Genomic DNA, 56,409 nt, shown 5'->3' on the forward strand with positions numbered 1-56,409 from the left:
GGGGCATTATCACCATGACCGCTCGGCTACCTCGTCACGTCGCGCCGCTCGCCGTTGGCGAGCCCACCTCACTCGGGCCCTACCAGCTGCTCGGTCGGCTGGACGCCGGCATCACCGGCATCGTCTATCTGAGCCGTGCGGTCGGAGGCGCGCAGGTCGCGGTCCGCGCGCTGCACCCGGGCGACGCCCTGCGCGCGGACATGCGGGCCCGGTTCGCGGCGGCGATCGACCGCGCTCGCGTGCTGGCCGGGGCACACACCTGCGGCGTGCTCGACGCCGCGCCCGCCGCCGAGCGGCCCTACATGGTCACGGAGTTCGTCGGGGGCCCGACCCTGGCCCGCGAGCTCACCGAACGCGGACCGCTGTCCTCGGACGAGATCGACCGCCTTGCCCGGACCCTGTTGGAGACCATCGATGCGGCGCACCGCACGGTCGGCGCACTCGGCGACCTGACGGCAACGGATGTCGTGCTCTCCGTTACCGGGCCGCGGCTGGTAGACCTGGGTGTCGCGGCGGCCCTGCGGCCACTGCTGCTGTCCCCCGCGGCCGGCTCGGCCGGCGGGACGGCGCCCGGGACGCCGCACATCGTCGCCGGGCGCTCCGGCCACCTGTGGCCTCCCCCCAGCAGCCCCGGCTATGTGCCCGGCTATGGCTACGGTCCCGCGGCGGGTGGCTGGGAGGGCCCCGCCGCTGACATCGTCGCGTGGGCCGGGATCGTCGATCTGGCCGCGACGGGAAAGCCCAGCGGGTCTGTCGAACCCGCGGCCCGGGCCGGACGACGCCGCGCCGACCGGTCGGAGCACACGGCTCCCATCGGCGAGGGGGTGCGGCGAGCGCTCGCCCGTGTGCGACAGGCCGATGGGGCCTCTCTGCCCGATACCACCGAACTGCTGGCGCTGCTCGCCGGATCGAAGCCGCGGTCGACCCGAGCGGCGTGGGGCCGTGGCCGACAGGCCGCCACGGCTCACGGCGGGCGGGCGGGCGCCGCGACGACAGGCGCGGATCCGCGGCCTGAGCCTACCGATCCTCGACCACCGACCCGGACGGCTCCCCCCGGAAAGGCTCCCCTCAGGACGGCCACGGGCGGGCGGCACAGCACCGGTCGGCGGGCACCGAGCCCCACCGGGAGTGTCCCGGACCCGATGGCCGCCCGGGCGCTGCCGCCGCTCCCGACACTGCCGCCGCCCCCGACACTGCCGCCGCCCCCGACACTGCCGCCGACCCCGACCCCGACACTGCCACCGCCCCCGACACTGCCCCCGACCCCGACACTGCCACCGCCGGAGCGCCGGGAGGCCTCCCCGCGTCCGGATTCCGGGCGAGCGGACTCCGGGCGAGCGGCATCGGTGAGATCCACATCAGCGAGGCGGGCGGCCGAGCCACGGGTGGAACGCCTGCCGGCGGACCCGCTCGTTCGTGCTCGCCGGTCCCGGATGCGCCCGGTCGCCGCATTCGCGGTGGCCGCGGTGGCCGCTGTGGCCGCCGCAGCCACCGCTGCGGGGCTCAACTCCTCGCCCGACGACGTGACCACGGGTGCGCGTGCTCCGTTGCACGAGTCACAGCCGGACGACGGCGGCACCGTGGACACTCCGAGCAGCGGCCGGTCCGGATCCCGCGAGGGCCGCCCGCCCGTGCGGACACCAGCCGCCCCCCGGCCCGCCGCGTCAGGCAGCCCCGCCACGGAGGAGCTCGCCGTGGACGAACCCGGCTCAGGTGGGCCCAGCGCCCCCGGCGGCGGATCCGTCCTCGGCCCGACCGAAGAGGAACAGCAGAACGACCTGGCGGCGGAGGACTTCGCTCTGAACACCCTGCGCCTCGCGGCGGGTGGCAGGTCCGCGCCGCCCGGGCGCTCCTCCGGCGGCCCGGCGTCGGCGGCCTCCCCGCCTGCGCACCAGGCACCGCCCGTTCTCGCCGCCGCCCCGCCGGTGCCGACCAGGCCGTCCGCAGCGGCGGCAGGAGTGGCCGCCGGGCCGATCGAGGCCAGGACCCCGACCACCCGCACCCCGACCACCGGCACCCCGGCCACCGGTGGCCGGACCACCCGCGCGGCAACGACCGCCAGCGCAGCTTCCGTGACGTCCACGGCGACCAAGCCCCCGACCCGGCCGGCAACGACCCGGCCGGCAACGACCCGGCCACCGGCCACGACGGCTCCGGCCAGGAGGAGTCTCGCCCCGGTGCAGGTGGACGTCGTGACGTTGGCCCCGCGGTAGCCCAGGCCCCGCGGCGACCTCCGCCGGTTACCGCTGTCGTTCGCCCGAGCCGGCGACGGAGGTCGCCCCCGCCCGTACGGCACCGTCGGGCCAGATGATCTGGAGGGGTTTGCGTCGCCAGCGCGCGTAGGAGACGACGTCCGCCGTCCCCCCGAAGCCACGCGCCGGCAGACCGTCCCACACCGCGAGAACCCGGTCGGATGCGTCGACCAGAAGGCGGCTCGCCGACATCAGGCTGGGCAGATCGGGCTTCGCCCGGTCCTGGCTGCGTATCTCGGTGGCGCGGCCGAGCAGCCGGTCGTAGTTGCGCCGATGCGTAGCGGGTTGAAAGTCCCGGTAACCGGCCGCGGGTATCATGACGATGAGCCGGCCCCCAAGTTCGAGGACCACGTCGGCGAAGATGGTGTCTGCTCCCTCGGCCAGGCAGCTGATCCCGGTCAACCCGGCCGCGGCGAGAGGCGCCAGCACCCGGCGCATCTCGCCGGCCGTGTATTCGGCTTGCCCGCCGGAGAGCCCGCGGTGACCCGTCACCCCGATGACGACCATGCCGTTGTCACCCCGTCCGGCGGTGACGACGGAAACAGCGGTGACCATCGCGCGATGCAGCGCCCGATGCGGACCGCGACGGCCAGGGTCGGCGTCGAGAGAACACCGGGCGAATGTACCCAAGGGGATCCGGGGCCAGGGCGGTTCGTCACCGGATCGGGCCTGTCACGGGGCTGTGGCGGGGGTCGCCTGGCTCCTGCATCCGACCGCATTCCGACCCGCGGGCGTGCGGGCGTGGAACGCTAGAACCTGAAGTCGAGATGAGGTCAACCGTGCGAAGGTGAGGATGCGCGCCTACGGTCAGCGGCTGGCCGACCCGTACCAGGCCGGACGGGTGTTAGTGAGCCAGGCGGGGACCAGTCGGCGCAGGTCGGCGGGCCTTAGTTCCAGGTCGAGCAGGCTCCCAAGGGACACCGAGACGATGTCGAGATCATTCAGCCTGCTCCCGAAGTCGGCGCCCCACGACCGGTCAGCGGCGAAGACGACGTCGAGCACCCCCGTCCGCCCACCGCGTTCGATCGAGATGCTCTCGATGCCGCCCACGAACGTCAGGTAGTCCAGTTCGATACCGGCCTGCTCGTTCAGCAGCCGGCGCAGCGCCGCCTGCACGGTCTCCCCCGGCTCAACCCGGCCTCCCGGCAAGTGGAACGACTTCTGGCCACGCTCGTTGGCGAGCAGCACCCGATCACCCGCCACGAGCAGCGCGCGCGCGTTGATCCGCACGGGGCCGGCGACCGGGTCACCGTAGGACGTGGTGGCGGTCGGTTTGGAAGCGAGCGGTGTCACGGGTGCTCCAGGAGTGGCGAGTCGGGCAGGGGGCGAGTCGGGCCGAGAAGGGCAACCTCCGCATCGTGCCCCGCCGGACCGGATCGTGATGCGCCAACCGGTCATCCGGCCGACATCGGGTCGGTCGAGGACACGGTCCCGTCAATCCGACCACCTCGCCGCCCGACCCGCAGGAGCGGATATTTCTCTGTGATTTCTCCGTAATTTCGGATCATGCGTCGCAGCTCCCCCGAAGATGCGGGTACGATCACCCCATGCCGAGATTCCGGATCAGCGAGGCCGCCGCGCTGCTCGGTGTCAGCGACGACACCATCCGCCGGTGGGCGGACAGCGGCCGACTGCCAACCGTCCTGGACGACGCCGGCCGCCGGGCGATCGAAGGCGGCACCCTGGCCGGATTCGCCAAGGATCTGGCGACCGAGCAGACCGCCGCCCAGACGCCGGTCGTCGCCGAATCCGCGCGTAACCGCTTCCCCGGGATTATCACCCGCGTGGTGCGCGACACGGTGATGGCCCAGGTCGAGATCCAGGCCGGCCCGCATCGCCTGGTCTCGCTCATGAGCCGGGAGGCCGCCGACGAACTCGGGCTGGAAGCCGGCGTCCTCGCGGTCGGCGCGGTGAAGTCGACCAACGTCGTCATCGAGCTTCCCGAGCGTCGTTGACCCCGATCAGCGAGAAGGGCCTGCCCGCCGTGTCGACCCGCGGCGGTTCGCTCCTTCGAGGGGGTCAGCCGGAGCAACGGGCCGTCGGCCCGCACGGCCGGTTCGGCCCGCGCGGCCGGTTCGGCCCGCGCGATCGGGCACCCCGGCCGGGTGACCCGCGGACCGGCGGACATCCACGCCGCACGGTTCGCCGGGAAACGCGCCGCCGGATGTCCTGGGCGCTGCTGGTGCCGGCCGGGATCGCTGGCCTGTTCCTGCTCCTGCCGCTCGTCGGCCTGCTCGTCCGCGCTCCCTGGTCCGCCCTGCCCGATCTGCTCACCGAGATCGCGGTCCGGCAGGCCCTCCTCCTGTCGGTGGAGACGGCCACCGCCACGACCGTGCTGTCGCTGCTGTTCGGTGTCCCCCTGGCCTGGCTGCTGGCCCGCACGCGTTTTCCCGGCCGGTCTCTGCTGCGCGCCCTGGTCACCCTCCCGCTCGTGCTGCCGCCAGTGGTCGGCGGCGTGGCCCTACTTCTGGTACTGGGTCGGCGCGGCATCGTCGGCCAGTACCTCGATGGCTGGTTCGGCATCACCATCCCGTTCACCAGCGTCGGCGTGGTGATCGCGCAGACCTTCGTGGCCATGCCGTTCCTCGTCGTGTCCGTCGAGGGCGCGCTGAACAGCGCCGATCGGCGGTTCGAGGACGCCGCCGCCACCCTCGGCGCCGGGCCGTGGATGACGTTTCGCCGAGTCACCATGCCGATGACGGCGCCGGCGGTGGCCGCCGGCGCGGCGCTGTGCTGGGCCCGCGCCCTCGGCGAGTTCGGGGCCACGATCACGTTCGCCGGCAACTTCCCCGGGACCACCCGGACCACGCCGCTCGCGGTCTACCTGGCGCTGGAGACGGACTCGGACACCGCCATCGCGCTGTCACTCGTACTGCTCGCGGTCTGCGTCGGGGTTCTGGTGGCGCTGCGGGGCCGGTGGTTCCCCGGCACCCGGCGAATTTTACGCAACCGGGGAACGCGTGACGGCGCCCCCGATGCGCTCGAGCGGAGCATCCCGTGAACACAGGGCGTCCCGTGAACACCGTCACCGGAGATTCGGCGCGGGCGGCGCCCTCCGCCCCCGGCCTGGATCCGGCGTCAGACGGGCTCAGCGCGCTGATGACGGTGCGACGGGGCCAGTTCGTGCTCGACGTCGAGGTCAGCGTGGCACGGGGGGAGACGGTCGCCGTCCTCGGCCGCAGCGGGGCGGGCAAGAGCACGCTGCTGCGGGCCCTGGCCGGTCTCCTCCCGCTCGACGAGGGCCGGATCACCCTCGCCGGCGAGGTTCTCGACGACCCGGCCGAGCACCGCTTCGTCCCGTCCGAACAGCGGCCGGTCGGCATGGTCTTCCAGGACTACCTGCTGTTCCCACACCTGCGGGCCCGCGACAACATCGCCTTCGGCCTGCGGGCCCGCCTCGGTCAGGGGCGGCGGCACGCCCGGGCGTCCGCGGACACCTGGCTGGAACGGTTCGGGATCGGCCATCTCGGCGACCGGCGACCGGATGCCCTGTCCGGCGGCCAGGGGCAACGGGTGGCGCTCGCGCGGGCGCTGGCATCAGGGCCCGGACTGCTGCTGCTCGACGAACCGCTCGCCGCGCTCGACACCGCGACCCGCCGCGAGGTCAGGTCCTTCCTGCATAATGTGCTACCGACGCTGGCGGCTCCGGTGCTCATCGTCACGCACGATCCCACGGACGCCGAGGTTCTCGCCGACCGCATCCTCGCCCTCGATGCGGGGCGGGTCGTCGACCAGGCCTGATCCGGTCCGCTCCGCCGGCCCCGCCGCATGCCTCCCCGTCGCGGTGACGGATCTCGGCATCCGGACCCGGGTAGACGAAGCTGACGTGCCCCGTGCCGGACCAGCGGACCGCAAACGGCGGATCCCCCGCCACCGAGCGCACCTCGAAGATCTCGCCGAGTCGATCCGGCTGCCGGGTGGTGTGACGGTGGACCACCAGAGTGTCGCCCGGGTGGGCACGCATCGCCCGGCGTCGCGCGGAGGGCAGGTCAGTACCCGGTCAGGCGCGACCGGGATGGCCGGCCAACGCCAGGTGATCGACGAACCAGTCACGCGCGAGCGCGGCCGCCTGCTCCAGGGCACCCGGCTCGGCGAACAGGTGCGTGGCGCCCGGGACGATCGCCAGCCGGTTCTCGCAGCCCAGCAGTCGGGCCTGGGCCTGCCGGTTCAGCTCGAGGACCAGATCGTCCCGCGCACCGACGATGAGCAACGTCGGGGCGCGTACCGCGGTCAGCTGCGCCGCGGCCAGGTCCGGTCGGCCGCCCCGCGACACGACGGCCGCGACGGGGAACCCCCCTTCCGCGGCGGCCCGCAGCGCCGCGGCGGCGCCGGTGCTGGCGCCGAAGTAACCAATGGGGAGGGTAGCCGTGACCGGTTGGCCGCGCAGCCAACCGGTCACATCGATCAGCCGCCGGGCAAGCAGCCTGATGTCGAACACGTTCGCCCGGTCACGCTCCTCGTCCGGGGTGAGCAGGTCGAACAGCAGGGTCGCGAGCCCCGCGGCACTGAGGTCGCGGGCCACGAACTGGTTACGTGGGCTGTGCCGACTGCTGCCGCTGCCGTGGGCGAAGACGACCACTCCCCGGGACGGGTCGGGCACGGTGATCCGACCAGCGAGCCGCACTCGACCGACGGGGATGTCGACCTCGACGTCGCCGCCGGACGGGTCGGCTACCGCGCCGCCGACCGGCATCGTCAGCGCGGCCCGGCGCAGCAGGTCGACGACCTCCTCGTCCGGTGTCTGGGAGAAGTCCGCGTAGAACTCGCCGATACCGAAGAAGGCGTCGGGCGTCTGGACGCAGACCACCTCGTCTGCCTGCCGGCGCAGCCAGCCGATCCGGTCACGGGGGGCAACGGGGGTCGCCAGCACCACGTGGGTGGCTCCCTGGGCCCGCACGACCTGGCACGCGGCAGAGGCCGTCGAGCCGGTCGCGATCCCGTCGTCCACCACGACCACCGTCCGCCCGGCGAGCGGGATCCTTGGCCGGCCGTTCCGGAACCGCCGGGTCCGACGATCAAGCTCCACCAACTCGCGCGCCTGAACCGCGGCGAACTCCTCCGGCCCCACGTTGGCCAGCCGCCGGGCCTCCTCGTTGACGACCCGCACCCCACCCTCGGCGATCGCCCCCATCGCGAGCTCAGGCTGGAAGGGGACACCGAGCTTGCGGACGAGGATGACGTCCAGCGGGGCCTCCAGCGCCCGCGCCACCTCGAACGCGACGGGAATGCCCCCGCGGGGCAGCCCGGCGACAACGACATCACGACCGCGTAGATGCGCCAGCCGCTGCCCGAGCTGCCGGCCGGCCTCCTCCCGATTATCGAAGATCACGACAACCTCCTCGTGCCGGCCGGGCGGACTCCTCGTGCTCGCCGTCCGGACCGGACATCGTCCTGTGGTTGTCGTTCCCCGGTAGTCGCCGGGATACCGACCCACACCGTCTCGGGGCACCTGCCCCGAGACGAGCGATACACGGCGTGCGGCGCGCGGCGCGCGGCGCGTGGCGCGTGGTTCGCGGCGCGTGGTTCGCGGCGTGCGGCGTGCGGCGTGCGGCGTGAAGATCGTCAAGGCACTCCGGACAGCCGGAATCACCGTGTCCGCATGGGCCTGAACCGATCTCCGGCGGCCACTTGCGCTCCGACGCCCGGCCGGGCTGCCGTGCATAATAAAGATGTGACGCTCCGTTGGCAGCCCGGCTCCACCCCTCACTGGGCGTGGCGAGAGGTCTGTTGTCCAGGGCGCTGTCGGTGTTGTCCCAGCCCTCGCGTCCACTGAGCCTCGCCGCACGCGCGACGAGCACATCGGTCCTGTAATTCTGGGACCGTTCTGGGCGCGAGGGGCCTCGGAGCTCGGCGCCAGACCTGAACGGATGATCTTTTTGCTCCCGGTGGGAGCAGCTATCGATCATCCGTATTCCCGGACTCCCGTCCTGCCCCGGCCGGTTCGTTCACCGGAGTGCTCCGTGTGCGCTCCCCGGATAACCGGCTGAGCTGTGCGCTCCGCCGGATGAGCCAGGTCGCGCCGTCTCCGTCTTCTCCCGTCACACGCCAGCCCGCTGCCCGCCCCGGTCACCTGTGGCCGCGCCGCCAGGGCCAGCCGGGCTGATCCGGCCCTGGCGGCTGGTCCGGTCCTGGCGGCTGGTCCGGTCCCGACCGGCCGATCCCCCGATGGGGCTTCCCAGACCAGCGCAACTACTGCGTAATCATCACGTAATCACTGTGTAGCTATCGAGAACTATCAGGAAGGCAGCGTTCGCTGTGACCTTCGAGTCGTGGATGGCCCGGTTGCGGAGCGAGGGATACCTCGTCTGCTCGGGGAGCTCCCCGGTGCCCGTCGAGGTACGAGGTGTTCGTCCCGACGGGGTCGGTCTGCTGTTCCGTTGCCGGGGAACGGCGATCCGGCTCGCCCTGTACCGGCCCGGACGGGCGGTATGGCAGATAGCCGTCCGCGACAAGGCGTGGTGCCCGGAGGAGTCCCTGCAGCTGTGGACGCACCACCCGCTCGGCACGCCGGATGTTCCGACCGACGCCCGGCTGGCCTTCCCCCGAGGCACCGAGCCGGACCAGGAGCTCGTCATCGACGGCGCTCGGGTGTGGGGATGGTGCGGCCATGAGGCGGGGCTGCTCCGGCCAGCCGCCGCGGCCCCCCTGTTCGACCGGTTGATGGCCACCGTCGCGAGGTCCGGCGGGGCGCGGTCCGGCCTCGCCCTGTCGGACCGCATCCAGCCAGATCTCACCCGGGAGGTCGCCGTGCCGGCCGCCCGATCGAGGGCTCGGGGCAAGGAGGGCATCAGCATCAGCATCAGCTGACGGCCGGCCGGAGGTGGCGATCCATCCGAACCGGGTGGTCGTCACATGGGCTACGCGGTCCTGTAAGCTTCAGATGCTTCCAGGGGGTGTAGCTCAGCCTGGTAGAGCGCCTCCCTCGCACGGAGGAGGCCAGGGGTTCGAGTCCCCTCACCTCCACCAATGTAGGCATTGCGCGAACCGCTCCCTTCGGGGGCGTTGTGGCTGGTAGGACAGCTGCGGCGCCCCTGTGGGGGGCGGGGGACGTGGCTGGTTGGGTCAGCTTCGGCTGGCTGATGTCTCCAGTGTCTACGTTGGTGACGTCCCTTGGAGCGTCGGGTCCGAGGACCTTGAAGATCGGTGTGAGCCGGTCGGGTCCGGTGATCTTTACTTCGGCGACCAAGGCTTCGATGAGAGCCTTGCGTCCGAGGTCGTCGCCTGTCTCGATAATCGTTTCGATGTGCCGGGTGACTGCGCGAAGGCTGGAACGGGCCGGCATAACGGGTTCGTGGTCGATCTCTTCGGTGAGTTCGGCCTGCCGTTGGCGGAGCTGCTTCTGCTTGGTGCGTAGTGCTTCGAGGCGTGTGGCGAGGGTCTCGTCGTCGAGGGTACCGCGCTCGAACGCCCCAAGATAACGGTCGATGGCCTGGTCTGTCAGGGTGAGTTCCGTCTCAATGGTGCTGAGTTCGGCCGTGTGTTCGGATCGGGCGTCGCGGTGGCTGCGCTGGGCTTTGAGGACGGCGTCGGCGATGAGCTGCTGGTGGTCGCGGTAGAAGCCGGCAAGAGCGGTGAGTACGGCGTAGTCGACGGCGTCGGCGTCGAGGCGGGGGGCGTCGCATTCGTGGCGGTTGTAGCGGTTGCGGGTGTGGCAGGTGTAGTAGCGGTAGGTGTGGTTGCGGCCGGTCGCGCGGGTGCCGATGAGGGCTGTGCCGCACTGGGGGCAGCGCATCCGGCCGGTGAGGTAGTAGTCGGAGGGGTTGGAGGCCCGGCGTGAGGTCTCCTCGCTGCGTTCGGTGAGGATCTTCTGAGCGGCGTCGAACGTCTCCTCGTCGATGATCGGTTCGTGGGTGCCTTCGACGGTGATCTCGCGGAAGGTCAGTTCACCCAGATAGGCTCTGTTGTCGAGCATGCGCAGGATCTTGTGGCCGGACCAGGGGCCGCCGACGGTGGTACGCAGGCCGCGGTTGTTCAGGACGCTCGCGATGGCTCTGGTTCCGAGGCGGTCGCGGACGTACAGGTCGAAGATCAGCCGGACGATCGTGGCTTCGGCGACATCGATGATGAGCTTTTTGGCGATCTTGTCGACCTGGTAGCCGAACGGGCGCCGTCCGCCTTTCCACAGACCCTTGGCGGCCTTGCGTTCCATCCCGGCGATGACCCGGTCGATGATCATATCGCGCTCGAACTGCGCGAACATCGCCAGTATCTGGAGAAGCATGCGGCCGATGGGAGTGGCGGTGTCGAACGGCTCCGTGGCCGAGCGGAACACGACCCCGGCCTGTTCGAGTTCTTCGAGGAGATCGACAGTGTCGCGCAGGCTGCGGGAGAGCCGATCGACGCGGTAGACGAGCAGGACGTCGATGAGCCCGTTGCGGGCGGCGGCCAGGGCCCGCTGGAGGTCCTTGCGTTCGGTGGTGGCGCCGGAGGCGTCGTCGGCGAACCGCAGGGCGACGATCCAGTTGGGTTGGGAGTCGACGTAGGAGCGCAGCCGTTCTTCCTGGGCCTCGATCGTGTAGGGCTGGTTCTCGTCGTCAGTGGAGCGACGCAGGTAGATCCCGACCCGGACGATCTCGGGTTGCGCGGCGACGGCCTGCTTGGTGCGTTTCGCGGTAGTACGGCGCGCAGTCGAGCGCGGCATGGTGAGGTACCCTTCCTTCCCGAATGGGGTGTGCTGAGACGCCAGGGCTCCGGCACGTTCGCGTTATGACCGGCTCGTCCGCGCGCCGACGGGACGGCCTGGATGTCCGTATCGTCAGGGAAAGCCGTGCAGGTCGAGCGCGGCGGTGGCGGTCTTGCAGGCCCGGCGCCCGGCCGGAACGTAGCGGTGGCCCGCGGCGCGGACCGCGTGCGCGACAGTGGCGCGGAAGATCGCGAGGTTGACCGGGCCGCGGCGGGTCCGGCTCCGGCTCGCGTCCTCACCGAAAGTGACGTCACGGACGTGGTGCTGACGGTTCTCGATGATCCACTGGCCGCGGGCGGCGTCGGCGAGGAACCCGGCCGAGGCCTGCTCGAAGGCCAGATCCGTGATGCCGTAGACCGTCTCCCGGCTGGGTTTCCTGCCCTTCTCCCGGCGCCAGCGCTGGATCCGGACGGCCTGGCGGGCGTGCGGGAACTCGGCGTGCTCGACGGTCGCGGCCTTCAGCGTGCGGGTCTCGTCACGGCCGTGGCCATGGTCGTGGGTGGTGTCGGCGACCGGGACGTCCGCCCACGGCAACGCGGCCAGGAACGCGCGCAGCGTTGGCTGGTTGCCCTTCACGACCGCAAGGTAATGGGCCTTCTTGTCGGTGACCAGCCAGTCGAGATGGTCGCGCACGGTATGCAGAGCGTCGAAGGTCAACAGGTCGCAGGCAAGGTCGAGGGGCTCGAGGACAGGGCGGAACGCCTTCGTCTCATTGCTCTTCGAGTCCACCTCGTGCTGGTTGACCAGCCGGCCGGTCGCCTGGTCGGCGACCCCGACCAGTTGGACCTGCCGCCCGTCGGCGCGCTTCGCGCCGCGGCTGGTCTTCCCATCCAGTGCGTAGACCGCCCGCACCGCTTCTCCCGCCGCCTCGGGTGACGCCGGCTTCGGCGGGGCCGGGTCGGCCAGCGGCGGATCGAGCAGTGCGCGGGCGAGCCGCGCGTCGTCGGTGTCGTTGAGGAACCGGCGGATCGTCGACTCGCTCGGCAGCCGGTAGCCGTCAAACGGGTCGTACGGCAGCCGCAGCCGGCGCCGTTCCTCCTCCGTGGTGCCGGCGAGCCATTCGATCACGGCGGTGACCCGGTCATGGCCCGCCGCGGTCAGCGCGCACAGCCACACCGCCGCCAGCACCGCCAGCGGGTAGACCCGCCCACGTCGGCCCCGGTGCTCGCCCATCGCGTGCAGCCGCTGCCAGATTCCCTCACGCGACACCGCGCCGGCTCCCACCACACCGGCCGCGTCACGCGACAATGCCCCCACAGGCACGTGCGCTCCCGGACCACGAAGACGTTAGACACCTCCGTGATCTACAGGCGCCGTGCCTGTCTTCTTCTCAGCGACGCGTGACCTGGCCGTGTCCGCCCGCCGACCCCCGCGCCCGCCCGATCAGGGCATACCGGGACCCCACCAGCCAACTCCGGGCGGACCGGGACCTCAGCTGACAGAACCGGCCAGGGCACCGCCCAGCAGGCCAGAACAACGAACACCTGGATCGATCACGCGATCAGCGCCACCCAGGACGCACGGCCACGATCACACCAAAGCGCGAACGTGCCGGAGCCCTGCTGGCTCTGGTCCGCCTGTCCGAGCAAAGCCAGGATTACAGGTGTCGCTGTCGCGCTGCCCCGGTTGGCCAGATGACCTGGACGGCGCGGTCGTTTGCTTGGGCACGAGCGACGACGGCGGCTGTGCCACCCTGGTCGGCGGCGGCCTGGCCGTCCCAGACCGCGATGAGTAGATCGACGGTGTCGAGGAGCGCCTCGTTCGCCGCCTCGTACGCGGCCCGATCGGAGACCTCGTGCGGCAGGACCCGCACGGTGGCAGCCCGGCGGACGAGGTCGTCGAACAGAGGGGCGTGGTCGGGTTTGACCTTCCTTGCGCGGTAGTCGGCGGCAGGGATGATCACTTCGAGTGTGCCGCCGATGTCCAGGACGACGTCGGCGAAGATGCTGTCGGAGCCGGCCGCGATGCAGCTGACGCCGGTCAGGTCTGGCGCGTACGGCATGAGAGCCGCGGTGAGAGCGGCCCGGACGAGGGGGACGGTCGCGGGGGTGAGGTCCATGTGGCCGGTGACGCCGATGCGGGTCAAGTCCTGACCTTCCTCACGTTTCATATCCGGGCCGCCGTGTCTTCGGCGCGAAGCATGGGTTTGATCCTCCCGCACAGCTCGGCGATGGGGCGGGCGGATGTCCTGGTCTCGGCGTGCCGGTAGAACTGGCCGAGTTTGACCCGGACGCGGCTGGACCGGGTCTGCTCGACCGTCGTCACGGCGGCGTGACCCAGCCGTGCTGCTTCGTCGAACTCGCCCTGCACCAGTCTGATCTCGGCGTGCCCGAGCTGATCAAGAGCGGTACTGCGGACGCTGCCGACGCCCCGAGCCCGGACGGCCTGGCTCAACCAGGTGGCTGCCTCGTCGGCATACTCGGGCGCCTGGTGCGCGACGTCGAGGAGACGACCTCCGGTGACGCCGGCCAGTTCCGCCTGGTCGAAGTAGGAGATCCAGTGCGGTTCAACGCCCGGGTCGACGTCGCGGAGAGCGTCCTGCGCCCGGCCTGTCACGCGCCGGAAGGCGGAGAGTCGACCTTGCTGGGCGTAGGCCCATGCCTCGCGCGTGAACAGCATCGCACGCACCGCCGGAGTCGCCCGAGCACCAGCGACGTCCTGCGCGAGGCGGACGAGCTCAAGTCCTTCGGTCGTCCGGCCGAGATAGAACTGCTGCCGCGCCATGCCAGCGAGGATGTTCGCGCAGAACACAGGATCGTCAGCCGCCTTGGCCGATCGAAGAGCGAGCAGGTAATAACGCTGAGCGATCCCCCCCTGGCCCCGAGTCCCAGGACATCGTCGCGGCGGTCTCAGCAAGATCGGCCATCACGCCGTGCAGCCGCCGGGTCAGATTCTGCGGATGCGAGAAGTCGCGAAGCTCATCCGCGATCTCAGCGAGCTGACCCACGACCGCTTTCCGTCGAAGGCCACCGCCGAACTGGTTGTCCCAGGCCCGAAAGGTTCGCGCGGCCAGCTCGATCTGCTCGATCTCCTCATCGCCGACGCCTGCGGTGCGACGCTGCCCGGCGGGCGGCTCGATGGCATGTAGCCAGCGCTCCGCCCCCTCAAGCAGAGCAGCGCCGACGATCACGTCCGCCATCGCGCGAGCCGCCTCGCGGCGATCAAGGGAGAGATCATCTCTGGCGATCTTATTCACCGCCTCTGTCGTCGATACCGTTTCCCATCCCATGAAATCTGTCGTTGCCTCGGGAAGGCGGCCGATGGGACTCGTGCACAGTTCCACCAGCGATCGAGTTTCCCGGGCGGTGGGCTCCGCCATGGCGCCGGCATCGGTTCTGTCGCTCTGGCGCCTCGTCTGTCCCGACAGTTCCACCGGCTGCGGCCGTGCGGTTTTCGACGTCTTGTCGATGAGGAGCAGGTCGGCGGGGTCGAAATGTTCGCGGTCGTCAAGGTCGATCAGGTTGTGGATGCTGGTGTCGTAGACCTCGGCGAGCAGGGCGAGGATCTGGGGGGTGGGCCGGCGGCGGTTGTTCGGCAACGGCCAGTTCTCCAGTTCCGACAGCTTCGGTGCGGTCATGGGCGCGGCGCCGTGGGGGTCGAGGCCGACGTGGACGGCGTGGGTGTTGATGTGGTTGGCGGCCTGCTGCTGGGTCCAGCCGTGCGCGACGCGGTGGGCAGCGCGTGGGCGCAGCCGGTAGCGCCGGCCGAACTCGATCGCGATCTCGTCGTGGCTCATCCCGACCGCGCGCATCCGCGCCCGCAACTCGTCCTGTTCAACACGCTGACTGGGTCTGGGCATGAGACAGCCTCCTTCCATCGGGACTTGGGCGCCGCCGTCCAGAATGATGCGCGGGTCGAGGCGCAGCAGCGTCGTGGGATAGGCGCATGGTCACGATGGGTCCTCTGGCGCGGAGATCTCACCGGCGGGCCGACGCGCTGGCAGGGAATTGAGAACGGGACGCCAGGCGAAGGAGGTGGTGCCGTCGGGGGGCCCGATCGCGTTGGTCGGCAGGACGGTGAAGCCGTAGGTGGTCAGGTCGCGTAGGGCTCGGGCGAAGGCCGGGTGGGCGGCGAGGGTGGGTTTGACATAGGGGGCGATGACGACGGGCAGCCCGAGCCCGATTGTTTCGTTCATGACGCCGAGCGCCGCGTTGTCGTTGATCCCGGCGGCGCACTTGTTGATCGTGTTGAAGGTCGCAGGGACAACCACCACGGCGTCCGCGGGCGGCAGGCGAGGCTCGTCCGGCCGCCGGGGCCGTGAGCGGACCGGGTGACCGGTCAACTCTTCCAGAGCGTGCACGTCCAGCCAGGTCGTGGCGACCGGCGTCGGCACAAGGCAGACTGCCCAACCATCCGTGTGGACGTGGCGGATCAGCTCGTCGACCTGCGCGGCGGGTGGGGCCGCGCAGACCACCAGATGCAGCATTGGTCGTCCACTGATCACGTTGCGACTCCGGCCTGCTCCGCGACACTCCGTAGGACCGAGACGGTGGAGCCGCGGGCACGGCCGAGCAGTGTCGCCAGCACAGCCCGAGCTGTCGGATCAACCCTCAGCAGCTGCGGCGCCCGGCGGGCGACGTCAAGGATGTGCACCGCCGCGATGGCATCCTCGCCCAGGCGGGCATGCCCGCCGGAAAGATCTACGTGCAGACGTGCGCGCCTGCCGGCCAGCGGGGGTGGCAGCAGACGTGTGTCGATCTGCTCGCCGACGCCGACCGCCTCTGTCGGATCGTCCAGTACCAGGGTGGCGGTAAGGGTGTGGATCGCGACGTTCGTCGGCCCGAACGCCGACCACAGCCGGTTGTTGTCCCGGCCAAGCGCGTCAGCCTGCTCGGCCGCGGCGGTGAGCCGGCGGCGGCCTTCCGTCCGTTCGCCTCGGCGGATCGAGGTCATTGCCGAGAGCAGAAGAAGAGCGCCCCGCGCGGACGAGAGGTCGCGGTGGTCCTCGTCGCCTGGTCGCTGGTTCAGGGCGTCGAGGGCGCTGACCGCGACCCGTTCGGCGTCGGCCAGCCGTCCCGTGTCGTGGAAGACGCAGGCGATCTGTCTGCGCGCTGTCGCCAGTAGCGCTGGCGCGTCGGCAGCGAGCGCCGCGTGTTGGCCACGGTCTGCGGCCAGCCAGGCGAGATCGTGGTCGCCGGTCTTGGTCGCGAGCTTGGCGGCAGCGATGTACGCGACGGCCTGCGTCCGCCGGACCGCGCGGTGGTTCACGCCAGTCGGCGGATCGACCGTGAGTGTCTCGATGCCCCGCACCACCGCGGGGAGAAGTCTCGCCGTGCCTGCGTAGTCGGCCCGCTGGTAGCGGTCGTGGCACTCCCGCGCGCGAGCGTCAAGGTCGGCAGGGCCCGCGAATGAGGCCGGGTCGGGATCGGTGGACCACTCCGCCGGTGCCGTGATGGCTTCTCGCAGATCAGCGAGAAGATCGCATGCGGCCGGGAACACGGTCGACCGGACGCTCACGGACGGGGACGGCGCGGCCGGCTGTCGGGGCAGCACCACGGCAACGCCCAAGGCTGACGCCGCGAGCAGGAACTGCTGCCGATTCGGCGCATCCACCATCGGCGTGACCTCCGAGCTTGCCGACTGCGCTTGTGGGAGCGAACCGATAGCGCTCGCCGGCACGGCCCTCTCACGGATCGTGGTGATGAGCAGCAGATCAGCAGGAGGCATCTGTTCGCGGTCGTCAAGGTCGATCAGGTTGTGGATGCTGGTGTCGTAGACCTCGGCGAGCAGGGCGAGGATCTGGGGGGTGGGCCGGCGGCGGTTGTTCGGCAACGGCCAGTTCTCCAGCTCCGACAGCTTCGGGCCGGTCATGGGTGCGGCGCCGTCCGGGTCGAGGCCGACGCGGGCGGCGTGGGTGTTGATGTGGTTGGCGGCCTGCGTCTGGGTCCAGCCGCGGGCGTGGCGGTGGGCGGCACGGGGCCGCAACTTGTAGCGGCGGGCGAACTCGACAGCGATCTCGTCGTGGGACATACCCACCGCGCGCATCCGGGCCCGCAACTCCTCCTGCTCCACCCGCCGGCTGAGCTTGCTCATGACGCCACCGCACATCCCCTCCGGACCCGAATATTGATCTCTGTGCCCTCTGCGTTGTAACGGGAACTGTTACACCGTAGTCAAACGGTCGCGGGTAGAACAATGATTTGGCTCATCGGGTATCCGTTGATGTTGCGGATGTTATCCGGGTGCATTGTCGAAGACGGCTTCCTTCGCGGCACGCGCGAGCGTGGCCTGGGTGGTTGCTGCGAGTCCGATTCGGTTCCAGTGGAAGATTACATGTAGTGCGATTGTCGAGCGTATTCCCCGGGTGAGTTGGCCGTTTTCTCGCAGGGTTCGGAGCGCTCGTCCTGTCTCGTGGAACGCTGTGAGCCAGTCGCCGTCGGTGAGGTCTGCGCGGGCGTCGCCGAGGAGGAGACGACGTACGTCCCAGGTGAAGGACGCCCATATCTGCGGGTCGGGTGGTACTCCGGCGAGGGCGGCGCGCTGCTCAGCTACGCGTGCCCATACGTCGCCTTGCTCGTTGATGTCCAGTCCCGCGGCCCGCATGAGCTTGGTACACAGCAGGAGGGAGCGTTCCCGCCGGTCGGTGCAGCCGTCGCCAAGGGCGGAGAGCAGACGGCGGCTGTCCGCGTGGAACAGCGAGTGGGCCAGGTCCATGCTGGCCGGCCCGCCGAAGGCGTGGACCTCAGGTTCGTAGATGTCGTCGGTCCAGATGACGCCTTTCGTGAGCAGGGGATGGAGCGGGTCGGTGGCGTCGCTGTGACGGCCGCCCGCGGTGTCAGTGAGAAGGTAGCGGATACGCCACGGGCCTTTGCGGATGAACCACCAGGAGGTGATCAGGCCGCCTGCCTCGGCCGGCGGGAGGATTTCGGTCAGGTGGGCGATGGCTTGACGCTCCCGCTCAGCGGGGTCCTCGGCGGGGTAGGTGATGTTCACCTGCTTCCAGGGAGTCTCTTCCACGGCGGGCCTTTCCATCAGCGGAGCAGGAGACAGGCGTCCCACGAGGTTGTCGTGGTCGCGGTGGTAGCCAGGTCTGCGCCGGCCGATCCGACCAGGAAACCCGGGGGTTCGTCGTCCTCGGCAGCGGCGGGCTGGTGCAGGAGTTGCGGCTGTGTGAGGGAGATCGGGGTGAGGGCGTCGGCGGCGATGTTGCGGGCGGTTGCGAGGAGCCCGCCGGTCCCGTGGCACAGGCTCCGGTCGGTGAGGCGGCTCAGCTGCGTCGGGTCGTTCAGACAGTCGAGGAAGGCGGTCTCGGCGCGGCGTTGGCGGGCGGGTTCGTGCAGGGCACGGGCGGCGAGTTGCTGGGAGCGGGCAATGCCGGGAGTTCCGTAACACCAGGAAGGTCTGAGCGGGCCCAGTTGGCTGGTGGTGCCGCGGTCAAGGTCGGTCAGTGTGACGATCTGCGGCCACCAGGAGCCGCCGCCAGGCTTCTGCTGCTCCCAGGCGTCCAGCCACCAGCAGATCCGGGTGATCGCCTCCGTTTGCCCGTCAACCTTGATGCCATCGCTGAGTGGGCGTTCTGCACGCTTTCGCCGGGTCTCAGCTTGAGTTGATCTCTGGGGTGCGGAGTTGATCGTCTTGCGTTCGCCGGCTGGCGCGTTCTGCTGGAAGACATGGCAGAACGCAAGCCGTACCCCAGTGACCTGTCCGATGAGGCGTGGGACCTGATCCGCCCGGTCCTCACCGCGTGGAAGGCCCGGCATCCCTCGGCTAGCGGGCACGAGGGTGGCTACGACATGCGGGAGATCGTGAACGCGGTCCTCTACCAGGCCCGGACCGGCTGCCAGTGGCGCTACCTGCCCCACGACCTGCCCCCGACGTCCGCGGTGTACTACTACTTCGGCCAGTGGCGCGACGACGGCACCACCGAGACGATCCACGACCTGCTGCGCTGGCTGGTCCGTGAGCACCACCGCAGGAAAGCCGACCCGAGCGCGGTCGTGCTGGACTCCCAGACCGTCCGGTCCTCCACCAACGCCCCGAAGGGCACGACCGGCCTGGACCCGGGAAAGAAAAGCCCGGGCCGTAAACGCGGGATCGCCGTCGACACGTTGGGACTGCTCATCGCCGTGGTCGTGGTCGCGGCCAGCGTGCACGACAACACCATCGGCACCGCCCTGCTGGACCGGGTCGCCGCCGCCGCCCCGCCGGTGCGCAAGGCGTGGGTGGACGCCGGGTTCAAGACCACCGTCGTCGAGCACGGCGCCGGTCTGGGCATCGATGTCGAGGTCGTCGGACGCGAGCCGGGAGCGCGGGGGTTCACCCCGCTCCCGAAGCGGTGGCGGGTTGAGCAGACCCTGGGCACGTTGATGCTGCACCGGCGGCTGGCCCGGGACTACGAGGCGAAACCGGCCAGCGCGGTAGCGATGATCCACTGGTCGATGGTGGAGGTGATGGCCCGCCGGCTGACCGGGGCGGCCACCCCGACCTGGCGTGACCCGCCGGTCTGACCGGCGGGAGTGTCGGGAATGACGAGCGGAGTGCCGGTGCGGGAGGTGCTGGAACAGATCGAGGCTCGGCGGGCCCGCGCCGGGCGGGCCGTCGAGGAGCTGCGGGAGGAGATCGCCCGGCTCACCGGGCAGCTCGCCGCCGCTGAACGTGCCCTGGAACGGTTGGAGATCACCCGGGAGACGGTGCTGGACCTGGCCGCGGAGAACGACGCCGCACCGGCCGAGCCGCTGCCGCCGGGGTATCGGGAGGTGCTGGCCGTGTTCACCCGGGGCGGGAACGGGCTGCACGCCAAGGACGTGTGCCGGGCGCTGGGTGGCGGCACCGAGCCCCGGCATGTCGAGAGCATGCGGGCCCGGCTGAAACGGCTGGTAGAGCGGGGTGTTCTCACCGAGCCCGATCCCGGCCTGTTCGTCCTGCCCCGGCCCGACCCACCGGCCACCCCAGAGATCAACTCAAGCTGAGGCCCGACGAAAGCGTGCAGAACGCCCACTCAGGGCCGGCTCGTCGGCACGCAGGCGGACTGGCGGGCGGTCGCCGGGCGGCTCTGGCACCGATCTAAGATCGACCACCCCGGGAACGTCGCTGCCTGCGATAGCAAGCACGGCGCGGACCATGCCAGACAGCACAGCCGGGTCCAGCTGCTCCGCCAGTGCTGCGTCTGTGATGACGACAGGGTTGTCCAGTCGACGTAGCAACGCCCGGTGAACGTCCGCCGAGAAATGCGAAGAGATCAGTACTGGGACTGCGCCAACGCGCGCCACGGCCAGCGCTGCCAGCACGTACGTATTCGGAAGTCCCGTTGTTGATCTTTTGGGGTGACGGCCTTCGGGGCTGGGTGTGGCCTGATGGTCGTGGTGGGTGATGTTCTGCCGGTCGGGGTGGTTTGCTGCGGTGCGTGACGGTTGTCGAGTCGGGGGCGGGCGCTGCCGCGAGCGGTGAGGTTGCCGAGGGCGCGGCGCTGCTGGCGGAGAACGCCTGGCTGCGGGCCCGGGTCGCGGAGCTGTTGACGGACATCGCCGGGCTGGTCGCGCGGGAGGCGACGCGTGAGGCCGAGGTGGTGGAGCTGCGTCTCCAGCTCGAGGCGTTGCAGGCGGAGCTGGCGACGTTGCGGCGGATGCTGTTCGGCCGGTCGTCGGAACGGGAGTGCGGCGGGTCGCCGGCCGTGGGTTCGCCGGATGGCGGGGACGGTTGTGGCGACGGGGCGCGGGGCGAGGCCGCCGGGTCGGCAGGCCGGCGGCGGGGGCCGGGCGCGCGCTCGGGCCGGCGGAGCTACGACCATCTGTCCCGCGACGAGGTCGACTGCGACTTCGAGGGCGGGGGCTATGGCTGCCTGTCGTGTGGGCAGCCGTTCACGCCGTGGGGCGAGCATGTCGTCGAGCAGCTCGACTGGCTGGTGACGGTGCGGGTTCGGGTGTCGAGGCGGCGCCGGTATCGGCGGGGCTGCCGCTGTGGCGGGTCGTTGACGGTGACCGCGCCGGGACCGTCGAAGGCGATCGGGAAGGGCCTGTTCACGCACCGGTTCCTCGCGATGCTGATCGTGGAGCGCTATGTCGCGGGCCGTTCGCAGAACTCGCTGGTCACCGGGTTGGCCCGGCACGGCGCCCAGCTCTCGCCGGCGACGCTGACCGGGGCGTGCGCCCAGGTCGCGGGCCTGCTCGCCCCACTCGCCGAGCAGATCGTCGGGCGGTCGCGGGGGTCGTGGCACCTGCACGCCGACGAGACGACCTGGCGGGTGTTCACCCCGACCGGCGGCGGCGGGCCGGCCCGCTGGTGGCTGTGGGTGTTCCTGGGGCCGGACAGCGTCTGTTTCGTGATGGACGCGACCCGCTCGACGGCGGTGCTCGCCGAACACGTCGGCCTCGACCCGGACAGCGGCCAGCTGACCGACGACGCCGACGGCGGACCGCGCCGCCTCGTGCTGTCGTCGGACTTCTACACCGTGTACGTCTCCGCCGGCCGCCGCGCCGATGGCCTGGTCAACCTGTACTGCTGGGCGCACGCGCGGCGGTACTTCGTGCGGGCCGGCGACGCGAACCCCGCCCAGCTCGGGATCTGGGCCCGCCAGTGGGTCGAGCGGATCCGCGCGCTCTACACCGCGCACGGCGAGCTCGCCGCCGCCTGGCACACCGCCGCCGCGGCCCCGTCGCCGGCCACCGAGAAGCGGCTCGCCGCCGCGTACGCCGGCTGGGACACCGCGATCACCGTGATCGACACGGTTCGCCGCGAGCAGACGGCCTCGCCCGGCCTGCAGGAACCCGCGCGCAAGGCGCTCGCGACCCTGGACCGGGAATGGGACGGGCTGGTCGCCCACCGCGACTACCCCATGATCGGCATGGACAACAACCCGGCGGAAAGGGCGATCAGGGGCCCGGTCGTGACCCGGCGCAACGCCGGCGGCTCCCGCACCGAGGACACCGCCCGCCACGCCGCCACGATCTTCACGGTCACCGCGACCGCCGCGATGCACAACCTGAACCTGCTGACCTACCTGGAGAACTACCTCGACGCCTGCGGCCGGGCCGGCGGCAAGCCGCCGACCGGCGCCGACCTCGACCGGTTCCTGCCCTGGGCCGCCAGCCCCGAGGACCTCACCACCTGGCAACAGCCTCCCGGCTGACCCCGACCCCCGAGACCCCAGCGGAGTGCCCCACGGTCACGCCGCCCACGATCATGCCCCAACGGGATTTCCGAATACGTACGCCAGCACCACATCGAACCCGTTCGTCATGATGACGGCCACCTGATCGGCCGGACGGACCCCAGCAGCGTACAACCGGTGTGCCGTTTTATCGACAACTCCCGCCAACTCGGCGACGGTGAATTCCCTCCGATCGCGTCCACCGTCGACCAGGTTCAGTGGATGGTTTGTCGTGACAGTCATTCCTGGATTGTCGTCGGCCGCCTCGGCGAGCAGATCGCCAAGATAGAAGGGTGCTGCGGCTGGTGCTCCTGGGAGGCTTCCCATACCTGTCCAATCTCCCGCAATGTTTTACGTCCGAGGCTCGTTATTAGTCCACATCCCTGAGGCTTCGAAGGTCTTATGCGGGACACAGGGGGGTCCCAAAAAAGCGCTCTTCGGCTGCGGAGTAAAGCTCTGCAAGGATGCCCGTCTGGGTGCGCTCGCCCCTGTAGTGATCTCCAAAGCGGTCGCGATAGACGGCGAACCAGTCGGGTCGGCTATGCAAAAAGAGAATGTCGTGTACTGACATTCTTCGTATTGCGAATAGCGGGACTGGTGAGACGTTGACGTGAAAATCTTGATTGCGTGCCGATGGTTCCGTGCAGGAGCCGTGGAACTGGCCGATCATCAACCCCAGAGACACCGCCTCGCTCTTGACTATGGAATGCACCTGGTCTATGAGAGGCCAGTCCTGTTCGCCCATGTCAGGGAACGCGAGCACAAGAGCCGGCAAGGAAAGTTCAGGCTGCCAGAACAACGCGGGAAACAGGCGTATCGCCTCGCGGACCCGGTCCTCCAGCCAACTGGCGAAGATCGGCTTCGGTAGATCCAGTGTCCATAGTCGGATCTGGTCGCCGTCGAGGGCGGGGCGTACATAGGGGCAGACGGCCCCCAGGCGTCCGAGCATGGGGTGCGGTCGTGCGAGGTAGCTGCGAAACCAACTGTTGACGGTCTTCTCCGCCGTGTGGTCGTCAGACATCGACTCTCCGGATTTGACGCTGCCAGGCAGGCGCGACCAACGGTCGGCACCTCGCCGTAGCGGGACGGCATCCGCTCCCCCGGCGACGCGGTCGGACCAGGCCGCACAGGCGCGCGTGCACTTGTGCGCAGGGACCGATGTATGCCGCGTTCCAGCGACCCCTCACCGCGAGGTGGAGCGGCAGACTCCATGATCAGAAAGCTCTTAGCGGACATCTCAGATAGGAAAAGACTGTAATAGCACCCGCGTGGGATTGCAACCACATGCAGCGATCGGGTCGCATTCGGCTGCATGCCCCACCTTGATGGTCACCATGCGTAAGCATGTCATAAACGGTGAGATCCGGAGCGCCGGCGGGCTCGCGCTACCGCCACCCGATCCGACGGCGCCATGCATCGCGCCCTAGCTGCGACCTGACCCGCGGCGCGTCTACCCAGGTGAAGCAGTATTCCGGTGATATACTATCCGGAATATGAGGCTCAGTCAGGGAATCGAGTGGGCGTTGCACTGTTGCCATGCCCTCGCGGAGGCGCCGGATGGAAGCTCGCTGCCCGTGCAGCAGCTCGCTGCGCTGCACGGTGGTAACCCGGCCTACCTGGCCAAACACCTCCAGGCGCTGTCGAAGGCCGGGGTGGTCGTGTCGGTCCTCGGCCCACGCGGGGGCTATCGACTCGGCCGTCCCGCGGACCAGATCCGGCTCCTCGACGTGGTCGACGCGATCGAGGGCTCCAGCCCGGTGTTCCTGTGCACCGAGATCCGCCAGCGAGGGCCGGCCGCGTTGCCACCGGCGAACTACCGAGCGCCCTGCGCGATCGCGGCGGCGGTGTCGTCCGCGGAGGACGCGTGGCGGCAAGCTTTGGCGTCGACCACCATCGCCGACATCGTCACCGCATCGCGCCGGCAGGCACCCGAGGCCGTTACCGCTACCGCTCGCTGGCTACGCGAGACCGTCGACGCGAGAAGCCGGGGCCAGGCAGACGAGCAGAACAGGAAGGCGGACGGGTGACGGGCCACGGCGCGGCCCGGCGAGACGTACCAGAGCCCAGGGTGACTCGTCCCCCTGTGGAGGCTTCATCCGCGTCGACGCGCGAGGTCCGACTCGACGGGGCCCCGCCGAACTCGACAGACCACGGTGATGCGCCCTGTCCCCGGCCCGAGACGCGCGACCGGCAGCGGTGGGGCGCGCTGATCACCGGCTGGCTGGCACTGTTCGTCATCGGGACCGATCTGTTCGTCGTCTCGCCCCTGCTGCCGATCTGGCGCTCCCGGTTCGACGTGTCACTGCGCACGGCCGGACTGACGGTGACGGTCTTCGCCCTGGCCTACGTCGTCGCGGCACCCGCGTGGGGTCGGCGAGCGGTGAAGGTATCGCCGCCCGCGGTGCTGGTTCTGGCCCTGTCCGGCTTTGCGGTGTGCAATGTGTTGACCGCCCTCGCCCCGAACTTCTGGACGTTGCTGGCCGCTCGGGTCGGCACCGGTCTGTTCATCTCCGGCGCCACGGCCACCGTGTTCACACTGGTCGCAAGCAGCGCCCCCAACGGGCGACGGGCGTCGTGGCTGGGGATCGCCACCTCAGGGCTGCTGTCCGCGCTGTGGGCCGGAGCCCCTCTCGGTGGCCTGGTCGCACGGCACACCAGCTGGCGGGCGGTGTTCGTCATCCTGGCCGCATTCGCCGTCCTCATTCTGGTTGCTGCCCGCAGAATCTGGCCGGACACACAGGCAGCCCGCGCCGCCGCTGCGCCCGCCAGCCGCAGTGCCGCGTGGCGGGCCCGCGCCGTCGCGCCGACCGCCTGCTGGGCGGCAGCCGTCTACGGCCTGTACACCTATCTGTCGGCTGGCCTCGGTGACCGGCCCGGATGGTCCACCGCCTGGCTGAACGCATCGTTGATCGTGTACGGGTTGTGCGCTGTCGCCGCCACGTTCCTCGGCGGTCGGATCGCAGACCGCCACGGCGCCGCCCGCACCACCTGGACGGCACTCCTGCTGCTCGCCGCCGCCGACGTCGCGTTCTCCGCAAGTCTCTCCAGCGCGGCGGTCACCACCTGCCTTGCGATCGCGTTGCTCGCGTTCGCCGCCTACACCGCCTTTCCCGCCAAACAGGCTCAGCTCGTCTCCGACCATCCCGCCGACTCCGCCCAGCTGATGTCCTGGAACCAGAGCGCCATGTACCTGGGGATCACCCTCGGCTCTCTGGCCGGCGGACGCATCGCCGACGGCCACTTCCGCGCGCTGCCACTCGCATGCGCGGCGGTCGCCATCCTCGGCGCCACCACACAGGTATCCACCGTCCGCCGCCGGACTCCGGCCGGTCATGCAGCGGATAGTGACCGGTGGTGACGGTTGATTCTGGAGCGCCGGTCCCGGACCTCCGGACTCCGGAAGCGCCGAATTCCGGACGTCGAAAGTGGGCCCGACTACGGTCAACGCCGCCACTTCGTGGCGAGCTCCCGATCCCAGGCCGACCTGGGGGAGTGGCCAGCGTGAGTGACGTAGACGCGCCAAGCAGTCGTGAGCATGTCAGTGACCCAGTAGCGGCCCAGGGTGTCCTCGTGTAGGTCGCCGATGGCATCGGCGACCGCGGAGCGCAGACTGTCCGCGTCGTAGTCGAAGAACATGATCAGATAGCTGGCGAGTTCGGCGGTTGCGCCACGTTCCCCCTCAGTGGGCGTTCTGCACGCTTTCGTCGGGCCTCAGCTTGAGTTGATCTCTGGGGTGGCCGGTGGGTCGGGCCGGGGCAGGACGAACAGGCCGGGATCGGGCTCGGTGAGAACACCCCGCTCTACCAGCCGTTTCAGCCGGGCCCGCATGCTCTCGACATGCCGGGGCTCGGTGCCGCCACCCAGCGCCCGGCACACGTCCTTGGCGTGCAGCCCGTTCCCGCCCCGGGTGAACACGGCCAGCACCTCCCGATACCCCGGCGGCAGCGGCTCGGCCGGTGCGGCGTCGTTCTCGGCGGCCAGGTCCAGCACCGTCTCCCGGGTGATCTCCAACCGTTCCAGGGCACGTTCAGCGGCGGCGAGCTGCCCGGTGAGCCGGGCGATCTCCTCCCGCAGCTCCTCGACGGCCCGCCCGGCGCGGGCCCGCCGAGCCTCGATCTGTTCCAGCACCTCCCGCACCGGCACTCCGCTCGTCATTCCCGACACTCCCGCCGGTCAGACCGGCGGGTCACGCCAGGTCGGGGTGGCCGCCCCGGTCAGCCGGCGGGCCATCACCTCCACCATCGACCAGTGGATCATCGCTACCGCGCTGGCCGGTTTCGCCTCGTAGTCCCGGGCCAGCCGCCGGTGCAGCATCAACGTGCCCAGGGTCTGCTCAACCCGCCACCGCTTCGGGAGCGGGGTGAACCCCCGCGCTCCCGGCTCGCGTCCGACGACCTCGACATCGATGCCCAGACCGGCGCCGTGCTCGACGACGGTGGTCTTGAACCCGGCGTCCACCCACGCCTTGCGCACCGGCGGGGCGGCGGCGGCGACCCGGTCCAGCAGGGCGGTGCCGATGGTGTTGTCGTGCACGCTGGCCGCGACCACGACCACGGCGATGAGCAGTCCCAACGTGTCGACGGCGATCCCGCGTTTACGGCCCGGGCTTTTCTTTCCCGGGTCCAGGCCGGTCGTGCCCTTCGGGGCGTTGGTGGAGGACCGGACGGTCTGGGAGTCCAGCACGACCGCGCTCGGGTCGGCTTTCCTGCGGTGGTGCTCACGGACCAGCCAGCGCAGCAGGTCGTGGATCGTCTCGGTGGTGCCGTCGTCGCGCCACTGGCCGAAGTAGTAGTACACCGCGGACGTCGGGGGCAGGTCGTGGGGCAGGTAGCGCCACTGGCAGCCGGTCCGGGCCTGGTAGAGGACCGCGTTCACGATCTCCCGCATGTCGTAGCCACCCTCGTGCCCGCTAGCCGAGGGATGCCGGGCCTTCCACGCGGTGAGGACCGGGCGGATCAGGTCCCACGCCTCATCGGACAGGTCACTGGGGTACGGCTTGCGTTCTGCCATGTCTTCCAGCAGAACGCGCCAGCCGGCGAACGCAAGACGATCAACTCCGCACCCCAGAGATCAACTCAAGCTGAGACCCGGCGAAAGCGTGCAGAACGCCCACTGAGGACCCGTGTGATGTCGGTCAGCATGCGGCGGGGATGACGTAGCGGTGCCAGGACACTGAAGCCGATGACCGCGTCGAAGCTGGCGTCGGGCAGCGGCAGTGGCCGTTCCGCGAGATCCCATACCGATCCCCATGTCTGGCTGTTCTCCGGGGTCGGCCGGATCTGGCTCAGTGCCGCCCGGGTCGGGGCCAGGGTCGTGACGCTGCCGCCGGGCACGACGGCCGCGAGCGCCGCGGGCGTCAGTCTGGCGCCCAGGCTGAGGTCCAGCAGGTCCTGTCCGGTACGGGCGGCGGCGCCGTCTAGCACGGTAGCTGCTAGGGCCTGTTCTGAGTCCGGATCACAATCGGGGTGTTCATCCTTCGTTCGGGTGCTTCGGCTGGTAGCACGGCTGTATGACGCGTGGTGATCTGACCGATGGTGAATGGGAGTTGATCGAGCCGCACCTCCCGCTGGGGGCGTCCGGACCGATCCCTGACCTGCGCAGCTATTTCAACGCGGTGATGTGGAGGTTCCGTACCGGCAGCCCCTGGCGGGACGTGCCGAACAGCTACGGCTCCTGGTCGACGATCTACGACCGGTTCCGCATGTGGGCGCGGGACGGGGTCTTCCAGACCCTCATGGACGCAATGATCACCGAGGCGGCGGCGCGCGACGATGTCGATCTCAGCCTGGTCAGCGTGGACTCCACCATCGCCCGCGCGCATCACCACGCGGCGGGCATGGCGGTCGACCCGGACCTCCTGGAGGACATAGAGAAGGCCCTGACGGAGGAAAAGGGGCTTCAGAAACCGGGCAAAACGACTCCGTAACCGAGGCGCCCGAGGGCGGAGAGGAAGCCGAACGGGCACGGCGCCGCGCGGTACGCCGACGCCGCAAGGCCCGGCTGAAAGCCGCCGAACTGGGACGCTCCCGGGGCGGGCTGACCAGCAAGGTGCACCTCGCGACCGACCGGCGCTGCCGCCCACTGTCCATCATCCTCACCCCCGGACAGGCCGCGGACAGCCCGCGTTTCCTCCCGGTCCTTAAGAAGATCAAGGTGCGTGGACCGGTCGGCCGCCCCAGGACCCGGCCGGACGCGGTCGCCGGCGACAAGGCGTACTCCTCCCGCGCCAACCGCGCCCACCTGCGCACACGGAAGATCCAGGCGGTGATCCCGGAGAAGGCCGACCAGACGGCCAACCGTAAGAAGCGCGGCAGCGCCGGAGGCCGCCCGGTCAGCCACGACGCCACGCTCTACAAAGACCGCAACACCGTGGAACGCGGCATCAACAAGATCAAGGAATGGCGGGGTCTGGCCACCCGCTACGACAAGACACCCGTCGGAACAGACCCTAACTGTCGACACCTCACTTGCCCCTGCCAGGGCCGCCACCGTTCCTCGATCCCAGGTGGTCAGTCGCTGTTATCCGAGCCAGAGGGTCGCGCCGAGGGCTGCGAGCCTGTTCTTGCGGGTCTCGTAGTCAGGCAGGGCGCGTTCGACCAGTCGCCAGAAGATTGGTGTGTGGTTTCGTTCGTGAGCGTGGGCGAGTTCGTGGACGAGGACGTAGTCGACGAGACTGACCGGGAGCTGCATGGTCGCCCAATGGATGTTGATTCGCCCGGTGGTGCTGAGCGAGCCCCATCGGTGGCCGAGGTCGCGCACGTCGAGGCCGGTGATGTCGACACCCATGCGGCTGGCCCAGGGACGGATGCGGGGTGGTAGCCAGGTTGCCCCTCGGTGCCTGTACCAGCCGATGAGCGTTGCGGAGCCGTCGGCGTCTGTTGCGGCCAGGCTTCGGGGCAGGTGTATTCGGCCCTGGGTGAGGCGCACCGGGGACGCCAGGGTTCGGCGGCGCCCAGCGGCTGGGCGGCCAGCCCGGGGGAGGACACCGCCGTCGTCCACCGCTGGATCGTCGGTGAGGAGCAGGCGGTAATGCCGGCCGAGGTAGTCGAAGCCCTCTCCGTTGACGAACTGCTTCGCAGGCCGCGGGGAGAGCAGGACATCCTTCTCCGCGAGGCGTTGGTGGACCCACGAGCGGTGGCTGCGCACCCACCGTGCCAGCCGGTCCGGGTCGGCGTCAGTTGGGGTGTGTAGCAGCAGGGTTCCGTCCCGGTCGACGGTGATCCCGACGGTGCGACGGAGCTCGGAGGCGCGGATAACGAAGTCCAATCCTCCGATCGTCATCCGCGCATCCTCGCCGCTTGTCATAGAGCAAGCGTAGGGGGTTGGCCTGTCGGACGGCGTCGACTGGGCCGGCGAGGCGGTGTGGTCTATCGCCTGCCCCTGGACGCAGTTCCGGGCGGCCTGCTGCTGTCAGTGTGGTGGCGCATTCAGCTGACCGTGGGCGGGACTGTCGTGACAACCGCAGCGTGGTTGTGCCGTGCCAGTTCGACGATCTGGTCGGCGATGGCCTCCGCCCGGTCCTGGTCGAACAGGTCGTCGCCGTCGATGGACACGTCGCTGACCGCTACCGTGATCCAGCTGTGCAGGCGTTGCTGGGCGTGGGCGTTCCCCCAGAAGTGCACCCTCCCGATCTCCCGACACAGATGATCGACGATGAAGGTGACGAGCTCGGCGACGGCCTCGATGGCGACTGGTGTCATCTCCTTGCCCTCGGCGACCCGTTCGGCGCGTAGGATGTCGAAGAAGAGGCGTTCGATCGGAGTCAGCTGGACACCGTCGGGCGCGTCGTCGGGATCCTCGGCGGTGGTCCGTCCCGCGCGGGCCTTGTCGATCAGGTCGCCGAGTTCGGCGACGAGCTGGTCCCACTGGTCACGGAGCCGGTCGAGGATCTCCGACAGCTGCTGGGACAGGGTGCGCGCGCGAACCGGGTCGGCGTCGAGCATGCCGCTGATGTGGTGGCGCAGGGCGTGCTCCATCTCCGACGCTTTCGCCCGCTTCGACGTCAGCCCGCCGACCTTCTCGTCGAAGCGGGCGTCGGTGAGCGACACAGGTGGGATCTTCTGGCTGATGCCGAGCGCGACGATGTGGTCGTCGATCAGGCGGCGTACCTTTTCGCCGTAAACGGAGACGTCGAAGTCCGGATCATCGCGGTCGTAGCGTCGCCGTGCGAGCAGGCCGATCACTCCGAACGCCTTGGTGTCGGCCGCATAGGGCAGCGCTTCCGGTCGTGGCAGGACCGTCTCCAGGCTGCGGGTCAGCGCCCGGTAGGCGACCTGGAACGCGGCCCGCAGCGCGTCGTCGGCCAGGATCTGGACGCAGGCTTCCTGATCTGCCGGGGTGTCGAAACGCTCCTGGCCGCGGTCTGTGAACAGCGCGCGGACCCTGGCGTGCCGGTCGGCCAGCAGTGGAAGCTCGTCGGTGATGCTCGCCAGCGCGCCGTCGATGTCCTCGGCCGCATACGCTTCCAGCGCGGCGTGCAGATGCTTGGCGACGCCGAAGTAGTCGACGACGTAGCCGTTGGCCTTCCCCCGAGCGGTGCGGTTCACGCGAGCGATGGCCTGGAGCAGTTCAGCTTCCTTGATCCGTCGGTCGAGGTAGATCACCTGGTCGACGGCGGCGTCGAAGCCGGTCAGCAGCATCGACTTAACCAGCAGGAAGGCAACCGTGCTGGTCGTGGCCGGGTCCGGTGCCGGGTCATCGGGTGCGGGCAGCGGCTTTTTGAACTCCTCGATGACCACCTTCTGCCGGGTCTCGTCGATCCAGTCGCGCCAGTCCTTCTCGTTCTGCTCACCAGAGATGACCGGGACGAAATCGAGCCGAGCGATCAGGTCGCGGTACGGCCAGGCCCGGACGTCGCGCAGCCGGGCGCGCCCGAGGCCGGGGATGCCCTCGGGGGAGGTGGCCCGGTCCGCGGCCTCGGGGGTGCGCAACTCGGCGGGCAGTGCATCGAGCCGGGCGACGAGATCATCACGAGCGGCCAGCAGGGCGTCGCGGTAGCGCACCGCGGCGAGCCGGCTGGTCGCGACGATCTGCGCCTTGAACCCGCCGGGCAAGGCTGTGTCGACATAGTGGCGGAGCATGTCGCGGGCCTTCGCCGTGATCATCTTCTCCGCTTCCAGCACGTTGCCGATGGTTCCCCATCGACGTCGGATCTTCGCCAGCTGCGCATCGGTGAGGTCGGGGAACATGTCCTCGAACAGCTCGTCGAGGTCCGCCGAGTCCTGGACGTCGCTCTTCGTCGTACGGCCCTCGTAGCGGATCGGCACGGTCGCGCCATCCGCCTCAGACTCGCTGATGGTGTACCGGTCCAGATACGGGCCGAAGATCGCATGGGTGCGTTTCCGCTTACCCATGATGATCGGCGTCCCGGTGAACCCGATCCGTGCCGCGTTCGGCAACGCGTCCAGCAGCACGGAGTGCAGAGTGCTGCTGTGCGAGCGGTGCGCCTCGTCCACGAGCACGACGACACCCTCGGACGGGTCCAGCACTCCGAGTGACTTCACCTCCAGCGGGGCGTCCTTCGCCGCGTCCGGGTTCCGGTACTTCTGGATCATCGCGAAAAGCAGCGCCTTGCCCGGAACCGACAGCAGCGAGCGAACCTGCTGGACGTTCCTCGCCGTGCGGGGTGTCTCTCCGGTGAGTTCGGCGGTCTTCGCGAGCTGGTCCTGGAGGTCCCTCCGGTCGGTGACCACGACGACCTTGAAACCGACAAGATCGGGATGCGTCCGCATGACCCGGATCAGGAACACCATGGTCAGCGACTTGCCCGAGCCCTGGGTGTGCCAGATGATCCCGCCGCGCCGGTCGAACTCGCCGTCGGCCACCCGGGTCTTGCCGGTGCTCAGGCGGTGGATGGTGCGCCGGACCGCCCGGTACTGCTGGTAGCGGGCGACGATCTTCATCGTCCGCCCGGCCTGCGCGGGCATGAATAGCGTGAAGTGCCGGACGATGTCCAACAGCCGCTCCGGGGCGAGCATGCCGGCGACGAGCCGCTGCTGGCTGGTCAGCCCGTCGACGCCGAGTGCTTCGGCGACCTCGGTCTCCGGAGTCGGCTCGGTTGTCTTCCACTCGGCGAAGTGATCCGGGTCCGAGGTGAACGTGCCGACCTTCGCCTCGTCCCAGCTCGTGGCGACGACGAACTGGTTGGTGTAGAATAGCCGCTCGTTGCCCTCGCGGGTGACAGCCCCGCGCTGGTCGGCGTACCGGGCCAGCTGACGGATCGCCTTCGCCACCGGCGAGGACGTGGTGGGGCTCTTCGCCTCCACGACCACCAGCGGGATGCCGTTGACGAACAGCACGATGTCCGGCTCGATGTAGCGGCGCCCCTGGCTGCCCGGGATGTCCACCCGAAACTGGTTCACCACCAGAAAGTCGTTGTTCGACGGCGTGTCCCAGTCGATGAACCGAACCCGACGGTTCCGACCACCATCGACCTCCGGAATCCCCTCGACGGGCACACCGAGCAACAGCGCTTCCGTCAACTCCTCGTTGATCTCGACCAGCCTGGTCGCCTTCGGCCGAGTCAGCGCGGCAACGGCCTGCGCGAGCCGGCCATCATCAAGCCACAACTCGCCGTCCGGCCCTGGATTGATCCGCCGCAGCGCCGCGTGCAGCCGACCCTCCAACAGCACCTCAGAGAACGACGCCCGACCGCTCGCGGCCGGGGCGTGCTTCGTCCCGGCAAGATACGCCCAGCCCAACCCGCGCAGCTGATCGACAAGCGGACGCTCAACCAGCTCGAACTCGGCAGCCCCGGTCATACCGCCAGCGTATCCACTGCATCCGACACATCCCGCAACCCCGACACCTGAACCCGCCCCATCAACAGATCATCCATCAGCCCCTGCTTGACGAGTCGCAACTTCGCCAGCTCGGCCTTTGTCGAGGATATCTGTCGTTCGGCAGCGCCCAGTGATCCAATTATCATTTTCTGTGTCGCCAGTGGAGGTAGTGGAACGGGGAGTGCGGATAGCTGACTCTTGTTGATCGATGCCAGGTTGGTAGTTTGCTTCGAGATGCCCATGAAGTAGCTGCGCCCTGCAGTGGATGCGCTGTAGGTAGACAAATACTCGGGGAGCAGGCGAATCTTGTCGCAGCGAACACGGAAGATATGATTTTGGTGTAGGCAGGGGTCAATCGACCCGTCCCAGACGGCACCACGCCCGAGCTTGTCGAAGTCCCCTCCCTCCGTCATGAGAACGTCTCCAGCTTGAAGCAGGTAGCGATCAAACTCCGATGTTCGCACGGTTACCGTCTTGATGTCGGTAGTGTCGATATATCCATCTTGCACGTTTGCGACCCGAAGGTAGGGAAGCTCGACTGAACGGCCAGCGGATGTAACACCGCCGAGCGTTACGCCTCCCGTGATCTCGCTCAGACGGTCTAGCCGGTCCATCCGCCAGCAGTCGGGAAGTCGACCCGACCGAATTACATGCTCCTGAAGTAGATCGCCCCGCAATGAGTCGAACACCTGTTCGAGCTTGCCGACGAGTCGCTCCGTTGAACGGATCGCCTCGTCTGCCGCGTCCAGGATCTCGGAAATCTTACGTTGTTTATCTGGCGGTGGGACCGGAATTGGAAGTGCCCCCAGCTGTCGAGAATTAATCGTATACAAACCGGAGCTTGTGGCGCAGTTTCTCCCCCAGTAGGACTGGGAAAAGCTGGAATTCAGCCAGTGTAGCGCAAATCTCGCTTCAAGATTCCTTGGGCGCAATCTAAACAGATGGTTTTGGTAGAGGCAATTCTTCGACTCTGGCCCCACCTGGGCGCATCTTCCGATCTCGGCTGGGTTGGCGTGCCCCTCAACTACGAGTAGATCTCCGTCATCCAGTGCGTACCTAATCCGTTCGCGAGCTGATGCCTCTAGCCATGCGACATCGCTTAGTGTGAGACGACCGCGTTGTACATTCGCAACGCGGAGGTAGGGTGCATCTTTCCTGCCGGACGTTCTCCGTGGTGAAAGGGTTATGCCGGACTGTATCTCGAATTCTGTGCCGACGGTTGAGATTCTTCCCGGGAAGATCTCGCCGAACGATTCTATGGAAATATGTCGGAGTCCATCACTCATAGCCAAGGCCCTTGAGATGGGAGGCGAGTTCAGAGGTCGCGGCGGCGCGGGCGGATTCGAGATAATAGAGGGACGTGGCGTACCTCGACTTTCGCGGTTTTCTTGATCTCCAATTTTATGGTTGACGTCGCGTGAGACGTGTTCTGTGCGTGTTTGGTGTGCTGGTTCGTGGTGGGGTGTTTGAGCTGGTTTGCGGTCTCGGGTCGATGTCTGTTTTGTCTGGTTCCCGGGCTGTGGGGCCGGGATGGGGGCTGGTCAGGCCGCGAGGGCGCTGTCGGTGGTGGCCCAGGCGAGGCGGAGGGTGTGGATTTCCGCGTCGGTCGGGTTCGCGGGCCGTGTGGGCTGATATTGGGTGGTGATCAGGACGCGGCGGAGCTTGACGGCGAGGTCGGCGGTGCAGGGGCGGGTCTTGGTGGTGTACCAGGGGGTGCGGGCGCGGTGGTCGGCGGCGTCGCCGTGGTGGTGGCCGGTGGTGAGGTACCAGGCGAAGGCGAGGGTCTGGCAGGCCAGGCCGAACGGGACGGTGCGTTCGACGGCGGCGGTGAGTCGGTTGCGGGCCTGGCCGACCCCGAAGATCTGCTTCGCGTCCGCGATCGCGACCTCGATCGACCAGCGGGCCGCATAGCGGGCGACGAGCTCGGCGGGCCTGGTCAGGGTGTCGGTCGTGACGAGCGCGAGGTCGTAGGTCCCGGGCCGGTCGGTGTCGCGGACGAGGACGACGGTGACGGGGCGGGGGCCGAACACTCCGTACCACAGGCAGCGGATGACCGCCGTGTGCACGGTCCCGGCGCGGCCGTAGCGGGTCACGGCCGTCGGGCGGAACGTCGCGGCCGCGGCGAGCTGGGCGAGGGAGGGCAACCGGTCGCCCTTGAGTCGGGGCCGGCCACGTCTCCCGGTGCGGGGTGGGGCGGGGGCGAACAGGGCGGCGTCGCGGCGGAGCCGGGTCGTCCAGGTCACCGAGGCCGGCAGTCCCCTGAGCTCGTCGCCGGCGTAGGCGGCATCCGCGACGACGTGGACCCGGCGGGCGGGGAACGCCCCGGCCAGCTGTTCGACCGCGCGGGCGGCCAGCCAGAGCCGCGAGGCCGAGACGGTGTCCTTGCGGACCAGGCGGGCCAGGACCGGCAGGCAGACCGGCCGGCCGAGCAGCGGCGCCGGCACGACGAGGCCGACGATCACCCAGTTGTTGCCGAACCCGACCTGGTCTGGCCCCTTCGCGGATCCGTCGTGGAACCAGCCCACCGCCCACACCTTCTTCCCCGCCCGGTGGAACAGGGTGTCATCGACGACGACGTGCAGCGGCCCGGCCGGGACGAGGCGGTCGACGACGAGCCGGGCGAGCGCCAGGCCGACCTTCTCCGGCGACCAGACCGCCCGCGCGAAAAACCGGTGCGCCCGGTCGTGCGGCCACAGCGTGGACAGGCCCGCGCCGACGAGCATCCCGCACACCGTGCGCCGCCCGCCGGTGGCGAGCATCCCCACGACGAGCGCCCGGAACGTCCGGAACGACGGCGCGGTGAAACACGGCCGGAAACCCTCCAGCAGCACCGCCAGAGAAACCGGTATCGTCACGTCCGGGAGCATCGGCGTCCAACTTTCGGGTTGGTACAGGAAACGCTGATGCTCCCGCCACCAGCCCCTCGCGCTGGCCTTCCACCCCTCCGCCACGCACCGCGATACCACCGGCAGGCACCAGGGAATCATCCACCCGAAAGCAATCGGGAAAATTATCCAGCCGTTGCCAGACACTGATCTGGATCAAGAAAACTGCGAAACTCTAGGGCGTACTTGTTCCACCAGCTTTCAATGGCAGCAGTCACCTGGATACGGCGGGCCGTGATATACTCAGCGTGATATACTCAGCAAGATGCTCGGCAAGGAGGTCGTAGGTCAGACGGAGGACGAGGTCACGGACCTCGGCGATGGTTAGTTCTGCGCGGGCCTTCTCCAGTCGGGTGACTATCTCACGTGTCAGCTCGCGGTGGCGGCGCCTCACCCTGGTCAACTCCCGTTTCAGGGAAATCAGCTCCGCCGGGGAGAGCCGCTCGGTATCGGTGCTCTCCTCGCCAGCATCCTCGTCGCCCTGGTCCACTGGCGCCGTAGCAGCCTTGATCTTCGCGTCGAGCTCGGCGCGCTGGGCCTCTACTGTCGCCAGCTCGTCCAGGAAATCCGCGAGGAGCGCCCGGACCAGCCGGTGGTCGAAAGGGTCGGTCTTCGACTGTGCGTCCTCGGCGGCAGTGACGATGGTGGTCACCCAGCCGTCGAGCACCCCGTCATAGCCGTTCGCGGCGAGGGTCCGCAGGTCGAACTGGACGGCGTCCCACCAGCGGACGAAGACGCCGGCGACCTGGAAACGGTCAAGCAGGCCAACGGGGGTCAGCACCGCTGAGAAGCTCTCCAACAGGGCTGTTCGCGTGGTGTGCAACCCACGTTCCGCAGCCAGCCCATCGAAAAGTTCGCAGTTGCCCTCCCACCAAGCCGAGAGCGCTTCCACGGCCTCACGCTCCTGGGCGAGCACCCCCGGGTGACCCTCGACGAGCCGACGAAGATCGCTTTTCGTGACGCCGTCGGCGAAGTCGAGGTAGTCGGCGTCCCGGTCGACGAACACCTCACCGAGGTCGAATCCATGGGCCGCGAATAGACCAGCCTTCGCCGCAACCTCGGCACGCGGCACTCCACCGTGCAGGTGGGCGCGGACGTCCTGTAGCTCCAGGGGCGGCGCGTTATCGGCATACCGGCGGATGTTCAGGTTGTCGTCGGCCGCGCGCAGCTCCTCCCGGGTGACGACCTTCGCGTAGCTGGGGATGTCGGTGAACCCGTGATACGCCGCGACAATCTTTTCGACGTGTTCCGGCATCAGGTAATTCTGCGCCCGGCCGGCGCGGAACTCGGCGTCCGCGTTGACGAACAGCACCTTGCCGGCGCGCTCGGCCGGCTTCGACCCTGGCGCTCGTAGCACCAGAACACAGGCGGGGATACCCGTCCCGTAGAACAGGTTCGGTGCCAGACCGATCACGGCTTCGATGACGTCGTCGTCGAGGAGGGCCGTCCGGATGTCGCGCTCAGTGCCGCCGCGGAAGAGCACGCCGTGCGGCATGACGGTCGCGGCGACGCCGTTCGCGCGCAGCACCGCGACCATGTGCTGGACGAACATCAGGTCGGCCTTCTTGCCGCCCTCGGGAGCCCAGCCCCACCGGAATCGGTTCTCCCGATCCATCCCTTCGCGGCTGTAGTTCTGGGAGAACGGCGGGTTGGATAGCACTCGGTCGAACCGCTCCAGTTCTCCGCTGGAGACGTGCATCGGCTCGGCGAGGGTGTCCCCGTTTCTGATGTCCGCGTCGGGGATGCCGTGGAGCAGCAGGTTCATCTTCGAGATCGACCAGACGCCGCCGTTGTACTCCTGGCCGACCAGCCGTAGATTCCGCGGGTCACCGCCGTGCTCGGCTACCCAGTCCCGGGCGAGGATCAGCATGCCGCCCGAGCCGGAGCACGGGTCGTAGACTTCCATGCCCGGCTTCGGGTCGACGAGGGCTACCATCATCCGCACGACCGCCCGTGGGGTGTAGAACTCGCCACCCTTTTTGCCGGCCGAGTCAGCGAACTCCCCGATCAGGTACTCATACGCTGCACCCAGGAGGTCGGGGAACTCGAAGTCCTCGTTCCGTAGTCTGACCGTGTTGAAGTGCGCGATCAGATCGCGCAATTTGCGGTCCGGGATGCTTGATTGTCCGACTGTCCGGGTGAAGTCGATATGTTGGACGACACCTTCGAGTGCGGTGCTATTGTGATGCTCCAACAGTTCTAGAGCTTTGTTCAAGGCATCGCCGACATTGTGGTGAATTTGGTCTCGTAGCCAAGCCCACCGGGCCTTCTCTGGAACGTAGAGGGTATCCCCATACCGTGCTCGGAGGGTGGCCTGCCGCTCGGCGTCCGTGCGGCTGCGCCCATCGGCAATGAGCTGGGCGATGATTCGCTTCTCGGCCACCTCGAACTCGTCGGACGCACGCTTGAGGAACAGCATCCCGAAGATGTATTCCTTGAACTCCGAGGCATCCATCTTGCCGCGAAGGATGTCCGCTGCCGCGTATAGATGCCGTTCCAGCTGCGGCAACGTCAGCTTGCGCCCCAACACCGTCCCCCTGCTCGTCTCAGATCCAACCGTCGGCCGGCCGTGCCACGGGTCGCCCCTGTCGGCAAGGCTAGCCACAGCCCTGACATGTCGGACAGCCTGCCACCCACGACCCTGAACACCCCGGAACGGACGCATGCCATCACGTGGTCTGCCGGACCGGTCGGCCGTCGCGCATCCGGTCAGAACATCGTCACGAGCCACTTTGGGCCTGCGCGCGGGGCACGCCGACGAGCCGGGCGGCCCCCTCCGTGACGTCACCTGCGCCGCGCGCGAGGCTGCCGGCCTTGGTGCACCAAGGACAGTCGGGATCTTGCCGGCCGTCCTGGAGGGCTCGGCCGCGCGCACGCGGGTGATGCAGGACCGAGGCGCTGTCGGTGGGGTCGTCGTGGAGGCAGACGGCGGCGAACATGAAGTGGTTGACAGCCTCGGCGGTGGGCAGCGCATTCAGCGCAATGACGCTCGCTGCCGGGACCTCCGGCACGTACTGCGCGTTGCGTCGGTCGGCTGCGGAGTGCATCTCGATCGCGAGCTGGGTCGAGTCGATCAGCCCGTTGCACCACAGGCAGCCTTCGGCGGGCAGCAGTAGACGGGCCACGGTGTGGATCTCACCGATCTCGCCGGCTGGACCTACTGGGATCTTGACGCCGACCTGGGTGGCGGGGATCAGGTACTGGTGGACGGTGAGGTTGACCCAGTGTCGGGCGGAGTGAGCGTCTGCGGCGAGAAAGATCCAGTCGCAGGTGGTCAGTGCGTCGCGGGCGTCAGGATGCTCGACGCGGTCGGCGATGGCCGTGATCTGGATGGAGGGGTTGGCTCGGCGCGCGTTTCGCGCGGCGATATTGACCTTGAGTTCGCCGACGTCGTCTGGTTCGGCGGCGACTAGCCTCGGCAGGTTGGTGGCTTCGACCCGGTCGCCGTCGATCAGGACGAGTTCGCCGACGCCGAGGCGTGCGAGGAGTTCGGTGATGATGCTCCCTGCTCCGCCGAGGCCGACGACCGCGACGCGCATTCTGGCGAAGGTCTGCTGCCCGGCTGGGCCGAACAGCAGCGCCTGTCGATCCCACCGCGGGTCGATGTCAGGTGCAGGTGCCGGCCGTGGACGGAGCCAGATGATGTTGTTTCCCGGAACGACGGTCTCGGCGAGGACAGCGCGGGTGCCGTCGGGGAGCCAAAGGTCGCCGGCGGCGGCCCGGGGGGTGAGGACGAGCCCACCGACGATCTGGCGGGTGATCTGCCGCAGGGCTGGGTATCCGCGTTCGTGGCTGGCCATGTCGATCGTCGAGAACGCGACGGCTCCGGGCTGGAGGATGTCGGCGTGGTTGTGGACGGCGAGGTAGACGAGCTTCTCGTCGCGGGCGCGGAGGGCTTGGTCGCGGACGAACGTCGCGTCGAGCGCCCGGTAGCTGGTCGTGCCGTCGACGAAGTCGGTGCCGTCGGCGGCGAGTATGACGTCGCGGGCCAAAAGGCGGGGGCCGCGGGGGCCGTCCGCGTAGCCGGCGAGGATGACGGCTCCGTGCTCGTCGCCGTCGGAGAACAGGTGGTCGGCCAGCGTCGTCCAGAGCTTGACCGGGATGGTCAGGCTCCAGCCGGTGGCCGGTGGGTTCACTGCGAGGTGAGCCATGTCAGGACCTTCTGCGCCTTGAGCGCCGCGTTGTCGACGGCGGGATTCCAACGGTTGGACCTACGGGAGAGCTGAAGCGCCGGCCGGTCCCGCCAGGTGACCTGCTGGATCGCGGAGCCGTGTGGCTGACCGTCGGTCCTGGCGAGCGGGCCTGTGTAGTGCGGGTAGACGTCGGACGCGGGGTAGGTGGCGTTGAGGTGGAAACCGAGCCACGTCGCCGGTGGGTCGTAGAGCGGGGCCACATCGATGCTTTCGACGACGATGTAGGCGCCGCCGGCGCCGTCCGGGGCGACGTCCACCGTGGTGTCGGCGAACTGGTCCCGGACGGCGTCGATGGCCTCCGCGACGGCCGCGGAGAGGGCGATCACGAGTTGTCGTCCGGCGCGACCGCGATGAACTCCTGCTTCGGGTGGACCCGGATCGGGTCGACGTCGCCGATGACCCGGTAGCGCTGACCCTCCCGGACTGACAGCTGGAAGCCGACCTCGATCTGGACGCCTTGCTCGATCGCAGCCTTCTTGATCTCCAGCCCGGTGACCTCCCGGTCCGGCAGGTCGACCTGCTGGCCGTTGACCGTCACCGGGATGCCCGAGGGGCGACGGGCGAGCTCCGCCGCCGCCTCCGCTGTGCTGGCCATCCTGCTCCTCCTCACTCGGTCGCCGCGCTCGACAACCGATCATGTTGCGTAATCCATGCAGTGTTCGAGTTCTCGAACGCCGCCCACGCTACCACGTCCGTCGCGAAGGTCGAACAGTGGTAGAACCTCGACATGAGGATGAGAGGGTCGTGATGGCCAAGACCCGCGTGGACGTCAACGGGCTGTACGGCGCGCTCGACGCAGCGCGCACGGCACGGGGCCTGTCCTGGAGGCAGCTGGCCAAGGAGATCGAGGTGAGCCCGTCGACGATGACGCGGCTCGCCAACGGCCACAAGCCCGAGGTGGACGCCTTCGTCGCGATGACCCGCTGGCTGGGGATGCCCGCAGAGAGGTTTATGCTTGACGACGGCGACGACGAGCGCCCACAGCCTGAACTGGTCGCCGAACTAGCCCCGCTTCTACGGGCGCGCAAGGACCTCGACGCCGAAGATGTCCGACACCTACAAGAGATCATCGGGTCCGCCGTGCGCCGCTTCAACGCCGATCGGGACGCGCGGGAGACATAAGTGGCACGTCCAGGCTGGAATCAGGCCAAGATGAGGGCGCTCGCCGCCGAAATCCGCGTCGAAATGGGCATCGGATCCTTCGACCGACTCGACCCTTACCGGATCGCGGAGGAGTACCGAGTCCCCGTCTACCCACTGCAAGAACTAGGAGACCACCGCGGCCAGTGCTCCGAAGCGGCGATCGCGCACTTCACCGTCACCCGGCGAACGAAGTGGTCGGCGGCCCTCGTCGCCGCGGGCTCCAACCGGATGATCATCGAGAACGCGGCACACGAGGAGGTGCGGCGTCGCTCGAACCTCGCCCACGAGATCTCGCACCTTCTCCTTGAACACGAGTTCGACACCCTTCTTCTCACGGACGACACCACCTGCTTCACGGATGAGAAGAAGGAGAAGGAGGCCCAGTTTCTCGCTCGCGAACTCCTCATCTCGGAGCAAGCGGCGAAACAGGCAGCCTTCAAAAGGCTCACCAACGAGGAGGTCGGAGCCCTCTACGACGTCAGTTCCCAGTTTGCGCAGTGGAGGATGTCGGGGCCACGCGTCTACGCACAACGTTCTCTCGCGCGCCAGAACGGGACCTCCTGAGGTCGATCCTCGCTGCAAAACATCTGAGTTGGCCGGCCTGACGGCCGTGTCGCAGCCGCCCTGACCATCGTGCCCGTCGTACGGCTCATGTGGATGTTCGAATGTGCCGGTCGCCCGGCCGAGATGTCGCGTCGCCTTCGCCGTCACGAGGTGGGTGGCTGTGGTGGCCGGTCGTCGACGGCGGCTCCAGTGTCTCGGCGCAGCTGAGTGACCAGGTTGCGTGCGGTGCCCGTGCCGACGTTAAGCCGCTTGCGGAGGGTTTCGGCGGAGATGGGGCGGTGGTGGTGTTGCCAGTGGAGGACGTCTTCGGCGCGGGCGCGGTGGAGGAGGTCCTGCCGGCGTGCGTCCCGCTCGGTCTGACGTGATGTGGCATCTGCTGGTTTCCGTTGGCTCTGGGCGATCGACGGTGGCGTTACCGATGTCTGCGGCTGGTCGGCATCCTTGGCTTCGGCCGCGGGGTAGAGGCTCCGGGGTGGGGCGGTGGTCTGGATGGCGTGGAGGAGGCCGGGTCCGACTTCTGCCCATCCGATAAGGAGGAGGGGGCCGACAGCATCGAAGGCGGCTTTGCCGTAGTGGCCGGTGATGAGGGGTTCGGTGATGTTCAGGGCGAGCGTGACCGTGCTGGCGAAGATCAGTAGGCGTCGTGCGGCGCGGATGACGTCGGCGGGTCCGCCGTGCAGGGTGAGGTGGCGTGCGCCGAGGAGGAGCCCGACGACAGAAAGATCAACTGCCGGCGCCACGAGGATGGCGACGTAGGTCGGGACTCCCAGACGGATGCCGAGTGCGGCGACGTTGCCGAGTCCGAAGAGGAAGGTGAGCCCGACGACAGTACCGACGATCACGGTCACCATGCGGGCGGTGCCGTTCGGACCCACCAGGTCTACGGAACGTGTGTTCGATCCGGCTGGCGAGGTTGCTGGCTGGGTGCTCACGGGGCGTCGTCCCTGGCCAGGAGCCTTGTGGAGACCGGTCGGACGGTGATCTCGGGGCCCTGAACCAAGATCAGACGGTTCTTATTGTGGTGCGTTAGGTCCACCAAAGGATTCATACTCGAACCCCGGTCATGATCTTCATGGCCGGGGTCCGTCGTTTCTGGGCCCTCGGATGGGCCCAGTCCCGACCCTTCTGTGATACATGTCACGTCGGCCATATCCGCGAGCCGCAACTCCCGTGTGTGACGTACCACACGTTCCATGGATGCCCAGGGCTGGGCCAGCATCGTGCCGGTCTCTTTTACATCAAGTTCAATGCGCACCAAAAAGGCCCGGTTCAACATCCGCCGGATCTCCGGGGTGGCCTGCTGGTAGATCGCAGGGCCCAGGCGCATCAGGGTGACGGCCTGACGGAAGGTCTCGGAGATGTCTTCGTGCTCGGTTTCGGCTTGGGCAAGAGCCCGCTGGGCGGCCAGCTGCTCCCGGCCGATGCGGTCTTGCTCCGTCTTCAGGAGGTCGAGTGGGATGGCGTCGGCATAGGCCATCTGGACAAGCTTGCGCCGTTGGTCATCCAAGACCTTCATCTGGCGGGCAGCCCGTTGCCGGGTCTCCGCGCGGTCCGCGCTCCCAAGGTTCAACTTGTCTTGGAGGGCGACCTCTGCCGCTTCGGCGTCAACCTCGTGCATCCGCACCCATAGGGGCCAGCCACGGACAACGTTGTCTTCCACGTGATGGGCGGGCAGATACGGCAAGCTGCACTTTCTGCCCTGATGACGGCCACCGCAGACGTAGTAAGCGAACTCGTCGCCATGCTTGCCTTTGACCCCGCCAGTCGTAGAACTCCGGCCGGAAGCGACACAGCCTCCCCAGAGCCTCGACGCGTCCTGGTTCGTCCTGCACACTGCCCATCATGACCTTCGGTTCGATCACGGCTTCTTTGGCGAGAGCAAGATCTTCCGAAGATCGTTCCACGTCACGAGGACACGCCGAACCACCCCACAACACCAGTAGGTATCACGCAACGTGACAGTCGGAGGTTAAAGGGCGAGTTCACGCCGGGCGCCCAGAAGTGGGGGAGCCGGCTGATTGATCTGCTCCATGAGGTCAACACCCTCGTCGTCGCCCACACCGCCGGGAAGACCGAGCCCCTATCCAGGAGATGATCGACAGGCTGCTGACCTGGTACAACACCGACGTCTGCATCGGCGAACTGGCGAACATCTCCAGATCCTGGACTGACGAGAGAAACCATCCATGCTTGGGACTCGCCCTGGCCCGCCGCGAAGGCGAGCCTCGATACGGGATCGATCGGGCCCTCAGCAAGCACGATCCTCCCTGCTCAGAAGCACTTTCCCGCTTATCTCCACCAACAGAAGATCAATCCGGCGAAAGTCCGAGGCTAGCGCAACAGCAACCCCGGCAACCTCTCCGTGATCACCCACTGTCAATGCTGCGCCACGCAACGATCCTTCGGATCGGGGAACCCTGTTACCAAATCCTGCATGTGACTGGATTCACACCAGGTGCGCTGGCCTGCTGAGGCTGCGTGCCGACTTGACTGCCATGATTCGAAGTTGTTTGATCTGACCTGTGGTCAGATCTTCATCTCGGCGAACTGCAGCATCCGCGTCGACGGCGAGCCTGGCGGTGTGCGCATTGCGTGTAGTACCGGCCGGCGGACTTGTGCAGGTGACATGTTGCCCTGGAGAGATGCGCACAGTTACGGGAACAGTTATAGCTGTATAGGGAAGAGGTAAACCCTCGGGGGATGGGCATAGCTAAGTATTCTATCAAGCCAAGCATTGGAGTGCTGTGGAAGCCTGACAGGGTGAGTTCTTCAGACTTGCAATCGAGGAAACTGGCAGCGAACCATTGGAGTGTCACGCCCTATTTCTAGGATGCGTCCGTAAGGATACGGCGGAGATGCTCGCCAGGCGACGGGATCAGAATGATCCGCCGATGCTGTGAGCTTTGAACAGAAAAAGCAGTCATGTGTGCGGCCGGCTTTGATTCGCTCGCCGAGTTCGCAGGAGTCTAACCGCCTCGATCTTTTTATGTGAGGGATATATCGACACTTACCGAAAGTATGACACCTATGCTGCGAGGCTCCTAGTAATCAGAATGGGAATCATGACAATCACTGTGGGAATCAATGGCTTCGGCCGTATCGGCCGTAGCTACTTCCGTGCGCTGCTCACTTCCGGTGCCGACATCCGCGTGGCCGCGGTCAACGACCTGACCAGCGCGCAGAGTCTGGCGGACCTGCTGAAGTACGACAGCGTGTACGGGCCGCTGCCGCAGCAGGTCGCGGCGGAGGGCTCATCGCTCAGGGTCGGGGACACCGTGGTCGAGGTTCTCAGCGAACGCGACCCGGCACAGCTGCCGTGGCGCCGCCTCGGAGTCGACGTTGTCATCGAGTCGACGGGCGTGTTCAACGACGCGGCCAAGGCCCGGGCGCATATTGATGCCGGCGCCTCGAAGGTGGTCGTCTCTGCTGCGGCAAAGAACGCGGATCTCACCCTCGTCATCGGTATCAACGATGACCTGTACGACCCCCAGAAGCACACGGTCGTCTCCAACGCTTCGTGCACGACGAACTGCCTGGCTCCCATGGCCCGGGTGCTCGATGACGGGCTCGGCATCGAGTGCGGCACCATGACCACGATCCACGCCTACACGCAGGATCAGAACCTGCAGGACGGCCCGCACCCCGACCCCCGGCGCGCCCGTGCGGCCAACCTCAGCACCATCCCGACCACCACCAATGCCGCCAGTGCGATCGGCCTCGTGCTCCCAAACCTGAAGGGCAAGCTCGACGGGTACTCGGTGCGGGTTCCTGTTCCCGTTGGCTCGCTGACCGACCTGACCGTCCGGGTGGACCGTGAGACGACGGTGGAGGAGGTCAACTCGCTTTTCCGCAAGGCGGCGGACGGTGAACTTGCACGAATCCTGCGCTACACTGCAGACCCGGTCGTTTCCGCGGATATCGTCAAGGATCCGGCGTCATGCATCTTCGACTCCCTGCTCACGCAGGTTATCGAGGGGCGCCACGTACACATCTTCGGCTGGTACGACAACGAGTGGGGATTCTCCAACCGCCTTATAGACACAACCCAGTTGGTCGGCGGCGCGACTGCATGACGGAACTGGGCAGGGGGGCCACAGTGAGTCAGCCGTCCTGGCGGGTGAGGAACGCCGTGCCAGCCATGCGCGGTCAACGGCAACGTCGGCATGACCTCGTCGGGCACGACGACGCCGGTGGGATGGGTACCGGGGTCGAGCTTGGCGTGCACGGTCAGCCCGGTGCGGGTGGTGGTCGTCCCGATCGTAAACATTCAGCTTCATTGTTGATGTTGCTGTGAGTGGTTGGCGCTCGTTCCGGGTCCGCCTGTTGGCTGATGTGTGGCGCATCGGATCTGGTGCGTGTGGTGATGTGGTGGGGTGCCGCCGCCGGAGGAGATGCCGATCGAGGGGCTGATCGCCCTCGTCCGCGCGCAGGCGGAGTTGATCGCCGAGTTGCGGGCGACGGTGGCGACACAGGCCAGGGAGATCGCGAAGCTGACGGCGAAGGTCGCTGACCTGGAGCGGAAGGTGTCGCGGAACTCGCGGAACTCGTCGTTGTCGCCGTCCACGGACGACGCGATCCCGGGGCGGAAGCCGCCCGGCCCGGCGGGGTGTCCGGGGCGCCGGTGTCTTACGGGCCGGAGTTGCGTGCGCTCGCGCTGTACTTCCTGGTCCGCCAGCACCTGCCGGTCGAGCGGGCCAGGGAGGCGATCGCCGAGCTGTGTGTGTGTGTGGGGGGGGAGGTCTCGGCGGGCTGGCTGCGCTCGCTGCTGGCCCTGGGCGCGGACGTGGTCGCCGAGCCGGTCGACGCGATCGAACAGCGGATCGCCGCGGAGAAGGTCGTCGGGTTCGACGAGACCCCGCTGAAGGTCGGGCCGAAGGGCGAGAAGCGCTACGTGCTGTCCGCGTCGACGCTGCTGTTCACGCTGTTCATGCTGGGCGGCGCGACAAGGCGAGTTTCTGGGTGTTCCTGCTCGGCCGGATGCTCGGGGTCGTCGTCCACGACCGTTACGCCCTCTACGACGCCGAGGAGTTCGTCGGTTTCCTGCACCAACTCTGTGTCAGCCATCTGCTGCGTGACCTCCAGGACGCCGTCGAGACCTACCCGGAGGCGGTGTGGCCGGTCCAGCTCCAGCAGGCGTTGCGGGGCCTGGTCCACCAGGCCAACCTCGCCCGCGCGGCCGTGCTGGCCGAGGTCCCCGCCGCGCTGCGCGACCCGCTGGTCGCCGAGTACCGCGGCGCGGTCCGCGTCGGGCTCAGGGATGTCCCCGCGGCCGAGAAGGGCGCGAAGCAGCCGGTCGGCCGCTGCCTACTCGAGTGCCTGCGCGACCGCCAAGACGACATGCTCCGGTTCGTCTTCGACCTCGACGTGTGGCCGACGAACAACCAGTCCGAAGGCGACCTACGGCCGTTCAAGACCCAGCAGAAGATCTCCGGACGGCTCACCTCCGCGGCCGTGGCCGCCTGCCGCCTCCAGATCGCCAGCTACCTGTCCACCACCCGCAAACACAGCGTCTCCGCCCTGCACGCCCTACGGCTCGCGTTCCGCGGCACCCCCTGGATGCCACCACCCGCCGTCGCCCCCACCTGACGGGCACCCCACCGATCCCACCGATCCCGCCGCGCCGGCCCCGCCTGCACGGCCCACAGCCACGCCCACGAACCGCCACCTACAGCAAGATCCCTAAACCAGGTGAATGCTTACGACTTGGCGGCCCGACCCTCGACGCGGTTCTCGGCGCATCACGACGCCCACGAGAGCCCCGAACAGCTCAGCGACGAAGACCGGGCACGGCTCTCCGTGGGCGGAAGTCCCCGCCGGGCGAAGTCAGGGTAATTTCAGGGGATCAGCATCGCCTTGCGGGCGCGGACGACGGCTTCGTAGCGTGTGCCCGCGTCCAGTTTCCGCATGGCGGATTGCAGGTATGCCTTGACCGTTTCGCGGGAGAGCGAAAGCCGGTTTGCGACCTCGGCATTGGTGCAGCCAAGCGCGACCTGGGCGAGGACATCGGTCTCACGGGTGGACAGGCGTACCTTGGAATTCTTTCCCGGCCCGCTCTCGCCGACGGCGACGAGACGTTGTGCGGCCGCGTAGATCCTGCGCTGGAGCGCCGAATCGGACATGGCTCCCGCGATGGCCCTCAGTTCGGAGTGCACCGAACGAAGTTCCTCGAGCGTGGCGGCGTGCGCGGGCTCGAGCTGTCTGACGGCCGCGAGCGACTCGGCCATCGCCAACCGATGATCGACTTCGTCGCGGATGGTGAGCTCGTGGACGAGCCGCCGGCCCGCGGCAACGATCTCGTCCCGTATCCGGTCGCCCAACGCGGCGGGCTGGCGCACCGCGCCGTAGAGGACGGCACGGCAACGGCCACCAGCGTGAACGGGAACCGCGAGTAACGAGGCGAGACCTTCGCGGAGGACGGGCCGGTCGTAGTCATGCGTGATGCTCCGCGCGCTGGCGTAGTCGGTCACCCCGACCGGGCGGCCCTGCAGGATCACCCGGCCGCCCAGTCCCGTGCCGGGACAGACCTCCAGATTGTGCAGGCCGGTGGTGCGAGTGCCCAGGAACTCCGTCAGGCGCAAGCGGTTGCCACCCACCTCACCGGCGAATGCCACCGGGACTCCGCCCTGCCGGATGATGGTGCGCAGCTCGGCCCGCAAGGCCGCGCGGTCGTCTGGACGAAGTAATCGGGTGTCACTCATCGCGTCCGTCCTCATTGCGCACACCGCCATGTTGTGCACGTCACAGTAACCCGGCCGAGGCAAGCCGTCGACCGGCCATCCCCGTGACCATCACGCGACCATCACGCGGCTACCTCCGCTACCACCCCGTGGCCATCCCCGCCTGCTACCAACTTTCGGGGGTGGCCGGCGGGGGCGGCTCGGCACGACTCTGTGCGGTGTTGGAAGGAGTTTGCCGATGACGTCGACTGCCGCGACCGAGACCTACCGCACTGCCCGCGATCTTCTGATCAACTTGCGCACGGACTACGGCAAGGCGCTGGAGGAGTTCCGCTGGCCACGGTTCGAAGGCCAGTTCAACTGGGCCATCGACTGGTTTGACCCAATCGCCCGGAACAACGACCGGGTGGCGCTGTGGATCGTGGAAGAGGATGGTTCGGAACGTCGGTGCACCTATGACGAGATGGCCCGTCGCTCGGACCGGGTAGCGACCTGGCTTGCCGGGTTAGGCATCGGCAAGGGCGATCCGGTGATCCTCATGCTCGGCAACCAGGTGGAGCTCTGGGAGTCGATGCTGGCGCTCATGAAGCTGGGCGCGGTAATCATACCCACCACTACCGCGATCGGTCCGACGGACCTCGCCGACCGGATCGAACGCGGCGGCGCCACCTGCGTGATCGCCAATGCCGCCGACGCGGTGAAGGTCAAGCTGAAAAACCTGAACGGTGTCATTGTAGGTGGCGAGGCCGCCGGCTGGCGCCCCTACACCGAGGCCAACGGCGTCACCGAGGTGCACCGGTTCGAATCCCGTACCGCCCCCACCGATCCGCTGCTGTTCTACTTCACCTCCGGAACCACCAGCCGGCCCAAACTCGTCGAGCACAGCCAGGTGTCCTATCCGGTCGGGCACCTGTCCACCCTGTACTGGACCGGGGTGCAACCCGGTGACGTGCATCTCAACATCAGTTCCCCTGGCTGGGCAAAGCACGCGTGGAGCTCGTTTTTCGTGCCGTGGATCGCCGAAGCAACGATCTTCGTCTACAACTACGGCACGTTCGACCCCGCCAAGCTGCTGGCGCAGCTCCGCCGGGCTGGCGTAACCACGATGTGCGCGCCGCCGACCGTGTGGCGCATGCTCATCAAGGTCGATCTTTCCGGCGGGCCCGGCGCGCTGCGCGAGGTGCTGTCGGCCGGTGAACCCCTCAATCCGGAGGTCATCGACCAGGTCCGCGCCCACTGGGGCCTGACCCTGCGCGACGGGTTCGGCCAAACCGAGACGACCGCCCAGGTCGGCAACTCACCTGGCGCCGCCGTCAAGCCGGGGTCGATGGGCCGTCCGCTGCCGGGCGTGCCCACGGTCCTGGTCGACCCGGTGAGCGGCCAGCGCTCCAGCACTGAGGGAGAGCTGTGCCTCGATCTGGCCGCGCACCCGCTCGCGCTAATGACCAGTTACCGTGGCGACCCCGAACGCAACGCGGAAGTACTGGCCGGCGGCTACTACCACACCGGTGACGTCGCATCCCTCGACGAGGACGGCTACCTCACCTACATCGGCCGTACCGACGACGTGTTCAAGGCCTCGGACTACAAGGTGTCCCCCTTCGAACTGGAAAGCGTCCTCGTCGAACACCCGGCTGTGCTCGAGGCAGCCGTCGTGCCCGCACCCGACGAGGTACGCCTGGCCGTGCCGAAGGCCTACATCGCACTTGCTCCGGGATGGGAGCCGAACCGCGAGACAGCGGAGGCGATCCTCCGTCACGCCCGCGAAAACCTTGCCCCCTACCTGCGCGTCCGGCGGCTGGAGTTCTACGACCTACCCAAAACGATCTCCGGCAAGATCCGGCGCGTCGAGCTGCGCAGCAGGGAGAGCGAAGCCGCGGGCACCCGCCTCAGCATGGAGTACCGCGACACCGACTTTCCCAGGCTGACCAGCCGTAAGGCCGACTGATCGACCAGACACCACGGGCCGTGGATGGGGCGCGCTGGAGTGCGTGCCCCGTTCCGGGGGTCGTCCAGTTCGGCAGCGGTGAGCCCGGTGGCGCTCAGGCGACTCGGTTATGAGGGGCGAATGAGGGCGCCCGCAAGCATGACCTGGGCTTCCGATATCTGGTCAGATCGGTCAGAGGAGCTCCGCGGCGTCGGTTCCGCGTCTGCCGGACTGCCACATGATGGCCAGCTCGGTACGTGACCGCACGCCGCACTTGGCGAGCACATGGGTGATGTGACGTTTGACGGTCCACTCCGAGATCCCGAGCTCCCGAGCGATCAATCTGTTGGGCCATCCATCGGCAACGTAGCGGGCGATTTCGTGCTCGCGGATCGACAAGACTATTCCCGCCGGCGCGACCTGATGTTCGAGATGGCTGCGCAGCAGGTACGACAACGTCGGCCGAAGTCCCCGCAGGAGTTCGTGATCTCTATGATCGAAGGTGCGCCCGCCCGTCGCGACGACTCCGATGTAACCGTGAACGGGCAGCGAGGTATCCAGCCAGACGAGGATCTTGTCACTGATGTCGTTTTGCGGCAAGAAATCCTCGAGGAATTCTCCGCATCTGTCGTTGCCGAGGGCCATCTCTGCCAGTTGCGGGAGCACGGCCTGGCCGTATTCCTGCATCAGTTGACGAGCGAACTTGTGCGCGAAGACATCTCGACCGGCATACCTGTCCAGGTAGCGTGCCATGAGCTCGGGAAGGATGCCACGAGTGCGGGGCTCGCTCAATTCCAGCTGCAATGACGGGTGGCGGCCGAGGGAGAAGGTGAGGTGCTCGTAGCCAAGGTGCGCCGAGAACGCGTCGAGGACGACGCTACGGAAGGACGGTGACTCGGTCGCACCGACACAGTCGTTGATCACCGCGAGAGTGCGGCGGTAGTCCGCAGCTTCCAGCTCCACGATGGCCTCCAGCAAACATGCGTCCAGCGCGACGTTACCCACCCGGAGAGACGCCACTTCCGAACGAATCACCATATCACTCGCCGCCAAGATTTTCAATGCCACCTAAGTGGCATTGAGGCGGACCTTCACGACAATCATTGTAGTGGTGCCGGTCACATTCTAGTCCAAGGTGAAATCCATGAAAGAGCATATCGTTACCGGGGCCGCGGGGGCACGACTACGAGTCCTCGAGCACAGCCCGGAAAAGGCGCCCACCGTCGTGCTGGTCCACGGCCTGTCGCTGAACGCGGGCGTGTGGGACCCGCTCGTTGCGCGGATCCAGAATTCGTTCCGCATCCTGGCGCCCGACCTTCGTGGGCATGGCCGCTCGGATGTACCCGAGGACGACACCTACGCGCTCAGCCGCACGTGGGCCGAGGACCTCGCGGCGGTTATCTCGCTCGCCGGACCGGGGCCGGTGGTTCTGGTGGCGTGGTCCTACGGCGGTCTGGTGGCTACCGACTTTCTACGCACCTACGGACAGTCCGGTCTGTCCGGACTGGTGTTGGTGTCCCCGTTGCGCAAGATCGGTAGCGCGGACGCCCTGGCGCTGTTGGGACCGGACTTTCTCGCGACAGCCGGTGGACTGACCTCGACCGACCTCGGCGAGGCGGTTCCCGCTGCGGGCGCGTTCGTCGATCTACTGCGCGCCGGGGACTGGGATCAGGCCACCCGCGAACGACTGCTCGGCGCCGTCCTCGCGGTACCGCCGCGGGTACGGGCCGCGATCCTCGGGCGCGTCGACGACGGCGATGAGGTGCTCGCCGAACTGACCATCCCCACCCGGATCATCTACGGCAGCGACGACACCGTCATCATCCCGGCCGCCTTCGCCGAGTTGGACACCATCATTGCCGCGGCGACCGTGACCGCGTACCCCGGCGTGGGGCACATACCGTTCGTGGAGAACCCCACACGCTTCGACACCGAACTCACCGAGTTCGTCGGCACCCTTTCATCTGCCACTGCTGCCGTGCGCTGACCGCAGCATCCACCCGATTATTCGGCATGGTGGCGGACGCCGTGCCGTACCGAAGTTGGGCGAAGGTAAGGGCCCACCGGTGAACGCGGGTACGCATCCTGAAGAACGGCATTTATTCGACCGGTTCCGCACCTGCCCGTACCCGGTCGACGCTTTCAATCAGGACGTCTTCATGGCCTTCTTCGTGGGTCTTCTTCGTACTGGAGACGGACGGCCGCTAGAAACCAAGATGGAAAAGTAAACACCAATCAGAAAGGGAATCAATAACATGATCGCTATTACCGTCGAGGAGCGGATTGCTCTGCAACGTGCGACCATCGAGGAGCACATTCGCCAGGAGAACGCCAAGGAGTGGGAGAAGGTCTACGACACCTTCGTGCGTGACGAGCGTTCCTTCTACGATGTCGTCCCAATGAGCACCCATTACGAAGGCATCCGGGGCGTGCAAGACTTCTACGAGGCGCTCACTGTCGCCTTACCAGACTTCGTCATCACCGTCACCGGAGAATACGACCTCCCCGGCTATTCCTGGCGAGAGGTGACTGTCACCGGAACGCATCGGAGCGAGTTCGCCGGTATCACTCCACAGAACCATGTGGTTCGCTTCGAAATCGCCGCACTCTACCTCTTCAGCGACGACAACCCCGGCAAGCTCATCGCCGAACGCGCGTACTGGGACAACGACTCGATCTTCCGCCAGATGAAGGGGGAGGCCGACGCCCCCCGCGGCGGAGTTGGCCTGACCGACCGCGAACCCATCCGCGCAACCATCGCATAACCCACATCCACGGACAGGGCGCGCCGTCGTAACGGGCGGCGGCGTTGCCCTGTCCTGCACAGGCAGGGAAGGCCGCCGAGGACAACAAAACGCGCAGGCGCGCCCTGGCGGCTGACCACCTACCGGCCGGGCGAGATCTCGCATATCCACAGTGTCATGGACGGCGAGGCGCGCGGGCTACGGTTTCCGGGCGATTCCGCCATACATGTACACGTGGGCATCGTCCAGCGCAGCCGCCTCCTCGTCGGGATGCCAGTGGTGGACGAGCACTACTCCGGGGTCAAGCAGTTCCAGCCCGTCAAAGAAACGCTCGACCGTGCTTTTATCGCGCGCGATCAGCGGAATGCCGTTGGCGTTGTATGCGGCCTCCCCGGCGCGAGCTTCCTCGGGCGCGCTGTCGGCCGTGGCGGTCGACAGCGCCAGGATGCTCCCCGCCGGCAGCGGGCGCATGAGCCGGTCGATGATATCCTGAACGATCGCGTCATCAGTGATGAACTGCACGATCGCGATCAGACTGACCGCCATAGGCCGGCCCAGGTCGAGAGTTTCCCGCAGTTGCTCGGGCTCCAGGATCCCCTCCGGGTTGCGGAAGTCGGCGTCGAGATAGGCGGCCCGGCCCTCGGGGGTACTGGCGAGCAGTGCTCGGGCGTGCACCAACACGATGGGTACCACCCCTGGGCTGCACATGGCGTCCGGCATCCGGTCCTAGCGCTCTTATGCGTGCCAGTGGAGATCGCTTCGTCCTGGTGCGTGGAAGTCAGCCGAGGGTCGTAGGCAGAAGCTCAAAGGCGCCGCAGTGGCTGGGAACGACGATCTGGAAGTCCTTGCGGTCGACCGTCGCGACCTTGGGTGTGCCCAGGCGTTCCGCTGTAGCGACTACCGCGGCGTCGACTGCGTCGAGCGGAAGATCGGCATAGCGCCGCACCAGTTGGGCAGCGCGGTCGAGGTCCGCGGCTGTCGGCGCCTCCACGTCAAGCTCTCCGGCCGCCAGTGACTCCAAGAACGTGGCGGCCAGTTGCGGCGTTCCGTGCCCCCGGCGCGCAAGCAGGTAACAAACCTCGGTGATGACCATCGCGGGAACTACCAGGGGCTCGGCGGCCGCCACGAGGAGGTGGGCACACGATTCATGGAACTTGTCCCGCTTGTTGATGGCAGCGACGAGTACACCGGTGTCGATAACTATCACCGGTCTGGCTCGCCTAGCTCCTCGTGAAGGATTCGAGATGAACGTTCAGCCAGATCGCGTTCACCATCCATGATCCCGATGAACGACAAGCGGCGCCCCGGTGTGGCTGCGCTGTCGTCAACCTGCCGTGCTGACTCCGTGGCCGGACGCGGGCCGAGCATGCCACCCAAGATCACATAGAGCGCCTCCACCTGGGTAGGCGCAAGCCGATCCACCATCCGGTGCACATCGGCCACATGCGGCGCGGTTGTCATGGTGCCAGCGTAGCCCGCTCGGACGGGGCGGTAGCGCGTCGTCGGGACGGATGCGCCGTCCCTGCCGACGCGTCGGGACGTTCCTGCGGGCGTTGCTGTGGGGTCATGCCCGTCCGCTCGAGAAGGTCGCCCGAGCGGTGACCGCCGCGCTGCCGCGCCACGCGCCGGTGCTGTTCCGCCTCGTCGACGAGGCTCTGGCAGTGCGGTGGCCGGCGCACTGCGTCCGAGCCGCGCGACGTGTGCAACTCGGGTACGGACCAAAGGCCGGGCCCGGCTACCTAAAGATGCTGGTGAGACGCCCGAATCTACGCCGATACGATCGGTTCGTTGTCGACATAGAGAATCCGCGATTCCGGCGCGACCTCATGTAGGTTCGGCGCGGTCGGCAGCCCGGTACCGATATCCAGGAACTGCCGGATGCCGTGCTCCGCCGCCAGGACGCGGGCCATCCTGACCATGAAGTTCCGGTTGGCCCGCATGGACGTGGGTAGGTTGGGCATACTCCTGGTGAACTCCGCGGCCGCAGCCCGGTCCGCCGGGAAGTTTTCCTTGCCGCCGAGTATGTAGTCGTAGACCCGCGCCGAGTGCGGAACGTCGCTCTTCAGGTCGACGTTCGGCGGCGCCCAGTCCGGCACCACCGAGCCGTGGGTCCACCCGGCGTTGTCACCTTTGGCCACGACTCCCCCTAGCTCTGACAGCGCCCATACACAGACGCACTGATTATTTCTCCCAGACTCTCCCATGACCCCGTAATGGCGGCATCGGATGGGGTCGGGGAGTGACGTCCTCGGGGAGTGTTGCCTCCTGGGATCCTGGGCATGCCTGGCCCCCTCGGCCCGCCTTCGGCCGCCCCGGGCTCCGGGGGCGGACACCGGATGGAGATCATCGTCTCGTGAGCACCGAGCTGATCGATCTGTCGGTACCCATCGTGACCGGCATGCCCGTCTACCCGGGGGATCCCGAGGTCGACGTGTCACCGGCACTGACCACGGCCGAGTCCGGCGTCAACGTGCAGCGCCTGCACCTGGGATCACAGACGGGCACGCATGTCGACGCCCCCTTCCACATCGACGACTCGCTGCCCAGGCTTGACGAGGTTCCGCTTCAACGTTTCACCGGACCCGCGGTTCTGCTGGACGCGCGGGGCTACGGTCCACAGGCGGCGATCGGCCCGGAGGTGCTATCAGGCCCCTTTACCCGCCCGTTTCCTCACGATGTCGTCGTCCTCATCGTCACAGGATGGTCCGTCCACTGGGGCCACGACGGGTACCTACGACATCCCTATCTCGCGCCGGACACCGCGCGGGCCCTCGTCAACGCGGGTGTCCGGACGGTCGGTATCGATGCGCTCAGCGTTGATCGAACACCCGGACCGGGCCAGGATGTCAGTCTCGCGGCCCACCGGATTCTGGGTGGGGCCGGTGCCGTCATCGTAGAGAACCTGACCAGTCTCGATCGACTTCTCACCGCCCGGGCGAACGGACGGCCCATCCACATCGTCCTGTTCCCGATTCCGCTCGCCGGAGCCGACGGTGCCCCGGTCCGGGCAGTCGCAAGCGTCGGCCCCGCGGATCAGCTCCCCACCGCGTGCCGTCGCAGCAGCGGGTCGAGTTCGCCGGACGTGTCCCCCACGACGTTCCCGCCCGCCGGTGACGCATCGGCCGTCGGCCCGGCCGGCGTCGCCGTACCCGAGGGCATGATCCCGGTGGGAGCCACCAGCCCACCGTGCGTCCCCGGGGGGTTCACCTGTACCCGGCCGGGACGTGAGGTGGTCGAGCGCGTGCCCACGCGGGGCGCGGACCGGATGGCCGGCCGGGCCGAGGCCACGTCCACACCGACGACACCGTCCACACCGACAACACCGTCCACACCGACAACACCGTCCACACCGTCCACACCGGTCTCGCCGTAGCCCGTCTCGGGGTACTCGGCGAACCGGGCGAGATCGTCCTCCTCCGCGCCCTCGTCCAGGCCTGGCTGACCAGCCGCCAGAGCGCCGAGGTCGATCGTCTC

At 68.1% G+C, this 56,409-nt stretch carries 50 protein-coding genes, 1 tRNA gene and 9 pseudogenes (1 of these 60 cut by a window edge); 23 read left to right on the forward strand and 37 right to left on the reverse strand.

Annotated features, from left to right (window positions below; genetic code table 11):
• Window positions 1-14: 14 nt before the first annotated feature.
• Entirely contained in the window at window positions 15-2,213 is a 2,199-nt protein-coding gene (locus FRANCCI3_RS27170) for a serine/threonine protein kinase (protein WP_011438355.1), read from the forward strand.
• Window positions 2,214-2,240: 27 nt separating this feature from the next.
• Here the strand turns inward: FRANCCI3_RS27170 and FRANCCI3_RS20110 are convergent, their stop codons facing one another.
• On the reverse strand, window positions 2,241-2,759 hold the full coding sequence (locus FRANCCI3_RS20110; RefSeq protein WP_011438356.1) for a hypothetical protein: 519 nt from the start codon (window positions 2,757-2,759) through the stop codon (window positions 2,241-2,243).
• Between the two features lie 300 nt (window positions 2,760-3,059).
• Window positions 3,060-3,545, reverse strand: a complete 486-nt coding sequence (locus tag FRANCCI3_RS20115; RefSeq protein WP_011438357.1) for an NUDIX hydrolase — start codon at window positions 3,543-3,545, stop codon at window positions 3,060-3,062.
• A gap of 254 nt (window positions 3,546-3,799) precedes the next feature.
• Here FRANCCI3_RS20115 and FRANCCI3_RS20120 point away from each other — a divergent pair, with 254 nt between their 5' ends.
• The 3 genes from FRANCCI3_RS20120 (at window position 3,800) to FRANCCI3_RS20130 (ending at window position 5,993) form a co-directional block, all read left to right on the forward strand.
• Window positions 3,800-4,207: a TOBE domain-containing protein gene (locus FRANCCI3_RS20120; RefSeq protein WP_011438358.1), complete on the forward strand. Its 408-nt coding sequence runs from the start codon at window positions 3,800-3,802 to the stop codon at window positions 4,205-4,207.
• 209 nt (window positions 4,208-4,416) lie between these two features.
• The gene (locus FRANCCI3_RS20125) at window positions 4,417-5,253 is read left to right on the forward strand and encodes an ABC transporter permease (protein ID WP_023840046.1); all 837 of its coding nucleotides are present in this window, start codon (window positions 4,417-4,419) and stop codon (window positions 5,251-5,253) included.
• The gene (locus tag FRANCCI3_RS20130; RefSeq protein ID WP_011438360.1) at window positions 5,250-5,993 is read left to right on the forward strand and encodes an ABC transporter ATP-binding protein; all 744 of its coding nucleotides are present in this window, start codon (window positions 5,250-5,252) and stop codon (window positions 5,991-5,993) included. The genes FRANCCI3_RS20125 and FRANCCI3_RS20130 overlap by 4 nt, the downstream gene beginning before the upstream one ends.
• Here the strand turns inward: FRANCCI3_RS20130 and FRANCCI3_RS29200 are convergent.
• Window positions 5,911-6,216, reverse strand: coding sequence for a DUF1918 domain-containing protein (locus FRANCCI3_RS29200; protein WP_083503380.1), 306 nt, complete (start codon window positions 6,214-6,216; stop codon window positions 5,911-5,913). The two genes, FRANCCI3_RS20130 and FRANCCI3_RS29200, sit on opposite strands and share 83 nt — an antisense overlap.
• A 36-nt stretch (window positions 6,217-6,252) precedes the next feature.
• Window positions 6,253-7,581 (reverse strand): phosphoribosyltransferase family protein, encoded by a 1,329-nt coding sequence (locus FRANCCI3_RS20135; RefSeq protein ID WP_035909281.1) that lies wholly within the window; start codon window positions 7,579-7,581, stop codon window positions 6,253-6,255.
• A 944-nt stretch (window positions 7,582-8,525) separates the two neighbouring features.
• On the opposite strand from FRANCCI3_RS20135, the gene FRANCCI3_RS20140 reads away from it, so the two are divergent.
• The 3 genes from FRANCCI3_RS20140 to FRANCCI3_RS28380 all read left to right on the forward strand — a co-directional run bounded on the left by FRANCCI3_RS20140 (window position 8,526) and on the right by FRANCCI3_RS28380 (window position 9,606).
• Window positions 8,526-9,059, forward strand: a complete 534-nt coding sequence (locus FRANCCI3_RS20140; RefSeq protein WP_236701424.1) for a hypothetical protein — start codon at window positions 8,526-8,528, stop codon at window positions 9,057-9,059.
• A gap of 82 nt (window positions 9,060-9,141) precedes the next feature.
• Window positions 9,142-9,218: transfer RNA gene (locus FRANCCI3_RS20145), tRNA-Ala, on the forward strand.
• Between the two features lie 91 nt (window positions 9,219-9,309).
• Window positions 9,310-9,606, forward strand: coding sequence for a hypothetical protein (locus FRANCCI3_RS28380; RefSeq protein WP_035958066.1), 297 nt, complete (start codon window positions 9,310-9,312; stop codon window positions 9,604-9,606).
• 270 nt (window positions 9,607-9,876) lie between these two features.
• Here FRANCCI3_RS28380 and FRANCCI3_RS28385 read toward each other — a convergent pair.
• From FRANCCI3_RS28385 to FRANCCI3_RS25025, 9 genes and pseudogenes are all read right to left on the reverse strand, one after another.
• A pseudogene (locus tag FRANCCI3_RS28385) lies at window positions 9,877-10,893 on the reverse strand (recombinase family protein); the annotation flags it as partial.
• Window positions 10,894-11,007: 114 nt separating this feature from the next.
• On the reverse strand, window positions 11,008-12,198 hold the full coding sequence (locus tag FRANCCI3_RS20165) for an ISAs1 family transposase (RefSeq protein WP_011438364.1): 1,191 nt from the start codon (window positions 12,196-12,198) through the stop codon (window positions 11,008-11,010).
• Window positions 12,199-12,532: 334 nt separating this feature from the next.
• Window positions 12,533-13,045, reverse strand: coding sequence for a hypothetical protein (locus FRANCCI3_RS20170; protein WP_011438365.1), 513 nt, complete (start codon window positions 13,043-13,045; stop codon window positions 12,533-12,535).
• The gene (locus tag FRANCCI3_RS20175; RefSeq protein WP_108913875.1) at window positions 13,042-13,686 is read right to left on the reverse strand and encodes a hypothetical protein; all 645 of its coding nucleotides are present in this window, start codon (window positions 13,684-13,686) and stop codon (window positions 13,042-13,044) included. Before FRANCCI3_RS20175 ends, FRANCCI3_RS20170 begins: the two co-directional genes overlap by 4 nt.
• A gap of 651 nt (window positions 13,687-14,337) precedes the next feature.
• Window positions 14,338-14,734: pseudogene (locus FRANCCI3_RS25015) on the reverse strand (helix-turn-helix domain-containing protein); the annotation flags it as partial.
• Between the two features lie 90 nt (window positions 14,735-14,824).
• Complete coding sequence (locus FRANCCI3_RS20180) at window positions 14,825-15,361, reverse strand: flavoprotein (protein WP_043590376.1); 537 nt, start codon at window positions 15,359-15,361, stop codon at window positions 14,825-14,827.
• 14 nt (window positions 15,362-15,375) lie between these two features.
• Complete coding sequence (locus FRANCCI3_RS25020) at window positions 15,376-16,968, reverse strand: helix-turn-helix domain-containing protein (RefSeq protein ID WP_085949882.1); 1,593 nt, start codon at window positions 16,966-16,968, stop codon at window positions 15,376-15,378.
• 141 nt (window positions 16,969-17,109) lie between these two features.
• Entirely contained in the window at window positions 17,110-17,892 is a 783-nt protein-coding gene (locus FRANCCI3_RS20195) for a thiopeptide-type bacteriocin biosynthesis protein (protein WP_035959242.1), read from the reverse strand.
• A gap of 14 nt (window positions 17,893-17,906) precedes the next feature.
• Window positions 17,907-18,443, reverse strand: a pseudogene (locus FRANCCI3_RS25025) (lanthionine synthetase LanC family protein); the annotation flags it as partial.
• A gap of 102 nt (window positions 18,444-18,545) precedes the next feature.
• On the opposite strand from FRANCCI3_RS25025, the gene FRANCCI3_RS20205 reads away from it, so the two are divergent.
• The 3 genes from FRANCCI3_RS20205 (at window position 18,546) to FRANCCI3_RS20215 (ending at window position 22,000) form a co-directional block, all read left to right on the forward strand.
• Entirely contained in the window at window positions 18,546-19,382 is an 837-nt protein-coding gene (locus tag FRANCCI3_RS20205; RefSeq protein ID WP_011435557.1) for an IS5 family transposase, read from the forward strand.
• An 18-nt stretch (window positions 19,383-19,400) separates the two neighbouring features.
• Window positions 19,401-19,844, forward strand: a complete 444-nt coding sequence (locus FRANCCI3_RS20210; RefSeq protein WP_011438373.1) for a hypothetical protein — start codon at window positions 19,401-19,403, stop codon at window positions 19,842-19,844.
• Window positions 19,845-20,278: 434 nt separating this feature from the next.
• Entirely contained in the window at window positions 20,279-22,000 is a 1,722-nt protein-coding gene (locus FRANCCI3_RS20215) for an IS66 family transposase (protein ID WP_237704547.1), read from the forward strand.
• Between the two features lie 51 nt (window positions 22,001-22,051).
• On the opposite strand, the gene FRANCCI3_RS20220 is transcribed toward FRANCCI3_RS20215, so the two are convergent.
• Window positions 22,052-22,348, reverse strand: a complete 297-nt coding sequence (locus FRANCCI3_RS20220) for an AMP-binding protein (RefSeq protein WP_011438374.1) — start codon at window positions 22,346-22,348, stop codon at window positions 22,052-22,054.
• 73 nt (window positions 22,349-22,421) lie between these two features.
• Window positions 22,422-23,042, reverse strand: coding sequence for a DUF6875 domain-containing protein (locus tag FRANCCI3_RS20225; RefSeq protein WP_011438375.1), 621 nt, complete (start codon window positions 23,040-23,042; stop codon window positions 22,422-22,424).
• 472 nt (window positions 23,043-23,514) lie between these two features.
• Between FRANCCI3_RS20225 and FRANCCI3_RS20230 the strand changes: the two genes are divergently transcribed.
• A complete protein-coding gene (locus tag FRANCCI3_RS20230; RefSeq protein WP_011438376.1) occupies window positions 23,515-24,048 on the forward strand; it encodes an RrF2 family transcriptional regulator in 534 nt (177 codons plus the stop codon).
• A 41-nt stretch (window positions 24,049-24,089) separates the two neighbouring features.
• Entirely contained in the window at window positions 24,090-25,379 is a 1,290-nt protein-coding gene (locus tag FRANCCI3_RS20235; protein ID WP_237704548.1) for an MFS transporter, read from the forward strand.
• Window positions 25,380-25,462: 83 nt separating this feature from the next.
• On the opposite strand, the gene FRANCCI3_RS20240 is transcribed toward FRANCCI3_RS20235, so the two are convergent.
• From FRANCCI3_RS20240 to FRANCCI3_RS20255, 4 genes are all read right to left on the reverse strand, one after another.
• Window positions 25,463-25,657: a hypothetical protein gene (locus tag FRANCCI3_RS20240; RefSeq protein WP_035959288.1), complete on the reverse strand. Its 195-nt coding sequence runs from the start codon at window positions 25,655-25,657 to the stop codon at window positions 25,463-25,465.
• Between the two features lie 75 nt (window positions 25,658-25,732).
• Window positions 25,733-26,176, reverse strand: a complete 444-nt coding sequence (locus FRANCCI3_RS20245; RefSeq protein ID WP_011438373.1) for a hypothetical protein — start codon at window positions 26,174-26,176, stop codon at window positions 25,733-25,735.
• Between the two features lie 18 nt (window positions 26,177-26,194).
• The gene (locus tag FRANCCI3_RS20250) at window positions 26,195-27,031 is read right to left on the reverse strand and encodes an IS5 family transposase (RefSeq protein ID WP_011435557.1); all 837 of its coding nucleotides are present in this window, start codon (window positions 27,029-27,031) and stop codon (window positions 26,195-26,197) included.
• A 65-nt stretch (window positions 27,032-27,096) separates the two neighbouring features.
• Window positions 27,097-27,444, reverse strand: coding sequence for a methyltransferase domain-containing protein (locus FRANCCI3_RS20255; protein ID WP_011438378.1), 348 nt, complete (start codon window positions 27,442-27,444; stop codon window positions 27,097-27,099).
• Between the two features lie 86 nt (window positions 27,445-27,530).
• Here FRANCCI3_RS20255 and FRANCCI3_RS25030 point away from each other — a divergent pair.
• Window positions 27,531-28,459 (forward strand): annotated as a pseudogene (locus FRANCCI3_RS25030) (IS5 family transposase); the annotation flags it as partial.
• A gap of 81 nt (window positions 28,460-28,540) precedes the next feature.
• On the opposite strand, the gene FRANCCI3_RS20265 reads toward FRANCCI3_RS25030, so the two are convergent.
• From FRANCCI3_RS20265 to FRANCCI3_RS20295, 8 genes are all read right to left on the reverse strand, one after another.
• Complete coding sequence (locus FRANCCI3_RS20265; RefSeq protein WP_011438381.1) at window positions 28,541-29,302, reverse strand: M48 family metallopeptidase; 762 nt, start codon at window positions 29,300-29,302, stop codon at window positions 28,541-28,543.
• Between the two features lie 146 nt (window positions 29,303-29,448).
• Entirely contained in the window at window positions 29,449-32,781 is a 3,333-nt protein-coding gene (locus tag FRANCCI3_RS20270) for a type I restriction endonuclease subunit R (protein ID WP_011438382.1), read from the reverse strand.
• The gene (locus tag FRANCCI3_RS25035; protein ID WP_011438383.1) at window positions 32,778-34,088 is read right to left on the reverse strand and encodes a restriction endonuclease subunit S; all 1,311 of its coding nucleotides are present in this window, start codon (window positions 34,086-34,088) and stop codon (window positions 32,778-32,780) included. Before FRANCCI3_RS25035 ends, FRANCCI3_RS20270 begins: the two co-directional genes overlap by 4 nt.
• A 255-nt stretch (window positions 34,089-34,343) precedes the next feature.
• Window positions 34,344-35,657: an IS701 family transposase gene (locus FRANCCI3_RS20275; RefSeq protein ID WP_237704540.1), complete on the reverse strand. Its 1,314-nt coding sequence runs from the start codon at window positions 35,655-35,657 to the stop codon at window positions 34,344-34,346.
• A 244-nt stretch (window positions 35,658-35,901) separates the two neighbouring features.
• A complete protein-coding gene (locus tag FRANCCI3_RS20280) occupies window positions 35,902-38,217 on the reverse strand; it encodes a type I restriction-modification system subunit M (RefSeq protein ID WP_201783638.1) in 2,316 nt (771 codons plus the stop codon).
• Window positions 38,218-38,407: 190 nt separating this feature from the next.
• A complete protein-coding gene (locus FRANCCI3_RS20285) occupies window positions 38,408-39,838 on the reverse strand; it encodes a ThiF family adenylyltransferase (protein ID WP_011438385.1) in 1,431 nt (476 codons plus the stop codon).
• Window positions 39,820-40,206, reverse strand: coding sequence for a hypothetical protein (locus FRANCCI3_RS20290; protein WP_035958626.1), 387 nt, complete (start codon window positions 40,204-40,206; stop codon window positions 39,820-39,822). Before FRANCCI3_RS20290 ends, FRANCCI3_RS20285 begins: the two co-directional genes overlap by 19 nt.
• Window positions 40,203-40,475, reverse strand: coding sequence for a multiubiquitin domain-containing protein (locus tag FRANCCI3_RS20295; protein ID WP_035958625.1), 273 nt, complete (start codon window positions 40,473-40,475; stop codon window positions 40,203-40,205). Before FRANCCI3_RS20295 ends, FRANCCI3_RS20290 begins: the two co-directional genes overlap by 4 nt.
• Window positions 40,476-40,627: 152 nt before the next feature.
• Between FRANCCI3_RS20295 and FRANCCI3_RS20300 the strand changes: the two genes are divergently transcribed.
• Together FRANCCI3_RS20300 and FRANCCI3_RS20305 are read left to right on the forward strand one after the other, a co-directional pair.
• Complete coding sequence (locus FRANCCI3_RS20300; RefSeq protein WP_011438387.1) at window positions 40,628-41,002, forward strand: helix-turn-helix domain-containing protein; 375 nt, start codon at window positions 40,628-40,630, stop codon at window positions 41,000-41,002.
• Between the two features lie 30 nt (window positions 41,003-41,032).
• The gene (locus FRANCCI3_RS20305; RefSeq protein ID WP_035958634.1) at window positions 41,033-41,587 is read left to right on the forward strand and encodes an ImmA/IrrE family metallo-endopeptidase; all 555 of its coding nucleotides are present in this window, start codon (window positions 41,033-41,035) and stop codon (window positions 41,585-41,587) included.
• Between the two features lie 143 nt (window positions 41,588-41,730).
• Here FRANCCI3_RS20305 and FRANCCI3_RS20310 read toward each other — a convergent pair whose 3' ends face one another.
• Together FRANCCI3_RS20310 and FRANCCI3_RS20315 are read right to left on the reverse strand one after the other, a co-directional pair.
• The gene (locus FRANCCI3_RS20310; RefSeq protein ID WP_011438389.1) at window positions 41,731-42,519 is read right to left on the reverse strand and encodes a hypothetical protein; all 789 of its coding nucleotides are present in this window, start codon (window positions 42,517-42,519) and stop codon (window positions 41,731-41,733) included.
• Window positions 42,516-43,205, reverse strand: a complete 690-nt coding sequence (locus FRANCCI3_RS20315; protein ID WP_035958624.1) for a hypothetical protein — start codon at window positions 43,203-43,205, stop codon at window positions 42,516-42,518. Before FRANCCI3_RS20315 ends, FRANCCI3_RS20310 begins: the two co-directional genes overlap by 4 nt.
• A 1,444-nt stretch (window positions 43,206-44,649) precedes the next feature.
• Here FRANCCI3_RS20315 and gap point away from each other — a divergent pair.
• Window positions 44,650-45,660: a type I glyceraldehyde-3-phosphate dehydrogenase gene (gene gap / locus FRANCCI3_RS20320; RefSeq protein WP_035909368.1), complete on the forward strand. Its 1,011-nt coding sequence runs from the start codon at window positions 44,650-44,652 to the stop codon at window positions 45,658-45,660.
• A 38-nt stretch (window positions 45,661-45,698) separates the two neighbouring features.
• Here gap and FRANCCI3_RS26455 read toward each other — a convergent pair.
• Window positions 45,699-45,848 (reverse strand): annotated as a pseudogene (locus FRANCCI3_RS26455) (hypothetical protein); the annotation flags it as partial.
• Between the two features lie 130 nt (window positions 45,849-45,978).
• Here FRANCCI3_RS26455 and FRANCCI3_RS29205 point away from each other — a divergent pair.
• The 3 genes and pseudogenes from FRANCCI3_RS29205 to FRANCCI3_RS20330 form a co-directional block, all read left to right on the forward strand.
• Window positions 45,979-46,101 (forward strand): annotated as a pseudogene (locus tag FRANCCI3_RS29205) (hypothetical protein); the annotation flags it as partial.
• 107 nt (window positions 46,102-46,208) lie between these two features.
• Window positions 46,209-46,412 (forward strand): annotated as a pseudogene (locus FRANCCI3_RS29210) (IS66 family transposase); the annotation flags it as partial.
• 134 nt (window positions 46,413-46,546) lie between these two features.
• Window positions 46,547-47,173, forward strand: a complete 627-nt coding sequence (locus FRANCCI3_RS20330) for an IS66 family transposase (protein WP_049760999.1) — start codon at window positions 46,547-46,549, stop codon at window positions 47,171-47,173.
• A 248-nt stretch (window positions 47,174-47,421) separates the two neighbouring features.
• Here FRANCCI3_RS20330 and FRANCCI3_RS20335 read toward each other — a convergent pair whose 3' ends face one another.
• Window positions 47,422-48,285, reverse strand: a complete 864-nt coding sequence (locus tag FRANCCI3_RS20335; protein WP_023840038.1) for a LuxR C-terminal-related transcriptional regulator — start codon at window positions 48,283-48,285, stop codon at window positions 47,422-47,424.
• Window positions 48,286-48,502: 217 nt separating this feature from the next.
• On the opposite strand from FRANCCI3_RS20335, the gene FRANCCI3_RS20340 reads away from it, so the two are divergent.
• Window positions 48,503-50,212 carry an AMP-binding protein gene (locus FRANCCI3_RS20340; protein ID WP_011438396.1) on the forward strand — a complete coding sequence of 570 codons (1,710 nt, stop codon included), beginning with the start codon at window positions 48,503-48,505 and terminating at the stop codon, window positions 50,210-50,212.
• Between the two features lie 171 nt (window positions 50,213-50,383).
• Here FRANCCI3_RS20340 and FRANCCI3_RS20345 read toward each other — a convergent pair whose 3' ends face one another.
• The gene (locus FRANCCI3_RS20345) at window positions 50,384-51,259 is read right to left on the reverse strand and encodes a helix-turn-helix transcriptional regulator (protein WP_148214921.1); all 876 of its coding nucleotides are present in this window, start codon (window positions 51,257-51,259) and stop codon (window positions 50,384-50,386) included.
• 76 nt (window positions 51,260-51,335) lie between these two features.
• Between FRANCCI3_RS20345 and FRANCCI3_RS20350 the strand changes: the two genes are divergently transcribed.
• A complete protein-coding gene (locus tag FRANCCI3_RS20350; protein WP_011438398.1) occupies window positions 51,336-52,178 on the forward strand; it encodes an alpha/beta fold hydrolase in 843 nt (280 codons plus the stop codon).
• Window positions 52,179-52,446: 268 nt separating this feature from the next.
• Window positions 52,447-52,956, forward strand: a complete 510-nt coding sequence (locus tag FRANCCI3_RS20355; RefSeq protein ID WP_011438399.1) for an ester cyclase — start codon at window positions 52,447-52,449, stop codon at window positions 52,954-52,956.
• Window positions 52,957-53,133: 177 nt separating this feature from the next.
• Here the strand turns inward: FRANCCI3_RS20355 and FRANCCI3_RS20360 are convergent, their stop codons facing one another.
• The 4 genes and pseudogenes from FRANCCI3_RS20360 to FRANCCI3_RS20375 all read right to left on the reverse strand — a co-directional run.
• Window positions 53,134-53,616, reverse strand: coding sequence for an SAM-dependent methyltransferase (locus FRANCCI3_RS20360; RefSeq protein WP_108913780.1), 483 nt, complete (start codon window positions 53,614-53,616; stop codon window positions 53,134-53,136).
• 97 nt (window positions 53,617-53,713) lie between these two features.
• Window positions 53,714-54,142: a type II toxin-antitoxin system VapC family toxin gene (locus FRANCCI3_RS20365; protein ID WP_011438401.1), complete on the reverse strand. Its 429-nt coding sequence runs from the start codon at window positions 54,140-54,142 to the stop codon at window positions 53,714-53,716.
• Window positions 54,139-54,396, reverse strand: coding sequence for a hypothetical protein (locus FRANCCI3_RS20370; RefSeq protein WP_131728916.1), 258 nt, complete (start codon window positions 54,394-54,396; stop codon window positions 54,139-54,141). The genes FRANCCI3_RS20365 and FRANCCI3_RS20370 overlap by 4 nt, the downstream gene beginning before the upstream one ends.
• A 314-nt stretch (window positions 54,397-54,710) precedes the next feature.
• Window positions 54,711-55,139, reverse strand: a pseudogene (locus FRANCCI3_RS20375) (SAM-dependent methyltransferase); the annotation flags it as partial.
• Between the two features lie 194 nt (window positions 55,140-55,333).
• Here FRANCCI3_RS20375 and FRANCCI3_RS29215 point away from each other — a divergent pair.
• A pseudogene (locus FRANCCI3_RS29215) lies at window positions 55,334-55,963 on the forward strand (cyclase family protein); the annotation flags it as partial.
• A 5-nt stretch (window positions 55,964-55,968) separates the two neighbouring features.
• Here FRANCCI3_RS29215 and glpR read toward each other — a convergent pair.
• Window positions 55,969-56,409, reverse strand: the end of a protein-coding gene (gene glpR / locus FRANCCI3_RS28405; protein ID WP_011438405.1) for a gephyrin-like molybdotransferase receptor GlpR. 912 nt of this gene lie beyond the right edge of the window; the window shows 441 of its 1,353 coding nt (coding positions 913-1,353); its start codon lies beyond the right edge, outside the window — the gene reads right to left on this strand; its stop codon occupies window positions 55,969-55,971.

Origin of the sequence: Frankia casuarinae (genome assembly GCF_000013345.1) — a bacterium.
Classification (GTDB): domain Bacteria; phylum Actinomycetota; class Actinomycetes; order Frankiales; family Frankiaceae; genus Frankia; species Frankia casuarinae.

Coding starts and splice junctions, on each gene's coding strand:
- FRANCCI3_RS27170 (WP_011438355.1), top strand. CDS start 15: ATGACCGCTCGGCTACCTCGTCACGTCGCGCCGCTCGCCGTTGGCGAG.
- FRANCCI3_RS20110 (WP_011438356.1), bottom strand. CDS start 2,759: ATGGTCGTCATCGGGGTGACGGGTCACCGCGGGCTCTCCGGCGGGCAA.
- FRANCCI3_RS20120 (WP_011438358.1), top strand. CDS start 3,800: ATGCCGAGATTCCGGATCAGCGAGGCCGCCGCGCTGCTCGGTGTCAGC.
- FRANCCI3_RS20125 (WP_023840046.1), top strand. CDS start 4,417: ATGTCCTGGGCGCTGCTGGTGCCGGCCGGGATCGCTGGCCTGTTCCTG.
- FRANCCI3_RS29200 (WP_083503380.1), bottom strand. CDS start 6,216: ATGCGTGCCCACCCGGGCGACACTCTGGTGGTCCACCGTCACACCACC.
- FRANCCI3_RS20140 (WP_236701424.1), top strand. CDS start 8,526: ATGGCCCGGTTGCGGAGCGAGGGATACCTCGTCTGCTCGGGGAGCTCC.
- FRANCCI3_RS20170 (WP_011438365.1), bottom strand. CDS start 13,045: ATGAAACGTGAGGAAGGTCAGGACTTGACCCGCATCGGCGTCACCGGC.
- FRANCCI3_RS20180 (WP_043590376.1), bottom strand. CDS start 15,361: ATGCTGCATCTGGTGGTCTGCGCGGCCCCACCCGCCGCGCAGGTCGAC.
- FRANCCI3_RS25020 (WP_085949882.1), bottom strand. CDS start 16,968: ATGAGCAAGCTCAGCCGGCGGGTGGAGCAGGAGGAGTTGCGGGCCCGG.
- FRANCCI3_RS20205 (WP_011435557.1), top strand. CDS start 18,546: ATGGCAGAACGCAAGCCGTACCCCAGTGACCTGTCCGATGAGGCGTGG.
- FRANCCI3_RS20210 (WP_011438373.1), top strand. CDS start 19,401: ATGACGAGCGGAGTGCCGGTGCGGGAGGTGCTGGAACAGATCGAGGCT.
- FRANCCI3_RS20220 (WP_011438374.1), bottom strand. CDS start 22,348: ATGGGAAGCCTCCCAGGAGCACCAGCCGCAGCACCCTTCTATCTTGGC.
- FRANCCI3_RS20225 (WP_011438375.1), bottom strand. CDS start 23,042: ATGTCTGACGACCACACGGCGGAGAAGACCGTCAACAGTTGGTTTCGC.
- FRANCCI3_RS20230 (WP_011438376.1), top strand. CDS start 23,515: ATGAGGCTCAGTCAGGGAATCGAGTGGGCGTTGCACTGTTGCCATGCC.
- FRANCCI3_RS20240 (WP_035959288.1), bottom strand. CDS start 25,657: ATGTTCTTCGACTACGACGCGGACAGTCTGCGCTCCGCGGTCGCCGAT.
- FRANCCI3_RS20245 (WP_011438373.1), bottom strand. CDS start 26,176: ATGACGAGCGGAGTGCCGGTGCGGGAGGTGCTGGAACAGATCGAGGCT.
- FRANCCI3_RS20250 (WP_011435557.1), bottom strand. CDS start 27,031: ATGGCAGAACGCAAGCCGTACCCCAGTGACCTGTCCGATGAGGCGTGG.
- FRANCCI3_RS20265 (WP_011438381.1), bottom strand. CDS start 29,302: ATGACGATCGGAGGATTGGACTTCGTTATCCGCGCCTCCGAGCTCCGT.
- FRANCCI3_RS20270 (WP_011438382.1), bottom strand. CDS start 32,781: ATGACCGGGGCTGCCGAGTTCGAGCTGGTTGAGCGTCCGCTTGTCGAT.
- FRANCCI3_RS25035 (WP_011438383.1), bottom strand. CDS start 34,088: ATGAGTGATGGACTCCGACATATTTCCATAGAATCGTTCGGCGAGATC.
- FRANCCI3_RS20285 (WP_011438385.1), bottom strand. CDS start 39,838: ATGGCTCACCTCGCAGTGAACCCACCGGCCACCGGCTGGAGCCTGACC.
- FRANCCI3_RS20295 (WP_035958625.1), bottom strand. CDS start 40,475: ATGGCCAGCACAGCGGAGGCGGCGGCGGAGCTCGCCCGTCGCCCCTCG.
- FRANCCI3_RS20300 (WP_011438387.1), top strand. CDS start 40,628: ATGGCCAAGACCCGCGTGGACGTCAACGGGCTGTACGGCGCGCTCGAC.
- FRANCCI3_RS20305 (WP_035958634.1), top strand. CDS start 41,033: ATGAGGGCGCTCGCCGCCGAAATCCGCGTCGAAATGGGCATCGGATCC.
- FRANCCI3_RS20315 (WP_035958624.1), bottom strand. CDS start 43,205: ATGCACGAGGTTGACGCCGAAGCGGCAGAGGTCGCCCTCCAAGACAAG.
- gap (WP_035909368.1), top strand. CDS start 44,650: ATGACAATCACTGTGGGAATCAATGGCTTCGGCCGTATCGGCCGTAGC.
- FRANCCI3_RS20335 (WP_023840038.1), bottom strand. CDS start 48,285: ATGAGTGACACCCGATTACTTCGTCCAGACGACCGCGCGGCCTTGCGG.
- FRANCCI3_RS20340 (WP_011438396.1), top strand. CDS start 48,503: ATGACGTCGACTGCCGCGACCGAGACCTACCGCACTGCCCGCGATCTT.
- FRANCCI3_RS20350 (WP_011438398.1), top strand. CDS start 51,336: ATGAAAGAGCATATCGTTACCGGGGCCGCGGGGGCACGACTACGAGTC.
- FRANCCI3_RS20355 (WP_011438399.1), top strand. CDS start 52,447: ATGATCGCTATTACCGTCGAGGAGCGGATTGCTCTGCAACGTGCGACC.
- FRANCCI3_RS20370 (WP_131728916.1), bottom strand. CDS start 54,396: ATGACAACCGCGCCGCATGTGGCCGATGTGCACCGGATGGTGGATCGG.